Source organism: Salinivibrio sp. ML290 (assembly GCF_001995695.1).
Classification (GTDB): domain Bacteria; phylum Pseudomonadota; class Gammaproteobacteria; order Enterobacterales; family Vibrionaceae; genus Salinivibrio; species Salinivibrio siamensis.
This window is the reverse complement of the sequence record NZ_MUEY01000001.1, coordinates 1-57,671: the sequence shown is the minus strand read 5'-3', so window position 1 is coordinate 57,671 and position 57,671 is coordinate 1. Positions and strand designations below refer to the sequence as shown.

The following is a 57,671-nucleotide window of genomic DNA, read 5'->3' as shown; positions in this document are numbered from 1 at the left end:
AGCAACCCGTGATATTGGCAAGCTGGGGATAGAGAAATACTACGAATCAACACTGCATGGTAAAGCGGGCTACCAAGAAGTTGAGGTGAACAGCCGTGGCCGTGTAATACGTACGCTTAAATATGTGCCGCCGCAACCGGGTAAGGATCTGATTCTTAATCTCGACATTGACCTGCAACTTTACGTGCGCGGCATCCTCGGTGACCGACGAGGTGCGGTGGTGGTGGTCGACCCTGACACCTCGGGCGTCCTGGCGATGGTGTCAACGCCCAGCTACGATCCTAACTTATTTGTACATGGTATTTCCGGTACCCAATATCGGCAGTTGCTCAATGATAAAGATCGTCCCTTGGTGAATCGCGCCACCCTAGGCATTTACCCGCCAGCTTCCACAGTGAAGCCTTTCATTGCTGTCGCCGCGCTAGAAGAAGGCGTTATCACCACCAAGACCACGCGTAACGACCCTGGTTATTGGCGGATCCCTAACTCGGATACGCGCCCTTTCCGTGACTGGCTCCCTTGGGGGCACGGACGGGTAAATATCGTGCAGTCGATCGAGGAGTCAGTCGATACCTTCTTCTATCAAATCGCTTATGACATGGGGATCGATAAACTCTCTATGTGGATGGAAAAATTTGGCTTTGGCCAATACACAGGCATCGACATTCAAGAAGAAAGCAGCGCTAATATGCCTAACCGTGAATGGAAAATGAGTCGCTACCGCCAACCCTGGTATAAAGGTGACACGATTCCCGTCGGAATTGGGCAAGGTTATTGGACTGCCACCCCGATGCAAATCGTCAAAGCCTTGACCGTGCTGCTCAACCGTGGCGAAGTCAAAGCCCCCAAACTGTTAAACAAAACACGTGATGAACACGGCACCCACAAACCCGACGCCGAGCCGTTTCCACCGATTAAAGGGGTCGACGATAAATATTGGGATGTCGGCCTCAAAGGTATGCAACTGGTTAACCACGGTCGCAAAGGGACCGCGCGTCGTTCATTCCGCTCGGCGGAGTATTTATCGGGCGGTAAGTCAGGCACCGCACAGGTTTTCGGGCTGGGTGAAGATGAAGAATATAACGCAGACGAAATTGCTGAACACCTGCGAGACCACGCACTTTTCATCGGCTTTGCCCCCTTTGAAAACCCGGAAGTCGCTGTCTCTATGGTACTGGAAAACGCAGGGGGGGGCTCGAGCAACGGGGGCCCCATTGCCCGCCGGATCTTCGACCATATCTTGTTAGAAGACAAAGAGACCAAAGAGGCCAAACAATGAGTTCACTTGCCCAAGTCAGCGCGAAACGCTCTTTGTTCGATCGCTTGCATCTCGACTTACCCATGCTCGTGGGAATTTTGTTACTGATGGGCTTCGGCCTAGTGGTGATGTATAGCGCCAGTGGCCAAAGCATGGTGATGATGGAGCGCCAGGCGATCCGAATGCTATTGGCACTCGCGGTCATGTTTGCCCTCGCCCAAGTGCCGCCGCGCCACTATGAGTTTTGGGCGCCCTATTTGTATGCCGTGGGGGTGGTGTTACTGGCAGCGGTTCTATTGGTTGGCGAAACCGCAAAGGGCGCGCAGCGCTGGCTTGATCTCGGAGTGGTCACCTTCCAACCCTCAGAGATCATTAAACTTGCGGTACCGCTCATGCTTGCCCGCTTTATTGGCAAAGATCCGCTCCCCCCCAAATTTACTCACTTGCTCATCGCCCTAGTGTTATTGTTTGTGCCCACCATTATGATTGCTAAGCAGCCAGATTTAGGCACCTCAATACTGATTGCCGCCTCTGGGGTGTTCGTGCTGTTTTTGGCCGGAATAAGCTGGAAAATTATCACAGCAGCGGTGATTGCGCTGGCCAGTTTTGTCCCTGTACTCTGGTTTTTCCTAATGCATGATTACCAGCGTACCCGCGTGCTGACCCTGTTTAACCCAGAGTCCGATCCCTTGGGCGCAGGCTATCACATCATTCAATCTAAAATTGCCATTGGCTCTGGTGGCTTAAGCGGCAAAGGCTGGCTACAAGGGACACAGTCTCAATTGGAGTTTCTCCCTGAGCGACACACAGACTTTATTTTCGCCGTTATCGCTGAAGAATGGGGGTTGATCGGTGTCTGTGTCTTGTTAGCCCTGTACCTCTTTTTGATCGGCCGAGGGCTAATGCTCGCCAGCCGCGCCCAAACGGCATTTGGCCGAATGATGGCTGGCAGTATCGTGTTAAGCTTTTTTGTTTATGTTTTTGTCAATATTGGCATGGTCAGCGGCATTCTTCCTGTGGTTGGGGTACCCTTACCACTTATCAGCTATGGCGGCACCTCAATGGTCACACTGATGGCCGGTTTTGGCATTCTGATGTCTATCCACACTCATCGTAAAATGTTATCCAGGGCATAAACATGCGAGCTATTATCGTTTCTAGCGCTATCGTCTTATTAAGTGCATGCAGCAGCCAGCAAGGTCGCTACGACATGCAAAGTGATAAAGCACCCGAGACGGTGCCACAAGTTATTCACGCAGAAAACGCCCAACCCAGGTATGAGCCTTACAGCCTCGCGGGTAACAAAGATTACACGTTAAATGGTCAGCGCTACCAAATCTTACGCGATCCAAAAGGCTACCAAGAGGCGGGCATTGCCTCCTGGTATGGGGAGAAGTTTCATGGCCATCGTACCTCCAATGGCGAGGTGTATGATATGTACTCCATGTCAGCCGCGCACAAAACCCTTCCTCTGCCCAGTTACGTGGAAGTCACCAACCAAAATAATGGTAAAAAGGCCATTGTGCGCGTCAATGACCGCGGGCCCTTTCACAATAAGCGCTTGATAGACCTGAGTTATGCCGCGGCCAAGAAGCTGGATGTATTAAAGACGGGGACAGCCCCCGTGTCACTGCGTCTACTCTCACCGAGTAAACCAGCGGATGACGAGTGGCATTCCGCTCGCCATCATGCCTATTATGTGCAATTGGCTGCCCTCTCTGATGGCCTAAAAGCCAATCAAAAAGCGGAACAATTGGCGAAGACCCATGGTCTACCTACACATATCGCCCGCCGTGATACCGTGTATCGTGTTCGCTTTGGTCCTTTTTATGATCGAGACCAAGCGCAACAAGCGATGCGCACGGCAAAGCAGCATCAGTTGCCGGGGGCATTTATCGTCACCGAAGCACTTGTTAATGGCGACACATCTGTCACAAGTGCTAAAACAAACAATCAATAAGTTAAAGAAATCGAGCCTGTCCCTCTATCCGCAATTTGGTATAGTGAGGGCACAGTATCGACATCGATAACCGACATAAGTACTAACAATGATGAATAAAACCGTTTTCCGCATGCGTACACTGCTTTCTGCAGCCTTATTCGCCTCTGCTACCGCTCAAGCCGCACCTGCTGTTGTCCCTGATGCGCCGCAAATTGCCGCCAAAGGCTACGTATTGATGGATTATCATTCTGGCGAGGTACTGGCTGAAAACAACGCCTATCAACGCCTTAATCCTGCCAGTTTGACGAAAATGATGACCAGTTACGTAATTGGTCAGGAAGTTGAGCGTGGCAATATCTCAATGGATGATGACGTCGTCATTAGTGAGAATGCGTGGGCCAAAAACTTTCCCGGCTCTTCGAAGATGTTCATCGAAGTGGGTACCACGGTGAAAGCGGCCGACCTCAATCGTGGCATTATCATCCAGTCAGGCAACGACGCCTGTGTAGCGATGGCTGAACATGTTGCGGGGTCAGAAGACGCCTTTGTCGACTTGATGAACCGCTGGGGCGAAACCCTAGGTATGGACAGTTCCCATTTTTCCAATGTTCACGGTTTGGACTCCAAAGATCTTTACACCACACCGTACGATATGGCGCTGCTCGGCCAAGCCCTGATTCGCGATGTGCCTGCGGAATATCGTATTTATAAAGAAAAAGCCTTCACTTACAACGGTATCACGCAATACAACCGCAACGGCTTGCTATGGGATAAAAGCTTGAACGTTGACGGTATCAAAACTGGCCACACCGACGGTGCAGGCTACAACTTGGTCACCTCAGCCACTGAAGGCGACATGCGTCTTATCTCGGTGGTGATGGGCACCAAGAGCGCCAACGCCCGCAAAGCAGAGAGCAAAAAACTACTCAACTATGGTTTCCGCTTCTTCGAGACCGTGGCCCCCCATAAAGCCAACGAAACCTTTGTGACTGAGAAGGTCTGGATGGGTGATACAGACGAAGTCGCGCTCGGCGTCACTGAAGATACCTTTGTCACGCTTCCCCGTGGCAAGGCGCAAGATCTGAAAGCCAGTTTTGTCCTCGACAACACATTGGAAGCCCCGATCAGTAAAGGTGATGTCGTCGGTAAACTCTTCTATCAAGTGGATGATGAAGATGTGGCGGAATACCCGCTTGTCGCCCTAAACGATGTTGAAAAAGGCGGGCTTTTTAGTCGCTTAATAGATTACATCGTGATGATGTTTAAAAACCTCGTCGGTTAATCCCTCTCTGTGCCGCCCACCAACTTGGTGGGCGGCTTGTTTTCTCGCGCTTGGCAGATTAGTATTTCGCGTTAATCGTGATCAATCGCACAAACGCGTGCCTCTATCAGCCTGCAGTTGGGAGTTAACATGCAAGAGCAACCGAAATTAAAAGATCTGTTGGAGTTTCCTTGCCAATTCACCTACAAGGTGGTGGGCCAGGCAAAACCTGAGCTACCCGATCATGTATTGACCGTGATCCAACGCCACGCGCCAGGCGACTATAGCCCAGCCGTCAAGCCCAGTGCCAAGGGTACCTATCACTCGGTGTCGATCACCATTAAGGCGACCTCCATTGAGCAAGTGGAAATCCTCTATAAAGAGCTGGGTGAAATTGACATCGTCCGCATGGTGCTCTAATTCGAATACCCACACGACTGGCGGCTTTAAATCGCGCTGCCAGCCTCTATAATATCGCCACTGACAACAACATGGGAAATGGGTTTGCAGCACCAACTCGTTGTAAGGCACCTTGGCCGTCAACCGTATCTCCGCGTCTGGGAACAGATGCGCCACTTCACCGATCGGCGTGACGACAATACGCGTGATGAAGTTTGGCTGGTTGAGCATGATCCGGTTTTTACCCAAGGACAAGCGGGAAAAACGGAACATGTGTTGGTCCCAGGCGACATCCCTGTCGTACAATCAGATCGCGGCGGACAGGTGACGTATCATGGGCCAGGGCAACTCGTCGCCTATTTCCTGATTAACCTCAAACGTAAAAAAGTCGGTGTGCGAGCGCTCGTGAGCCATATTGAAGATCTTGTGGTGAACACACTAGCACACTTCCACGTTGACGCTTACGCCCGCCCAGATGCGCCCGGTGTTTACGTTAACGACGCAAAAATATGTTCTCTTGGGCTCCGTATCCGTCGCGGGTGCTCATTCCATGGACTGGCACTCAACATCAATATGGACTTATCACCGTTTCAGCGTATTAACCCATGTGGTTACGCTGGTATGGCCATGACGCAACTGAGCGATCAGGTTGGCAAAGTCACGCTCGAGGACGTTCAACCTGTGCTGGTAGACACTTTAACTCAACAGCTGAGGTACTCTGAGGTTGAGTTTACAACGGAAAGCAGCGATTTATGAGCAAACCGATTCAGATGGAACGCGGTGTTAAGTACCGCGACGCCGACAAAATGGCGCTTATCCCGGTCAAAAATATGCCGACCGAGCAAAAAGAAGTGCTGCGCAAGCCTGATTGGATGAAGATCAAACTCCCAGCTGAGACTGCGCGTATTAAAGAAATTAAAGACGCGATGCGTAAAAACAATCTTCACTCCGTGTGTGAAGAGGCATCGTGTCCTAACTTGGCGGAGTGCTTTAGTCACGGCACGGCAACCTTTATGATTCTCGGGGCGATTTGTACCCGCCGTTGCCCTTTCTGTGATGTTGCCCACGGTCGCCCCGTCGCCCCTGATAGCGAAGAGCCAAAGCATCTGGCGCAAACCATCAAAGACATGAAACTGCGCTATGTGGTCATTACATCGGTTGATCGTGATGATTTACGTGACGGGGGCGCCCAACACTTTGTTGACTGTACCCGAGAAATCCGCGCGCTCAATCCAGAGATCCAAATTGAAACACTGGTTCCTGACTTCCGTGGCCGTATGGATCGCGCACTCGATATCTTGCAAAACAACCCACCCGATGTTTTCAACCATAATTTAGAAACAGCGCCACGGTTGTACCGAAAAGCGCGTCCTGGTGCCAACTATCAATGGTCGCTGGATCTGCTGAAAAAGTTCAAAGAGATGCATCCAGAGGTGCCGACCAAATCGGGCTTGATGATGGGCTTGGGTGAAACCAAAGAAGAGATCATCGAGGTTCTCAAGGACTTGCGTGCTCACGGCGTCACCATGCTCACGCTTGGCCAGTACTTGGCACCAAGCCGCCACCACTTGCCAGTAGAGCGTTACGTCCCGCCTGAAGAGTTTGACGAGCTGAAAGACATTGCTCTCGGTTTAGGCTTTACGCATGCCGCATGCGGCCCCTTTGTTCGCTCTTCCTACCATGCCGATCTACAGGCAAAAGGCGTGGAAATTAAATAAACGCCCAAGCTGTTGAGACAAAAAAACCGCTAGCCAGACTAGCGGTTTTTTATTATCGGTTACCTTGGGTACTCAGTGACGTGATAAATAGTCCGCACGCCCCACCCATTTATAGGTAGTCAGCTCCTCAAGCCCCATCGGGCCACGTGCATGCAGCTTTTGCGTCGAAACCGCCACTTCTGCCCCAAGCCCAAACTGCGCACCATCGGTGAAGCGCGTTGAGGCGTTGACGTACACTGCCGCCGAGCCGGCACCATTAATAAAGGTTTCTGCCGCCTGCAAGTCGTTGGTCAAAATGGCATCGGAATGGCTGGCATTGTGCGCGCGCATATGCGCGAGTGCCTCATCCACACTATCAACCACCACCACTCCAAGGGTTGGCCCGAGCCATTCCGTATCAAAGTCTCCTGATTGCGCCTCACGCAGTTGCGCCACGCCATCCAGATACGGTAACGCACTTGATCCGGCGACAATGTGCAGCCCATACTGATTAAACGCCGTCAGCAAGCGAGCGAATAATTGTGCTGCCACGTCTTTGTGAACCAGCAAGGTGTCTAGCGCGTTGCAGGCGGATGGGCGGTCTGTCTTAGCATTGAGGATCACATCGGGTGCTCTATCAAGATCGGCACTGTGATCGACATACAAGTGGCTAATGCCAAACCCCCCGATAATCACAGGGATGGTACTGTTTTGTTTGCACATTTTGTGCAGTCCGGCACCACCGCGTGGAATGATCATGTCGACATAATCATCAAGAGTCAGTAACTCAGAGACCAGCGCACGATCAGGTTTTTCAATATATTGCACCGAGGCATGCGGCAGCCCCGCTTTCTCTAACCCAGTTTGTATCACTTTCACTAGTACCTGGTTAGTCGCGAAGGTTTCTTTCCCTCCCCGCAGAATCGCGGCATTGCCCGTTTTTAAGCACAATGCCGCGATATCAATGGTGACATTCGGGCGCGCCTCATAAATGACCCCAATCACTCCTAGCGGTTCACGGCGCTTTGATAATGACATGCCGTTTTCAAGCAGCTTATGATCAAGCATTTGGCCCACAGGATCGGCCAGCGCAATCACTTGCCTCACATCGCTCGCCATATTGGTTAAACGGTCTGGGGTCAGGGTTAAACGGTCCAACATCGCAGGATCCATGTCTGCCTCACGAGCGGCGGCGAGATCGCTTTGGTTGGCGGCTAATATTGCACTTTGCTGTGCATCCAGCTCGTCAGCAATAATGGCGAGTGCTCGGTTCTTGTTGCTCGTCGATGTGACGGCCAGTTGGTACGCAGCGTCTTTGGCTGCTTTGCCCATGTTTTGTAAACTCATTGTGTCCCCGTCTTTGCTCTTTTAATTGTCTACTACGACTAGGTCATCACGGTGCATCGCGACAGGACCGTATTCATAACCAAGAATATCTGCGATTTGCTGGCTATGAGCGCCAGCGATACGGCGCAAATCACTGGCGGTATAGCGACAAATACCGCGCGCGACGCATTTTCCTTCAACCGAGAGAATACGCACCACTTCACCACGCGCAAACGCCCCTTTCACCGCAACAATCCCCTTACTTAACAGGCTGCTACCTTTTTGCGTCACGGCGGTAATGGCGCCCGCATCGACGACAATATCCCCCGCGGGTGGCGGTCCGGCAAGGATCCAGCGTTTACGGCTTTCTAAGGGGCTTTCTAAGGGCAAAAAGCGCGTGCCTGCGTTATCCCCAGCGGTGACTTTTTGAATCACTTCAGGCTTACTCCCCGCGGCGATGGTCACCTCTACACCCGCTCGACGGCCAATATCAGCCGCTTGAAGCTTGGTCGCCATACCACCTGTGCCCAGGCCCCCTACGCTACCACCTGCTAATTTGCGTAAGGTTTCATCAATGGTATGGACTTCACGAATCAGCTCGGCATCCGGGTTTGAACGCGGATCGGCCGTGAACAAGCCGGGTTGGTCAGTTAAAAGGAGGAGTTTGTCTGCATCGGCGAGGATGGCCACCAAGGCAGATAAGTTATCATTATCGCCCACCTTGATTTCGGACGTTGCAACCGCATCGTTCTCATTCACAATCGGCACAATACCATTATCCAGTAAGGCCTGAAGCATATCACGCGCGTTGAGAAAGCGTTCACGGTGCTCTAGATCGGCCCGGGTAAGCAGCATCTGTCCGACTTGAAAGCCGTACAAACCAAATAAATGCTCCCAGGTTTGTATTAAACGGCACTGACCCACCGCAGCCAGCATTTGCTTGTTGGCAACCGTGTCAGCGAGTACTGGATAGCCGAGGTGCTCTCTGCCCGCGGCAATCGCAGCTGATGATACGATGATCACCTGATGACCTTGCTGCCGCAAACGGGCACATTGACGCACCAGCTCAACCATGTGTGCCTGATCTAAGCGCGCAGAACCGCCCGTCAACACACTGGTGCCGAGTTTTACCACAAGCGTTTGGGGAGAGACGCTGGCCGCGAGGTCACCGTCTTGAAATACATCTTGAATTGTCATGGTTGCCTGATCCACAAAAGCGTATGTCTCTCTTTTATCAATCCCTCACCTATTTAACAAGGGGTGGGATCAGGCAAATGGCGGGTTATTCAGAGCAGGCCAGTTCCGGCTCAGTCAGTGCTTGGCTTGGTGAAAGAGACAGGCCTAGCTCATCGTCCAGCAACGCACTCAATTTGGCATAAAAGTTAGTCAAGGTTTTATCCACGGCCGCTTGCGCTTCACGCGGAATCGACTTGGCGACCCATTCCCCTTTTTTATCAAATAAACCAAACCCATAACGATAGGTAAACCCTTCCCCCTCCGGGGTCATTTCAAACCACCAGCCCCAGAACTCACGTGCGTCAGGATCTTTTTTAGCATCCACACAGACAGAAAGGCTATCGAAAAAGTAGCGCTCGGTGTCTGACTTTCCTTCTCGAAAGTACGGGCCCAATGCAGTAAAGCGTGTTTTTAATCGTCCATGTGAAAGCGGTAATTTATCGCTCATCGTGTCCTCCAATGGCACTGTGACGTCCTTGTTCATGGTATATCATGGGCTTAGCCATCAGGTGAACGACAATATCCCGCTTTCAGCGGTGGATCACATCTTCATTTTTATCCCTCTCACGGATAGCGCCTATGCTATCCGTGCCGCGGTATCCCGATTAGAGCACATCCTCGAACCACTTAACGGTTTCGGTCAAGGCACGGTGATAACCATCGTGCAGTGGGGTATTGGGTAACGTCATGGCTTTGCCACCACGGCTGTACCTAGCGATCATTTGATTGTCTGACTCCGGACAAACGGGATCATCTTTTAGACTAAGCGCTAAGATCGGCACCTCAGTGCGTCGGCCAGTAAGCAACCCTTGATTTTTTAGCGACCAAGCCTGTAAGCGCGTTTTTAATGTGTCGATAGGAATACGACGCCCCAAGCGTGATCCGAGGGTATCCAAGTACATAGGCGGCATTTTTTTCATTAAAGAGGCGTCTGTCAGTAACGCATGAACAATGCCACCGAGTGACGCACTGGCTTTCACGCGATGCGGCTCGAGAAACGCCATTCTCACTGCCGGATTGGCACCAAAGCGAATGCCCATGGTGCCCACACGGTGATGATCCACCCAAGGGACATCGACCAACTTATCCAACATCGCGGTGTGCAAACGGCTGGTATCTTCATTGAGATGCCAATGGCAGCTATGCCCCACGGAGGGCATATCTAGGGTCAACACCGCAATGTCGGCGGGGGCAAAATAGTCAACAAACAAGCGCCACAAGTCAGTTTGTAAGCTATCTAAGCTGCCGCTTAAGATAACCACCGGTAGCGTAGCGTCGGTGCGGGGTAAATAGAGATACCCTTTCAGTGATTTCCCATCTAGCCGCGTCTCCACCGTTTTCACTGTGAACGGCAGTTGTGCAATCGCACTCTCGAACGCCTTAAATGCCAAGGTTTCCGACTGTAGCGCCAAGCTGTCCCCTTTCAAGTGTGGGTAAGCGGCAATACCAAAATATGTGCAAGCTTGTAGCCATTGCTCCCCTGCTTGTTTGGCTTTTCCCTCATCCATCAAGGCTTGGGCGGCTTTTTGATGCTGCATGCCAACCGCTGTCCATTCATAATTCCAGTTTCCCGAGCGGTAGCCTTCAACGGTATCGAGCAATGTTTCTACCGAGCGCGAGTTGTCTGAGTGAGCGATACGGGCAAAGATGGCCTCCATTTCCAATGGCTCAACCCCTTGCCACGTCCACTGACCACGACGGCGCATTCGATACCAACTCGACTCACTGTCACCATCAAATGCCGAGTAATCTGACTGTTGGGTTTGCTGAACGGCACCGAATAGGGTCGATGTCTCGGTGGCATGCTTGTGTTTAGCAAACAGTTTGACCGATAGGTTTTGTGATTCGTTGTCCGACACACCCGCTCCTAGGCTTTTTATGTAACGTGCTGTTAGTTTAAACCATACACATATCAAGGCCATGATTTTCCGCACTAATCAGCCATACCAGCCAAAAGCGTCACCCCAGAAACCAAAAACGCCGCGTAACAACGCGACGTTTTTTGAGGTGGGAGTATGAATGGCTTACTTGGCGATGGGATCAATATAACTGACCGCCATATCCCAAGGCTGTTCAATCCAGGTGTCTTGGGCAATATCGACCACATAGTCATCTACCAAAGGTTTCCCTGCCGGCTTGGCACTGACAGTGACGAAGCGCGCTTTCGGGTATAGCTGGCGGACCATTTCTGCGGTACCCCCGGTATCGACCAGATCATCCACCACGATAAAGCCTTCACCATCACCTGGGGCTTGCTTCACCACTCGCATATCGCGTTGATGGTCATGGTCATAGCTTGAAATACACACAGTATCGACATGACGAATACCCAATTCACGAGCCAGTATGGCTGCGGGTACGAGGCCTCCGCGGCTTACGGCAATAATCCCCTTCCATTGCTCTGCGGGCAGCAATTTCTCCGCCAACTGACGGGTGTACATCTGCATATTGTCCCAAGTGATAATAAACTTATTGCTCATGGTGAAAACCTCGTGGCGACTCTCGCCTTGTTATAACATCAATGTGGGCAGCTGTTTTACACCAAGAAAACGAACTTGAGTAAGAACAACCCCGCCAAAATCCAAATACTGACAGGGACTTCTCGCCCTTTGCCCGCAAAGGTTTTTACGGCACAAAACGCAATAAAGCCAAGCCCGATACCGCTTGCAATCGAATACGTCAGCGGCATCAGCAAACAGACAACCACCACAGGGGCCGCTTCTGTGAGATCTCGCCAATTGATACCGACTAAGCCAGACATCATCAAGATCGCCACATAAAACAATGCGCCGGCGGTCGCATAAGCTGGCACCATCCCCGCGAGCGGCGCAAAAAAGAGCGCGAGCAAAAACAAGATGCCGACAACGACCGCCGTTAGGCCTGTGCGCCCGCCCGCGGCGACCCCGGAGACACTCTCAATGTAAGAAGTCGTGTTTGACGTGCCTAAAAGCGCCCCGACGGAGGTCGCGGTACTGTCTGCCAGTAAAGCACGATTTAAACGCGGTAGTTTACCATCTTTGTCGAGAAGTTCCGCGCGCTGTGCCACACCCACTAAGGTTCCTGCGGTATCAAAAAGGTCAACAAACAAAAATGCGAACACAATCGACACCAACCCCACTTCCAATGCGCCAGAAAAATCTAGCTGCATAAACGTCGGTGCTAAGCTCGGTGGTGCTGACATCACGCCCCCATAAGCCACATCTCCGGCAATCACACCAATCACGGTGACCGCTAAAATGGCAATCATGACCGCCCCTTTCAAACCACGATGCACAAGGCCAATGGTCAGGAAGAACCCGAGTGCCGCCATCGCGGGGGCGAACGCGGTCACATCGCCCAGTGCCACCATGGTGGCTGGATGATCAACCACAATCCCCGCATTTTGTAAGGCAATCAGTGCCAAGAAAAGACCAATACCAGCGGAGATCCCCGTCCTCAATGACATGGGAATGGAGTTAATAATCCACTCTCGCACGCGCAATACACTCAGCAAGATAAAACATAGGCCCGAGATAAAGACCGCCGCTAGCGCAACTTGCCACGAGTGTCCCATTTGCAATACCACCGTGTAGGTGAAGAAAGCATTCAAGCCCATCCCCGGCGCCTGCCCCACCGGATAGTTGGCAACAATCCCCATCACCAAACAACCAATTGCGGCAGCGAGACAGGTGGCGACAAAGACAGCGCCTTTGTCCATGCCCGTTTCGGCTAAAATCGATGGGTTGACGAATATGATGTACGCCATGGTTAAGAAAGTGGTAAACCCAGCAATCACTTCCGTGCGAAGATCTGTGCCATGGGCCTTGAGTTTAAATAAACGCTCTAACATCGGTTATGTCCCAAACTAAAAGTGGTGTATCGCTAGATACCAAAAGGAAAACGTTTGCGTGGTAAAATTTGGCGCAAATCTTACCGATCGATGGCGGAAATTTCCAGCGTAAAAAGACCGGAACAAGGGTAAATATCGCCGACTCGAACAGATAACTGTCAAAATCGTCATTATTCGGTAGCAAACAGGCAAAAAAAAACGCCACACATTGTGCGGCGCCAGAATTAAAGCGTTTGCTTCTGGATCAGAAATGTCTCTGTAAGAGCGGGGGAATCGTAAAACTTACTTGCTATACCCGAACGGTGCCGGATACGTAAAACCTTGTGTATAGACTGACTGCTGGTTCCAGTAGTAGCTTGATACCATGCCTTCCATTTTTAACCTCTCTCAAGTTTAAACCAATGTTGTTCACATTTATCTCGGTTCCTTGGAGGCGAATACTCGGGTTCACTCCATGAACAACTGGCAAGCTTGGTTGCCAATGTCTAGATAATACCCCAATGGTAATTTATTTACAAGCATAATGGTGACCATAGTCACAAAAAGTTCATATGTGTAATTTAATTACAGTAAAAACGCCTAGTAATGCTGGCATAAGTGGTTTCTCTCCGTGACTGTTGTCGACATAGAGACAGTGATATCCTTGGGTTTGTTTTTCCATTCCAGAGAGGCCTGCTACGAAAAAGGCCATAGATAAAATAAAATGGAGTCTACCGTGTCTGAAATCAGCCAATTATCACCCCGCCCCGTTTGGGCATTCTTCGACCAGATCTGTGCTATTCCTCATCCCTCTTATCATGAGTCGCAACTTGCTCAATTTATTATCGACTGGGCTAAAGGGCGCGGCCTAGACGTCCGTCAGGATCAAACGGGGAACGTATTTATTCGTAAACCGGCAACGCCCGGAATGGAAAACCGTAAAGGGGTCGTACTCCAAGCCCACTTGGATATGGTGCCGCAGAAAAACGAGCATACCGATCACGATTTCACTCGCGATCCTATTCGTCCTTATGTCGATGGTGACTGGGTGACCGCTGATGGCACGACATTAGGCGCGGACAATGGCATTGGCATGGCTTCATGCCTTGCGGTACTAGACGCTGATGACATTGAGCATGGCCCGCTAGAGGTGCTACTTACCACCAATGAAGAAGCCGGAATGGATGGCGCATTTGGCTTGGAAGCAGGATGGCTAGAAGGCGACGTTTTGCTCAACACGGATTCGGAGCAAGAAGGCGAAGTCTATATGGGGTGTGCCGGTGGCGTCGATGCCAGCATGCATTTTCCGATTGAGCGACAAATCAACGACGAGGGGCTTGCGCGCTTTACCGTGGGGATCAAAGGGCTAAAAGGTGGTCACTCAGGAGTCGACATCCACACCGGACGCGCCAATGCCAATAAATTACTGGCCCGTTTGCTCAGTCATCATCTTGGAGAAACGGATACACGCCTACTCGCATTGCGGGGCGGCACCTTGCGTAATGCCATCCCGCGAGAGGCGTTTGCCGATATCGCCATCCCTAAAGGCCAGCAGCAAGCGCTGGCGGCGGCTGTCGATGATTTTGCCATGCTGATGAAAGACGAACTTGGCCAGCTTGAACAGCAAGTCACTGTCATTCTAGAGCCGTGTGATAACCCCATTGCACCGCTGACACGCGCCGTGCAATCCCGTTTATTGGCGGCCTTGAATGCCGCACCAAACGGCGTTGTCAGAATGAGTGATGATGTTCCGGGCGTGGTCGAAACGTCACTGAATTTAGGGGTTATCAACACCGAAGAGGATCGCATTACTGTGCTATTTCTGATCCGCTCGTTAATCGATTCAGGCAGAGAAATGATGCAGGGGATGCTGCAATCTTTGGCAAGCCTCGCCAATGTCACGGTCGAGTTCTCAGGCGCATATCCAGGCTGGAAGCCCGATCCTGACTCACAAATCATGCATATTTTCCGTGACACCTATGAAGGTATTTATCAGCGTAAGCCTGACATTATGGTGATTCATGCTGGCCTTGAATGTGGCTTGTTTAAGAAGCCGTATCCAACGATGGATATGATCTCCTTCGGCCCGACCATCAAGTTCCCACATTCACCCGATGAAAAAGTGCATATCGACAGTGTGGGCCATTACTGGCAGCAAATGCAGGCGATTTTAARGGCGATCCCCACTAAATCAGCCTAACCCAGTAAGCTAAGTTGGGGGGCATTATCGTCCCCCAATCCCACCGATAGCCCAATCAGTCGTATGTGTCGTCCCTCGCCACGATAAAACGCCTCATGCAGCAAGGTATCAAACAACGCGCGGTCAAGTGACTCGCATCGATGCGCCACCGTGGTGGTTTGAAAATCATTGAACTTGATTTTTATCCCCTGCCGACAAATTCGGCCACTAGCATCGGCTTTTTCTAAGCGAACCAATAACGCTTGATAGAGGTGATCTATCCAGGGTAGACAGGCCTCGAGCTGGTCAATATCCTCGGAGAGGGTCCGCTCTACACCCACGGATTTGCGAACTCGCTCAACTTCAACCTCTCGTGGGTCAATACCGTGCGCCCGCTGCCATAGCACGGCACCAAATTTCCCCATCCGCTGTATCAAACCGGTTTGATCGCAGGCCTGGATATCTGCGCAGGTAAAAAGGTTCCATTCATGTAGTTTCGTCAATGTGACTCGACCCACACCAGGAATTGACTGCAAAGGGAGGTCACGGACAAAGTCATCCACCTGCTCAGGCCCCACCACACAAATGCCATCCGGTTTGTTTTTGTCAGAGGCGACTTTAGCGACAAACTTCACCGGTGCTACACCGGCTGATGCGGTAAGACCAAGCTCTTTATAAATATCGCGCCGAATCGCTTGAGCTATCCGCGTCGCAGAGTTTTGTAGACAAACAGTGTCGGTGACATCGAGGTAAGCTTCATCCAAAGATAACGGCTCGATGAGATCGGTGTAGCGATGAAAGATAGCATGAAGCTGCTGAGACACTCGGCGGTATTTGCCCATATCGCCGCGCATCACGGTTAACCCAGGGCACAGTTTAAGAGCTTGGGCGGTCGCCATTGCCGAGCGGATCCCAAATCGGCGCGCCGGATAATTACAGGTCGCTATCACACCTCGCCCATCCGCAGACCCACCAATCGCTAAGGGAATGGTTTGTAACGCAGGATTATCCCGCATTTCGACGGCCGCATAAAAACAGTCCATGTCGATATGGATAATTTTCTTGCTCGCTCGGCGGGTTTTTGAGCTCGTCATTATGCTGCGTCGCTAACAGCCCAACCGTGGCGGTCACCACGGTGGGCATTCTCTTTAGATGATTTGGTTTTTCTTCCATTCACGCGTTTTTTCCGCGCGATCTTCTCGCTTTTTCCGCGCATCACATGGCTCTGGGCAGTCGCACTCTTTTTCGATACCGACGGCCCCTAAGCCACCACAGCTACCACTGATCGTTTTCTGCTGCACGATGTAACCAATTGCCATGCCGGCAATGACGAGTACAAAGACAGCAAAGGTGATAAGAAAAACTGACATAATTGCTCACCTACTTTTAGTCGTCACGCTCAGCAACATAACGCTGAACGCTAGTTCCACGCCTAATGCGTGTAATAGTAGCCGCCAGTGCGCGTGACGCACTAACGGTTTAGGTACGGTTTAAAGGCCTCTGACGCCATTTCTGTAAACCCGTCATCGGTTTTGACCACCATAAACGCGGGAATATCCGCTTGGTTGGCCAGCGCCATGGCCTTTTCCGGCCCCAACACCATAAAGCCCGTCGCTAAACCATCGGCGGTCATGCAAGACGGATCAAGCACAGTGACGGACACGAGGTGATGATTAATGGGTCGTCCTGTTTTGGGGTCAATAATGTGCGAATAACGTACACCATCTTGCTCAAAATAGTTACGGTAATCGCCAGACGTAGCGACGGCCATATCACCGGGCTGAATGATCTCTTGCACAGATTGCGCGCCAGCACTGGGTTTTTCGATGGCAATCCGCCACGGGTTTTGATCTTGGTTGACACCCTTTAATTGTAACTCACCGCCAATCTCAACCAAATAATTATCGAGACCAAGCGTGGCGAGATAATTGGCGACCACATCTACCCCATACCCTTTGGCAATCGTCGACAAATCGACATACAAGTCAGGATGGGTTTTGGTGAGGGTGTTGCCTTCAACCTGTAAATGCTCCAACCCAATCCTTTCCATGCGTGAGGCGATGTCTTTGTCGCTCGGAATATTCTCTGGGCGTTTCTCGGGGCCAAAGCTCCATAAGTTCACCAACGGGCCTACAGTGACATCGAGCGCCCCTTGAGTGAACTCATTCAGCCGAATCGCTTCTTTCACCACGGTCGCGGTTGCTGGCGATACGTCCATTGGTGTATCCGCTTTCCGCTGATTGAACTGGCTGAGTTCAGAATCGGTACGATACGTCGACATCTGATCGTTGACTCGTTCCAAGCGCTTATCAATTTCAGCTTGAATCACATCCTGTGATGGCGCGTTGTCGGTGGCGATATATTTCACCGAGTAGTATGTTCCCATGGTCTCACCGGTCAGATGCACCAGCTCAGGAGCACGGTCGCAACCGAGCAATCCGACAGCTAGCGCAAATACCCATGCACAGCGTAACCATAACGTCTTCATAGTGGTGTCCTTCGACATCAGTTTCATACGTAAAATGGCTGACCCATAGGCCAGCCATTAAGCGGTAAGACAGACTGTCGGTGTTTACCCGCCGAAATCATCCAGAAGAATGTTTTCGTCTTCGACACCCAGGTCTTTAAGCAAACCAATCACGGCGGCGTTCATCATCGGCGGCCCACACATGTAATATTCACAATCTTCTGGCGCTTCATGATCTTTCAAGTAGTTTTCATAAAGGACATTGTGAATAAAGCCCGTGTCCCCTTCCCAGTTATCCTCTGGAAGCGGATCCGATAGCGCACAATACCACTCGAAGTTATCGTTTTGCTCTTGGAGCATATCGAAGTCTTCGACATAGAACATTTCTCGCTTAGAGCGCGCACCATACCAGAAGGTGATCTTACGATCGGTGTTCAGACGCTTAAGCTGGTCAAAGATGTGTGAGCGCATTGGCGCCATACCGGCACCACCACCCACAAATACCATCTCCGCATCGGTGTCTTTAGCAAAGAACTCACCGAATGGCCCAGAGATTGTACACTTGTCACCTGGCTTGAGTGACCAAATATAGGACGACATCTGACCTGGTGGCACATCAGGATTACGTGGTGGTGGCGTTGCCACACGCACGTTCAGCATGATAATGCCTTCCTCTTCTGGGTAGTTTGCCATCGAGTACGCACGGATGATCTCTTCATCCACCTTCGACTCATAGCGGAAAAGATTAAACTTCTCCCAGTCTTCAAGATATTCCTCTGGAATATCAAAGTCTGAGTATTTGATGTGGTGCGGTGGCGCTTCAATTTGAATATAACCGCCAGCTCGGAAGGGAACCGACTCGCCATCAGGGATACGTAGTTTAAGCTCTTTGATGAAGGTGGCTTTGTTATCGTTGGAGATAACTTCACATTCCCACTTCTTCACCCCAAAGATTTCTTCGGGAAGCTCAATTTTCATGTCTTGCTTGACTGCAACCTGACATGAAAGACGCTCACCTTCACGTGCTTCACCTTTGGTGATGTGGTCAAGCTCGGTCGGCAGAATATCACCACCACCTTCTTTGATCTTCACGCGGCACTGACCACATGAACCACCGCCACCACAGGCAGACGATACAAACACACCAGCACCGGCCAGTGCGCCAAGCAGTTTACCGCCTGGCTGAGTAACGATCGCTTTTTCAGGATCGTCATTGATATCAATTGTGACGTCTCCGGTTGGTACCAGCTTGGATTTGGCGAACAAGATCACCAATACCAATGCCAGCACAATCAGAGTAAACATCACTACACCAAGAATAATGTCCATTGACTATTCCTTTTCTCGCAGTTTACCCGGCTTACAGTTGCACACCAGAGAAAGACATAAAGCCCAATGCCATCAGGCCAACAGAGATAAAGGTGATTCCCAATCCCCGCAGTGCTGGCGGCACGTCTGAATACTTCATTTTCTCACGGATACCCGCAAGGGCGACGATGGCTAACATCCAGCCCACCCCAGAGCCGAAGCCATATACGACTGACTCTGCGAAGTTGTAATCACGCTGTACCATGAATGATACGCCACCAAAGATGGCGCAGTTCACCGTAATCAACGGCAGGAAGATACCTAACGCGTTGTAAAGTGGCGGGAAGAAGCGATCTAATACCATTTCCAAGATCTGGACCAATGCGGCGATAACACCGATAAAGGTCACAAAGTTTAGAAAGCTTAGATCGATCCCCTTCACCAACGCGTCTTCACGCAGGATCAGGTTGTAGACCAAATTGTTAACCGGTACTGCGATAGTCAATACCACCACCACGGCGACACCAAGGCCAAACGCCGTTTTTACTTTCTTAGATACCGCCAAGAACGTACACATGCCGAGGAAGAATGCCAGCGCCATGTTCTCAATAAAGATTGAGCGCACCAGCAGGCTCAAATAATGTTCCATGTGCTGTTACTCCTTCGCTTCAACTTGTTCTGGTTTGAAGGTACGCACAATCCAAATCAAAAAGCCGATTAGGAAGAATGCAGATGGGGCCAATAGCATCATGCCGTTTGGCTGATACCAACCCCCTTCACTGACTACAGGCAGGATAGACACGCCAAAGACAGAGCCTGAGCCCAGAAGCTCGCGGAAGAAGGCAACCGTCATCAGAACGAAACCATAACCTAATGCGTTACCCAAACCATCGATAAATGACGGCAGCGGCGACGATTTCATCGCATACGCTTCCGCGCGCCCCATCACGATACAGTTGGTAATGATAAGGCCAACAAATACCGATAGCTGCTTGGAAATATCGTAGACAAAGGCTTTAAGTGTCTGGTCAACCACGATAACCAATGACGCGATGATCGCCATTTGCACGATGATACGTACACTGTTAGGAATGTGATTGCGGATGAGCGATACGAACAAGTTAGACATGGCAGTCACGAACATCACCGCCAAGGTCATAACAAAGGCCGTTTGCATCTGCGTCGTCACCGCCAGTGCCGAACATACACCGAGAACCTGAAGGGCAATCGGGTTATTGTCTAACACCGGCGATAGCAGATTTTTCTTCAGTTCTTTCGCTTCAGCCATTGGTCAGGCCTCCCTCACGAACTTTTGCTAGGAATGGACCAAAGCCCAAATCACCTAGCCAGAAATCAAATTGTTTCTCCACACCGTTACTGGTCAGGGTTGCACCCGATAGCGCATCAATACCGTGCTCACTATCACTCGGTGCACCGCCTTTAACCACCTTGATAGCAGGCTCGCCTTGGTCGTTAAACAGCTTTTTGCCATCCCACTTCGCGCGCCATTTCGGGTTTTCAACTTCGCCACCCAAGCCCGGGGTTTCCCCTTGCTCATAATAGACGATGTCTGCCACCGTATTGCCATCGGGCTCGACCGCAACAAACGCATACATCATGCTCCAAAGACCCGAGCCTTTAACTGGCAAGATGAGACGTTGCAAATCACCTGCGTCGTTTTTCACTAAGTAGATCTTTGCGATATCAGCACGACGGCCAAAACCCGCAATGTTTTCCTCACCACTCAGTTTTCTTGACAATTCAGGGTCTTTGGCGGCTTCACGCTGATCATAGTCAGCGACTTCCTCAACATTCACCGCATCAGCGCTAACAAAGTCGCCTTTTTCTAGGCTAACTAGACGCGGCTCAATGTACTTGTTGTACGCATCGTTGATCGCACTCTTACCGCCCGACACCTCAATGCCGGCGACTGAAAGAATGTTCTTTTGTACGTCTAGCTTTGCGTTCATCTGCTGCAAAGGACGTAGCGCTACCGCTGCACCGGACACCACGATTGAGCACACCAAGCTCAACGCGATAACAACGATCAGCGTTTTCTTAATACTATCGTTACTACTTGCCATTACGAGCCAGTCTCCGTTTGATGTTGCCCTGAATCACCAAGTTATCGAACAAGGGTGCAAACAGGTTAGCGAACAGGATCGCCAGCATCATGCCTTCAGGGTATGCTGGGTTGACCACGCGAATGATCACAGCCATGGCACCGATCAATGCGCCGTACCACCACTTCGCTTTGTTAGTAAACGCGGCTGAAACGGGATCCGTTGCCATAAACATCATGCCGAATGCAAAGCCACCAAGTACCAAGTGCCAGTAAAAAGGCATGCTAAACATCGGGTTAGTGTCGGAACCAATCAGGTTAAACAGGGTTGCCGCAACGGCCATACCCAAGAAGGTACCTAAGATGATGCGCCATGAGGCAATGCGCATATATACCAAGGCCGCACCACCAATCAAGATAGCCAAGGTTGACACTTCACCGATAGAGCCTGGGATATTACCGATAAAGGCATCCATCCAAGACATCGTTTGTCCAGTGACATTGTGTTGCAGTGCTTCTTCACCACCTGAATACCATTGGCTCAGTGCCGTTGCGCCTGAGTAGCCGTCTGCAGCTGTCCACACCAAATCGCCAGAGATCTGCGCGGGATAAGCAAAGAACAAGAACGCTCGTCCGGCAAGCGCCGGGTTCAAGAAGTTACGCCCAGTTCCCCCGAAGATTTCTTTTGCAACCACGACACCAAAGGTAATACCCAGTGCAGCCTGCCACAATGGCAAGGTTGGCGGCACGATTAGCGCAAAGAGAATCGAGGTAACGAAGAAACCTTCGTTGACTTCATGCTTACGCACGATGCAGAACAGGACTTCCCAAAAACCACCCACAATAAATACGGTGGCATAAATAGGCAGGAAGTAGGTGGCGCCTAGAATGGTTTTGGTTCCCCATCCCGCGGCGGTTAGCGGCCCCGCAATCGCCTCAGTCAGCCAATAGTGCCAATTCCCTTCAATGATTTGCGCAAGCTGCGCGCCTTCATACAAATGGTTCAGGCCCATAATGGCTTGGTTACCTGTATTGTACATACCCCAGAACATTGCGGGGAACACAGCAAACCACACCATGATCATGATGCGTTTCAAATCGATGCTGTCACGCACGTGCGCGCCGGCTTTAGTCACCATACCCGGGGTGTACAAAATGGTGGCAACCGCTTCGTACAGGGCAAACCATTTTTCATGTTTGCCACCTGGCTCAAAGTGTGGCTCGATTTGCTCTAGAAAATTTTTAAGGCTCATCAGTTACCCTTCCTTCTCAATCTTTTCTAGGCTTTCGCGGAGCATTGGTCCGTATTCGTACTTGCCTGGACAGACAAAGGTACATAGGGCCAAATCCTCAGGATCTAACTCCAGCGCGCCCAGCTGTTGCATGCTATCTGTATCGCCAGCACAGATATCACGCAGCAGCATTGTTGGCTCGATATCTAGTGGCATTACTCGCTCATAATTACCGATTGGTACCATGGAACGATCACTGCCATTGGTCGAGGTGRTCAAATTGAAAAGTTGGCCTTTGAATAGGTGACCAAGGTAAGCACGCGTCACTGAGAAACGGTTTTTACCTGGCGACAACCAACCAAACAGCTCTTTCTCATTGCCTTCGCGCAATACAGAGACTTGCAAGTGGAAACGACCCAAATAAGCATGTGGGCCAGACGCTTTTGTCCCCGACAGCACAGAGCCAGAGATAACACGGCTTTCACCCGCCATTAGCTCGCCTTCAGTCAGCTCATCAAGGTTCGCGCCTAACTGCGTGCGCACCAAGCGTGGCTTGTTAACCATCGGGCCAGCCAATGACACCACACGGTCAGTGTTGATTTCACCGGTAAGGAACAAGTGGCCAAACGCAATCGCATCTTGATAGTTCAGATGCCACACCTTTTTCTCCATGCTTGCTGAGCGCAAGTGGTGGATATGGGTGCCAACTAAGCCTGCTGGGTGAGGACCAGCGAAGACATGTTGTTCAACGTTAGGTTGCTGACTGGTGGGTAACTCAACATCCGCTTTACAGACAAACACTTTTTTGTCAGTTAAGCAGGAGAGTACATCAAGACCTGCAACGAATGCCTCTTTTTGCTCATCAATGATCACCTTCGGATCCGCGGCGAGCGGATTAGTGTCCATCGCATTAACAAAAATGGCTTCCGGCACCGCATCAATAGCGGGTGAACGGCTGAACGGACGTGTACGGAGCGCGGTCCACATGCCCGACTCAACTAATTGATCAACCACCGCTTGGCGCTCAATGGAGGCCAATTGCGAGGCTTCGTACTTGTTGAATGTCACTTGCTCGTTGCCATCGACTTCAATGACGACAGACTGAAGAACACGTTTGGCACCGCGGTTGACTTCAACCACTTTACCGGCTGCGGGAGCAGTAAATACCACACCTGGGTTTTTCTTATCTTCGAAAAGACCCTGGCCTTTTTTCACCACATCACCCACTCGCACATGCATCGTGGGGCGCATTCCAACGTACTCTTCGCCAAGCAAGGCGACTTTCTTGACAGCTGGGCCATCATTTATCACCTGAGCAGGAGTCCCAGCAATGGGGATATCCAAACCCTTTTTTATTGTAATCATACGCACTTGCACTACATTAACGGGAAAAAGAATTCTGTTATTGCGCAGTTAAAGACACGACTTTCGACTGTATGGTGGCCTGAGGGCGCACCGTCGCAACATCCTGCTAACCATGACGTTACACAAAGGTAGCCTAGGTTAGTCTTTAAGCACGGCATTCTATCACTAACCCCAGTATTGATTCTATGGGTATTGTCACCAGGGCGTGGCAATTATGCATACCTGTACAAACAATGCTCGTTGTAAGCTCACAGTTTTACTGTTGTTTTTTTGCTCGCTTTAAGGTTAGGGTACCCAACCTCAAGCCCTTGGCGTTGTGTGCCAAGCGACGCATTGATAGGCACGCCAACGACGACTTTATGTAAGAATTTGTTGCCATAACGTGAAGAATCAACACGCCTAAGCACATTGGCTAACTCTTATTTCAAACCACCACCGCGACATGCGGGTGAGTCTGGCGCATGTGCTTGCTCTTGCCACTCTTCTGGGGTGTAAGTGTGAATGGCCAATGCATGAATATCATCAGCGAGCTCGTCCGCCAAAGTGGTATTGATAGCACGATGACGCTGTATTAAACGCTTACCTTCAAACTCATCTGATACCACGACAACCTTAAAGTGGCTCTCTGCCCCTTCAGGTACGTTATGCATGTAGCTTTCATTGCGGACATCAAGATGAACAGGCGCAAAAGCCTGGGTCAGTTTCTCTGTAATTTGCGTTTGAATTTTCATGGCTTCCCCAACCGATTAAGGGCAAGTTGCCCAGATCTTAGTCGTTATCTATAAAATTGCGAATTCAATAGCCTGATCACGCCATCATTAATGGCATACGCACCGAGTTTGAATTGCAGTTGTGGTGTGAGTGCGACAATATACGCAGTCTGTGACCTCCGACGCAAACGCTCCCATGAAAACAGAACTTGCAACCCCAAGCGGCGAATCTCCCCTGACACTACACCGCTACCCGCGCCGAAAAAATGAAACGCTCCAGGCCTTTGATGCGGCAGATGAATATATCATTGAGCACGCTAGCACCTGGCAACTTGAGGCCGGCGATCGGGTTTTAATTCTCAATGATCAATTTGGCGCGTTGAGTTGTTGGGCAAGCGCGCTGGGTTGTGACGTGGTCTCCGTCAGCGACTCCGTGGTGTCACAACAAGCAACCCTCGAGAATCTTCGCCAAAACCAGCTTCCAGACATTGAGCTGGTAAAGAGTACGGAACCACTGCCTAAACGGTTTGATGCGGTGCTCATGCGGGTGCCTAAAAGCAGTAAAATGTTGGCATGGCAACTTCAGCAACTGGCTTCTGTGACGACACCGGCCACACGCATCCTCGCCGGTGCCAAGGCAAAAGAGATCCATACCTCTACGCTGAATCAGTTTGAGCACTGGCTTGGGGCAACCACCACCTCGTTGGCAAAGAAAAAAGCGCGCTTGATTTTTGTTACCGCTAACGCCCAGACTCAAAAGCCAACCGAGCCACTTAGCTATGTCGATGTGCCTGAGTTTTCGATGCGCTTGGCTAATTGGCCCAATGTTTTTTCCGCCAAAAAGCTGGATATCGCGGCTTACTTAATGCTTCCGCAAATCCCAAGTTCGCGCGACGAAAGAAAAATAGTGGATTTAGGCTGTGGTAATGGTGTGCTTGCCCTGCAGGCGGCACGTACCAACCCACAGGCATACATTTATGCGGTCGATGAAAGCCATATGGCCGTCGCCAGCGCAAAACACAACCTTGAAAGCCATGGTATTGACGCGCGCCGTTTCCAATGTGAAGCACGAGATTGCCTTACCGGTTTTGAACCCACAGATATTGACCTAGTGTTATGTAACCCACCCTTTCACCAGCAACAAACCATCACTGATCACATTGCTTGGCAAATGTTTTGTGACGCAAAACGTGTTCTGACCACGAATGGTGCGCTTTTAGTCATTGGCAATCGTCATCTTGGCTATCATACTAAGCTAAAACGTCTTTTTGGTAACGTGACTGTCGTTGCGTCAAATAAAAAATTCGTTATTCTCAAGGCAGTCAACGCCCAATTTTAACAAAAGGATGCTGAACCCCATGAAGAAACTGATTATTGCCGCCGCTGTGCTAGTCCTAGCGGGCTGCTCAACACCTCGCGAGCCACAACTAACGATTGCACCGTCTCCAGCGTCATCCAATCAGCAACAGGTCAACAATCTTCCTGTGGTGGTAAAGAGTAAGGACTTACGGACGGCTCAATTCGTCGCGGTGATTGATAGCGGTCGCTCCAATGTCAAACCTTTACATGCCAGCCAAAACTTGCGCGTGGTTCTTGAAGACACACTTTCACGCCAGCTTTCTGCACAAGGGTTCCGCGTCGTGGCGAACGGCCCTGGCATGCTACGTTTAGATATTCTCGACGCGTTAGTTCGTGTAAAACACACGGTGTTTAAGCACGATATGGAAGCGTCCGTACAGCTGCAACTGGTCGCTGAATCGCCCGATGGCCGCTTTGTAAAACGTTATACCGGCAAATCAACCCAAAGCGGCGTTAGCAGCGCCTCGCCTGATGATATCGAAATGGCATTAAACAACCTGCTGGAAGCTGTCTTACAAGACATCGCCAATGATGAGCAACTGCTTGATCACATGAAAGCGCACTTTTAATCATGAAGGTACGCGCACTTTTATGGGTACTTGCACTGGCGGTTGCGCCAGTGCACGCCAATGTGATGGTGGCCGTTGAAACAACCCAAGGAGACTTTGTCTTGCAACTTAATGAGGACAAAGCCCCCAAGACGGTCAGCAACTTTTTACGCTATGTCGAGGATGGCAGTTACATCGGCACCCAATTTCATCGGGTGATCCCACGTTTTGTCGTACAAGGAGGCGGATTTGATAAAGACCTCAATCGCCGTCCATCCTATGAGCCAGTCGATAATGAGTCGCGTAATGGCCTGCGTAACCGTCGCGCGACTATCGCGATGGCCAGAACCCAAGATCCGGACTCTGCCACCCGCCAGTTTTACATCAATGTCAGTGATAATGGCTTTTTAGATGCAACCCCCAACAAGCTGGGGTATGCCGTGTTTGGCCGCGTGGTGGAAGGATTTAACACTATCTTGACCATGACCGAGCAGCCAACCGTTACTATCCCCAGCAAACGGATGCAGGACGTCCCTCAACAACCGATTATTATTACCGCTATCGACCGTGTGTCGTCACCCTAGTATTCATGTAGGCCCTTTGCTATGCAGTCATCCAAGCTAAAAACGACCTTGGCGGCCTACGCCGACCGTCGCCTGCTCTTTGTTTTTTTAATGGGGTGCTGCAGTGGTTTCCCTTGGGTATTAATTGGCTCCAACTTAAATGGTTGGCTCGCCGATGAGGGGTTATCGCGCACGGCCATTGGCCTTTTTGGCTCTGTGTTTGTCCTTTACGCCGTCAACTTTTTGTGGGCCCCCCTGCTCGATAGGCTTAAGATCCCGGTATTGAATGAGAAGCTCGGCCATCGCCGCAGCTGGATTGTGGTGACACAATCATTGATGCTTTTAGCCACCTTGGCCTTGTCTCGCGTTAACATGCAAGGCCTGCAAGCGATCGACCCATGGGTCACCACTCTGGTTCTTTCGTCATTGATTTTTTCTATCGCCCTCGCATCAGCCACGCAAGATATCGCCATTGATGCCTTCCGTATCGATAACTTCGCCGAGCACGAAACCGAGAAGTTTCCGCTCGCCTCGGCCATGTCGGTCATTGGTTGGTGGACAGGTTATTCCGTGCCTGGCTATATCGGTTTTATTAATGCCGATGCCATAGGGTGGAGCCAAGTTTATGTGATTATGGCCGGCTTTGTCGGCTTAATGATCTTGGCTACCCTGTATGTCAAAGAGCCTGTCAGTGATCGCGAACAGCGCCAAGACAAGGCCACCAAACATTACCTCAATCAAGGCTATAGTGGCTTCCAAGCTTGGTTTGCCGTCACCGTCGTGGAACCTTTTGCCGAGTTCTTTCGTCGCAACGGTATCAATGTAGCCCTCACGCTGTTGTTGTTTGTGTTTTTGTTCAAATTGGGCGAAGCCTTTCTCGGTCGCATGTCGATCGTGTTTTACAAAGATGTCGGCTTTACCAATGAGCAAATTGGCTATTACTCCAAGCTGGTCGGCTGGGGACTCACCGTGGTCTACACCCTGATTGGCAGCTACATTAATCTGCGCTTTGGCGTGATTAAAGGCCTATTTATTGGCGGTGTCGCCATGGCATCCAGCAACTTAATGTTCGCGTGGATTGCGATGGTCGGCCCCAACGAGCATCTGCTACTGGGTGCCATCTTGGTAGACAACTTTACCTCAGCGTTTGCCACCATTGCGTTTGTCTCCTTTTTAACCTTCTTAACCGGTCGCGCGTTCTCAGCTACCCAATATGCGCTGCTCGCGTCCTTGGGGAACTTAGGTCGCACCACAGTCGCGTCATTCAGTGGCATGATGGTCGACTGGCTCGATAGCTGGTCAACATTTTTCGTAATAACTGCGTTAATGGTGATCCCGGGACTGGTCATGCTGATCTATATTGGCAGGCACTTTCGCCAACCTCCGTCACAAAATGATAAGCGTGCTGGACACTGCCTAGATTCCCGTCGCGACTAACCCTGACATATCACAGTGGAGTGCAAAATTTTGTGCGACGCTGTGATTGTTTTAGTAACAAARATCACATAAAACTGTCATGCAACGCTTTACAACTTGCCGCGGATCACAGCCTTTTTTTGTGTCTATGTTTATTACATTCTTTATAGTGAACTTAATCAATATACTGCCTCTGTCCAATGCGCACTGCGCAACAACAAGACCCAGCAGAGGCAGTCACTATGAAAAAATCCCTACTCGCACTCGCCGTTATCGCCGCCAGCGGTGTATCCGTTGCCAACGCCGCCGATTACTCGGATGACATTTACAAAAATGATCATAAATGGCTTCAGTTTAATGCCATGTATGCCATTAACGAAAAGCCGCAATTTGGTGATGACACCGATAAAGACCACAACTATCTAGAAATGGAGTTTGGCGGCCGTAAAGGCGTGGTCGATCTCTATGGTTATGTGGATATTTTTGACTTGGCAGAAAGCGACAGCGACAACAACAATAAGAAAGACGCCGCTAAGTCCTTCATGAAATTGGCGCCACGCTTCTCGATTGATGGCATCACCGGACAAGACTTGTCGTTTGGCCCTGTACAAGAAGTCTACTTCTCGACCTTGTTTAACTGGGGGGGCGGTAAGTCAGACACAAATAATTCATTCTGGGGTATCGGTGCCGATGTTGAGCTACCTTGGTTTGGCAAAGTGGGCATGAACCTTTATGGCTTGTATGACATCAATAAAAAAGATTGGAATGGCTATCAGTTCTCGACTAACTGGTTTAAACCTTTCCACTTTTTCGACAATGGCAGCTTCCTGTCGTACCAAGGTTATATCGATTACCAATTCGGTGCTGACGATACCTTTAAAGGCAGCAGTCAGGCGACCCATGGCGGTGCGATGTTTAACGGCCTGTACTGGCACTCAGATAACTACGCCCTCGGCTATGGCCTAAAAGCATACAATGACGTCTACTTAATTGAAGATGCCGGTACAACTGAAAGCTCGGGTATTTCTCACTACCTTAGCGCGACCTACAAGTTCTAATCTATCCAGCGCCGGTCCCTGCCGGCGCTTTGCTCCCTGCTCTATATTGTCTGTGATACACTGGCCTTTTCATCGATAGGCAAGTGTCATGCGGATCACCTTGATAGGCGCGGGTGCGATCGGCACCTTATGGGCGGTAAAATTAAGCCAAGCGGGTCATCACGTTCATCTTATCACCCGCGATAGCGCTCATCAGCGAGAGCTCAACCTGGACGGCGCCTCCCTTACCTTGCCCGCCAATCAACCAGACGTACTTCGATACAGTGATCTTTGGCTGGTATGCACAAAAGCCTATGACGTGCAAGCAGCCTTAACCCCGTGCTTTACTCATCTTGAGCCGGAGACCATGGTGATGTTGATGCATAACGGCATGGGGCCGCATCAATGGCTCATTAATTCTCTACCAGCCAGCCAACCGCTGCTACTCGCAACCACCTCGCAAGGTGTATTTCGTGCTGAAACAGGCGAGTATCAACATACGGGCAATGGCCCCACGGCGCTCGGGGCAGGTAACAAAGCCGGTGAAGCCTGCCAGTTTCTCGCCGATGTGTTGGATCATGCCTTGCCGACAGCAACCTGGCAGACCAATATCATTGAATCGCTATGGTATAAACTGGCAGTCAATAGCGTCATCAACCCGCTCACCGCTTTACACAGGATAAAAAATGGTGAGTTGCTCAAGCTTGATTATGAGCCAATCATTGATGCGCTGTGCCAAGAGTTGGCCACGGTAATGCGAGCAGAGCGGATCCTTGCCTCTGCCACCGAAGTGCGTCAACGCGTGGAAACGGTCGCCAAGGCAACCGCAGACAACTACTCTTCAATGAATCGGGATGTGTTTTATCAGCGCTCCACAGAGCTGGAATACATTACAGGCTATGTGTTACAACGCGCACAGGCACACCAGATCTCAACCCCACATCACCAGCAGCTTTATCAAGCCATGCAACAAGCACAAAGGAATAAGGAATCATCATGAGTGACAAACGCATCCTGATTTGTATTGCTAACGGCACTGAAGAAATGGAAGCCGTGACCGCCATTGATGTCATGAAGCGCGCCGGCTTTAACGTCACTGTCGCCAGTGCTGATCCGGATGGCGCGCTGACGCTAACCTGCTCGCGTGGCGTGAAGCTAGTTTGCGACGCGGCGCTGGCGATGGTGGCCGATCAACCGTTTGACTGTGTGATCTTACCCGGAGGGATTGAAGGCGCGCAGTGTTTGGGGAACAGCAACCTTGTGACTGAAATGGTTAAACAACAACAGAGCGACAATGCGTGGGTCGCTGCGATTTGTGCCGCACCGGCGCTGGTGCTACAACGCCACCAGCTATTCCCACAGTCACACATGAGTTGTCACCCGAGCGTTAGCGATCAGATCCCAGAGCAATGGCTAAGCCGCCGCCGCGTGATGACCGATTATGACCACCGTTTAATTACCAGTCAGGGGCCAGGCTCGGCAATGGAGTTCGCGATTGAAATCGTTCACGTGCTCGGCGGCAAAGCCTTGGCATGGCAAGTCGCGGAGCCGATGATGCCTCTGCCTCAACTGCATTATGAGAAAAAGTTTACAGAAGGCTAGGCTCATGCAAGGCTCAAACGTAAACAGGCAGCCAAATGGCTGCCTGTTTTTATTGCGGCAAAACTGCGTTACACCCGATACACTTTAACATTCTCAAAGCCCATATCTTTAAGATACAGCGCCTGCAAGCGACTCATCACGCCTCGCTCGCAATAGAGCAAATAGGTTTTCGTTTGGTCAAGGTCGCCAAACTGGGTCGCCAGTTTAAAGAAGGGAATATGCACGATATCGACGCCCTCAATCTCAAGAGGCTTATCTTCTTGCTCTTCACGGCTGCGAATATCAAGCACGACCGCGCCGTTCTCTACCTCATTAACCAGCTCCGCTTCCGGCGCTTTTTCTTGGCTCAATGCTTCGATATCACGGATATCCATCACAGTGGCGTTATCAACCACTTGTTCTAGCAAGCTAAAATCAAATTTGGTTTCTTCGTGTTCCAGCTTAGCTTTTTCGGCTTTCACCGTTGGCTTTTTGGAAATCACGCCACAATACTCAGGCATGGTCTTGGCGAAATCTTCCGTACCAATTTTACGCGCCGTTTGAATAATGTCTTCTTTGTCCCAATTAATCAGTGGACGCAAAATCAAGCTATCGGTGACATTATCAATCATGCGAAGGTTGGTCAGTGTTTGGCTCGACACCTGTCCTAACGCCTCACCGGTCACCAGTGCCTGAATACCAAACCGTTTGGCCACCATGGCCGCCGCACGCATAAACATACGCTTAAGCACCACGCCCATTTGCGCGTTATCGATATTTTCCAGGATGTTGTTAACAACTGGCTCAAAATCAATCGAAATAAACTTCACTTTGGCCGACGAACCAAATTTATTCCATAGGTAATGAGACACCTGCTGCACACCCGTTTCATGCGATTTTCCGCCTAGATTAAAGAAACAGTAGTGCACTTTACTGCCGCGTTTAATGTGCAAATAACTGGAAACGCCTGAATCGAACCCGCCAGAGATCAAGCTCAATACATCTTCCTGTGTACCGAGCGGAAAGCCCCCTAAGCCTGCGTGACGATGTTTCACCACGTTGAGCTTGTCGTGGTCCACTTCCATCATCACGGTGACATCCGGTTTTTTCAGTTGCACGCTGGCCGACGGGACGGCTTGGTTTAATCCGCCACCGACATAGCGCTCAAGATCGATAGAGGTAAAGTCATGCTGCCCACGACGCTTAGCGCGCACACAAAAGGTTTTGCCTTCGATTTGATGACGTACGTCCGCCAAAGTGAGCTCATAGATATGATGTAAATCGTTAAACAGGGTTTGCTCAACCTCAAGCACAGTTTGCACGCCTGGTGTGTTGGTCAGCACATCCAAAACCAATTGGCGCTCGTTAGGTTGTTTTAACGTCACCTCAATGTGATCCCGACGGTTATATACCGCCGTATTATCAGTCCGACGCTTTAAAATATTACGAATATTGCACTCGAGGATTTTTGTAAAACGCTTTCTGACTGACTCACTTTTGACGATCACCTCAGGGTGAATTTTAACGATAAACTTCATAACCGGTTCGATACAGCTGGAAACAAGGCCGCGGATTATACAATAACCAGGCTGCCGCTGAAACCGGGTATTTTTGCGTCGCTAAAAAGTGGGAGTGACCGGTGATAACTTGCCTTATCAGACAGTCAGTTATCACCGGGATAGGCCGCTAGGGGGCATTGGGGGCCGCGTTCTCGGTAGAGATTTCATCCGAATAGGTGGGTTTTCCTTGGATCACAGCAATTTCCACGCGTCGGTTAGATGCACGGTTTTCCGGTGAGTTGTTCGGGGCACGCGGCTTGGTATCCGCCAGGCCTTCCACTTTCATCCTTAAATGGTTAAAACCAGGCACTTTCTCCATCTCTTGTGCCACTGACACCGCACGCTGTGCGGAGAGATCCCAATTGGATCGGTACAGCTCTGACTCCAAAGGTGTGCTGTCGGTATGTCCTGAGACTTTTATTTCCCCCGGCACGTCTTTTACCAGTTGCGCGATTTGACGCACCATTGGGCGGAACTTAGGCTGCAGAAACGCCGAGTTTTGTGGAAACGCTCCTCTTTCGCGGATCCTTATCACCAACTGTTGCCCTAAATTCTCTACTTCAACCGCGCCTTCATCGATTTCGCGTTGTAACGCCTGCATCAACGCCTTTTGCAGCTGCTCAAGTTGCTGCTGCATTCGCTGCTGCTCCAGTTGCGACGCCACTTGGGCGCTGGTGCCGCCTTCCTTATCTGATGTATTGCGTTGGGAGCCGCCCGACCGATCATCTTCGCCCTCTTGAAAGTCCAAGGTGCGCTGCGTCATATCAATGGTTTGCTGCATGATGACTTCAATCGGTGTCGGCTCTGGGCGTCCCGGACGGAACTCCTGGGCAATCACACTGGTCCCTTTGGGAATGTCTTTCACCTCAAGGACATTTTGTACCCCGAAAGCGAACTTCATCGAACCGGCAATTTGCTTAAACTTAAGCACATCCATCTCTGAAAATGACAACAGAAGGACGAAAAAGCACATAAGAAGCGACATCAAGTCCGCAAACGTCCCCATCCACGGCGGTAAGCCGGGAGGCGGACATTTGCATTCCTCTTCTTCTTGTTGTTGTGCCATGAAGACTCCTTAATTGGCGCTCGCTGAAGCCAAAACCTCAGTCCGATTAATTATCGACATCAACCTCACGCTTACCCTCATTGAGATAGTTTTTCAAAAAGCCATCAATGACACGCGGGTTTTGTCCATCTTGAATCGCAAGTAAGCCGTCCATAATCAAGCGTCGATTCAGTTTCTCTTGCTCCTTGCGCAAGGCAAGTTTATTGGCGATGGGGGTCGCCACCATGTTGGCCAACATCGCACCGTACATGGTGGTCAACAAAGCAACCGCCATTGCAGGGCCAATCGCCTTCGGATCATCCATGTTCGATAGCATGGCCACCAGCCCTATCAAGGTCCCTATCATCCCCATCGCGGGGGCCACATCAGCCAAGGCACTGTAAAAACCGATGCCATGATCGTGGCGCTCCTCGGTAAGGTTAATATCTTTGTGAAGCGTGGCGCGAACCACGTCGGCATCATGACCATCGACGAGCAAGTCCACGCCTTTTTGCATAAACGAGTTACTGACCTCCATCTCTTCGAGCGCGAGGAAGCCACCCTTACGGGCGGCGTCAGCCATCTCAATGATTTTGGCAATCAGATCCTCGGGGTCATCAGATTTGAACATGAACGCCTTGCCTGCAATTTTAAAACAGGCAAAAAACTGTCCTACGGTGTATTTGGTGAGAACAACAAATAAACTCCCGCCAATGACGATAAGCACCGATGGCACATCAAAATACATGTTCATGGTGCCGCCCAACAGCATCGCCATTATTACGAATGCGAACGAGCCGATAATGCCGATGAGCGTCGCTATATCCACGTCAGTCTCCCTTAAATTACATCAAGTCATTGTTTTTCATTTTTTAGGGTATTGATTATATCGGCAACCAACCCTATAGGTTTAGCGTAAATACGCCGACACCAACAAGGATAACATGCCTTTTACTACGGTGGCGCCAAGCACACAAAAACACGCCGAGTGGTTTGACCGCCCTTAACCACTGAGTTACCGTCTAGCCTCTCTTTTCTAATTTTATGGCATCATGGCTGTGAAGAAACCAGAAAATATGACCTTTGAGGACACGCTCAAAGAGTTAGATAGCATTGTCGGTGCGCTAGAGTCCGGCGAACTCCCCCTCGATACCGCGATGAAACGTTTTGAACGCGGCATTGCACTCACGCGTCAAGGACAAAAAACCCTTGCAGACGCAGAGCAACGCGTCGAGATCTTGCTTTCGCAAGAAGATGATGGGCCACTGACTGAGTTTTCTCCTCAAGACGATGATTAACACTGTTGTACACGATGCGCTGCGCGAAACGCAAACCCGAAGTAATCAACAACTCGAAGCGTGGCTTGATACCTTATCCTCTCAAGATCAACCGCTTATCCAGGCAATGCGCCACGGTTTGCTCTTGGGTGGTAAACGTATTCGCCCCTTTCTAACCTATGCCACAGGGCAGTTGTTTGGTGTGCCACTTGCGCAAATTGATACACCGGCTGTCGCCGTGGAGTGTATTCACGCCTACTCGTTGATTCATGATGATTTGCCTGCCATGGATAACGACAGCTTGCGACGCGGGCAGCCAACCTGTCATGTCGCCTTTGATGAAGCGACCGCGATTTTGGCCGGTGACGCGTTACAAACACTGGCCTTTACCGTGCTGGCTGAAGGCGAACTCAATCCAGCGGCCGAACCTTACCGTATACATATGGTGAAAACCTTGGCTACGGCCAGCGGTGCGGCGGGTATGTGCCTAGGACAATCATTGGATTTAGCCGCGGAGGGACGTGCTGTTGATCTTGAAGCACTCAAACGCATTCACCACAATAAAACCGGTGCATTGATCAAAGGGGCGGTGAGGCTCGGCGCTTATGCCGCTGGCGAGTCCGGCGTGCGCCATTTAAGTGCGCTTGATCGCTTTGCTGACGCCATCGGTCTCGCGTTTCAAGTTCAAGACGACATTTTGGACATTACCAGCGATACCCAAACACTGGGTAAGCCACAAGGGTCAGACGTAAACGCAGATAAAAGTACCTACCCGGCATTGCTGGGGCTGGCCGGTGCACAAGAAAAAGCCGAACAACTTTACCGAGAGGCACTACACGCCTTGGAGGCAATCCCCTACAATACCGAACAATTGGAAGTTTTTGCCCGATATATCATCGAGCGCAACAACTAGCATGATTAATAAAAGCGCCGAACCATTATGACACTGGATATATCAAAATACCCCACTCTCGCTCTTGCTGATACGCCGGAAGAGTTGCGTACCTTACCACGCGGTCACCTGCCGCAGCTTTGTGAAGAGTTACGTACCTATTTACTCAACACGGTCAGTCACTCAAGTGGCCACTTTGCCTCTGGGCTAGGTACCGTGGAGCTGACTGTGGCGCTGCACTATGTGTATAACACGCCCTTCGATCACCTCGTTTGGGACGTAGGGCACCAAGCCTATCCGCACAAGATCCTGACTGGACGACGTGAGCGCATGCAAACTATCCGGAAAAAAGACGGTTTGCACCCCTTTCCGTGGCGCGGAGAAAGCCCCTACGATGTGCTGTCGGTTGGTCATTCCTCAACGTCCATCAGCGCCGCGCTCGGTATGGCCATTAGTGCGCAAAAAGAGGGGCAGAATCGACGTGTAGTCAGTGTGATAGGCGATGGCGCAATCACCGCTGGGATGGCATTTGAAGCCATGAACCATGCCGGTGATATCAAACCCGATATGCTCGTGGTACTCAACGACAACGAGATGTCCATTTCTGAAAACGTCGGCGCGCTGAATAATCATTTTGCCCAACTCCTCTCTGGCAATGTCTACACCAGTATTCGTGAAGGCGGTAAGAAAGTATTGTCGGGCGCGCCACCAATTAAAGAGTTAGTGCGCCGCGCGGAAGAGCACCTTAAAGGCATGGTTGTCCCAGGCACCATGTTTGAAGAGCTGGGCTTTAACTACATTGGCCCAATTGATGGCCACGATGTCGAAGAGTTAGTCAAAACCCTCAAAAACATGCGCCATTTAAAAGGGCCGCAGTTTTTGCACGTCATGACCAAAAAAGGCAAAGGGTACGAGCCGGCGGAAAAAGATCCGATTGGGTACCATGCCGTGCCTAAGTTTGACCCCAGTGTACACACGCTGCCTAAATCCAAGCCAGCGAGCCCAACGTTTTCTAATGTGTTCGGCGACTGGCTATGTGATATGGCGGCGCAAGATGACAAGCTACTCGCGATTACGCCAGCCATGCGCGAAGGCTCCGGCATGGTGCGGTTTTCTAAAACGCACCCAGACAAATATTTTGATGTCGCCATTGCTGAGCAGCACTCAGTGACGCTGGCTGCAGGCATGGCAATCGGTACCTACCACCCTGTGGTGGCCATTTATTCGACCTTCCTACAGCGCGCCTATGATCAAGTCATTCACGATGTCGCGATCATGAATTTACCCGTGCTGTTTGCCATTGACCGTGGCGGGATTGTTGGCGCAGATGGCCAAACCCACCAAGGCGCTTTTGATTTAAGCTATTTACGCTGTGTCCCCAACTTGGTGGTGATGACGCCAAGTGATGAAAACGAGTGTCGCCAAATGCTGTATACCGGCCATATTCATAATGGGCCAGCGGCGGTGCGCTATCCTCGCGGCAGTGGTATCGGTGCAGAGATTGAACAGAAGATGCAAGCGATGCCGATTGGCAAAGGCGTGATCAAACGTCGGGGAACACGGTTAGCCATCCTCAACTTTGGTACTTTATTGCCGCATGCTCAGGAAGCAGCAGACGAGCTGGATGCCACCTTGGTTGATATGCGCTTTGCCAAACCTTTAGATGAAGCGCTGCTACTCGACATGGCCAAGACGCATGACTGCCTGGTCACCGTGGAAGAAAATGCGATCGCAGGTGGTGCAGGCTCCGGGGTGATTGAAGCGATGATGCGCCATGGGGTTATCAAGCCTGTACGGCAAATCGGTTTACCCGATCGCTTTATCTCTCAAGGCACCCAACAAGAAGTGCACGCCGAGCTTGAGCTCGATGGCCCCGGCATTAAGGCTCAAATTCAGCGTTACTTGGCCACGTTGGCTGAATAGGGGCGTTGACTGCGTAGAGGCGTCGTTTTTGCACCACGAGTCAGGCGCTATCTTCTGGTATGAAAAAACCCGCTACCAATGAGCGGGTTTTTTTATGCTTCAGCGGACATTGACGCAGTGGCTTAGCCCGCTCACGCACGCTTACTTGGTACCAAAAATCTTATCACCGGCATCACCAAGCCCAGGTACAATGTACCCTTTGTCATCCAGCTTTTCATCGATAGCCGCCGTATAAAGCTCAATATCAGGATGCGCTTTTTTCAATGCCTCAATCCCTTCTGGGGCAGAGACCAATACCAAGACTTTGATCTGCTGACAGCCCTGCTCTTTGAGCAAGTCGATAGTCGCAATCATCGACCCCCCCGTGGCCAACATCGGATCCACAACCAAGGCCATGCGCTCGTCGATATTACTGGCTAGTTTATGAAAGTAAGGGACAGGCTCTAGGGTTTCTTCATCGCGATACACACCGACGACACTGATGCGCGCACCTGGGACATGCTCAAGCACCCCATCCATCATGCCCAAGCCTGCACGCAAAATAGGCACCACGGTGACTTTTTTGCCTTTGATTTGATCGACATTAACTGGGCCATCCCAGCCATCAATCGTTACTGTTTCTGTATCGAAGTCAGACGTCGCTTCATAAGTCAGCAGACTGCCCACTTCGGTCGCAAGCTCGCGAAACCGTTTGGTGCTAATATCTCGCTCGCGCATCAAGCCGATTTTATGTTTGACTAACGGGTGCCTTACTTCCACGACCTTCATCTTAGACTCCTTACAAAAAACAAATTCTCGGTAGTATACATGAAAGGTTTTTGCTAGCGTAGGCTTAGGGCTTGACATATCGCCCAGATTCTCGCCAAACAGCCTACGCAAACGTTTTCCTTTCTCTAAATCCACTGATAGAATAGCGCCGACTTTTGACTTCCAACTCCGGCGAGGAATTGCAGTGAGCGGTAAACAATCATCTCTTAGCTATAAGGACGCTGGTGTCGATATTGACGCTGGTAACGCACTAGTCGACCGCATTAAAGGGGTAGTAAAACAAACGCACCGGCCCGAAGTCATGGGAGGCCTAGGAGGCTTTGGCGCGCTTTGTTCATTGCCAACCAAATACAAAGAACCGGTATTGGTCTCTGGTACAGACGGCGTAGGTACCAAGCTGCGCTTAGCGCTGGATGCGAATAAACACGATACTATCGGCATCGATCTGGTTGCAATGTGCGTTAACGATCTGATCGTGCAAGGTGCTGAGCCTCTCTTTTTCCTCGACTACTATGCAACAGGCAAGTTGGATGTTGACGTCGCGGCGGACGTTGTGACGGGTATCGCCCAAGGCTGTCAGCAAGCAGGTTGCGCCCTTATCGGCGGCGAGACCGCGGAAATGCCTGGCATGTACAGCGGCGATGATTACGATGTGGCTGGTTTTTGTGTCGGTGTTGCCGAGAAGTCTGCCATCATTGATGGGAGCCAAGTCAGCGATGGCGACGCCTTGATTGGCCTTGCGTCTAGTGGCCCGCATTCAAACGGCTACTCGCTGATCCGAAAGATCCTCGAAGTCAGTCAAGCAAACCTGAGTGACGACCTAGAAGGCCAACCACTCATCGATCACTTGCTAGCCCCGACCCGCATTTACGTCAAATCGGTATTAGCCCTGCTTGAGCAAATGCCCATCCATGCGATTTCTCATATCACAGGTGGCGGCTTTTGGGAGAACATCCCCCGCGTATTGCCCGCTGGAACCAAGGCGGTGATCGACAACACCAGTTGGCAATGGCCGCCTGTATTTAACTGGTTGCAAGAAAAAGGCAACGTCAGTGACTATGAAATGCTACGCACCTTTAACTGTGGTGTGGGACTTGTGATTGCACTCCCTCAGGCTGAAGCTGACAAAGCGATTACCCTGTTAAATCAAGCGGGCGAAACCGCCTGGCAACTGGGCCATATTGCTCACGCGACGGGCGACGACGCACAGGTGGAGCTGAAAGCATGAAGCGCATTGTCGTCTTGATTTCCGGCAGCGGTTCCAATTTGCAAGCATTGATTGATAACATTCACGCGCAGCACGCGAACATTGTCGCCGTGATTGCCAATAAAGCTGACGCCTATGGGCTCACGCGTGCCAAGCACGCGGGGATACCGGCTCAAGTGGTTGCCAACACCGATTATGCTAGCCGGGAAGAGTATGATGCGGCGCTTATTCGAGCGCTAGATGCCTATCAGCCCGACCTCGTCGTACTGGCGGGTTTTATGCGTATTTTAACCCCAGGTTTCGTTGCCCACTATGCGGGGCGAATGCTCAACATTCACCCCTCCCTGCTCCCCAAGTACACAGGACTGCATACCCACCAGCGTGCGATTGATGCTGGCGATACCGAGCATGGTACATCGGTGCATTTTGTCACTGAAGAGCTCGACGGTGGCCCCGTGATACTCCAAGCTCGTGTACCTATTTTTGAGGACGACGACGCAGAGTCTGTCGCCGCGCGCGTCCAACAACAAGAGCACAGGATCTACCCACTGGTGGTCAAGTGGTTTGTCGATGGCCGCCTGAAGATGATGGAAGATCACGCTTGGCTTGATGGTCAGGCACTCGGCCACGCCGGCTATGCCGCAGACGCGTAGCTCGTATAGACCCTGACAACATAAAATAAGGCGCATTAGCGCCTTTTTTATTCGCTAAGATACCGATGTGTGATTGGCGCAATACACCTCGCCAAAGTGAAACACACAATATTCCCCTTCAGCCATTTTATGCCAGCGCTCGTTGTTGGTAAGGGGTTGCGTGGCAATCACGGTCACCACATCGTTAGGCGTGGTTTGCTCATGAAAATCGACCGTCATCTCTTGGTCGATCAGGCTAGCTTTTCCAAACGGAGCGCGACGCGTGATCCAATGGAGATTATTGGTACAATACGCCATGACATAGTCGCCATCGCTAAACAGCATGTTGTAAACACCCAACGCGCGCAGGCGATCACAGCGTGAAGCGATAAAGTCAAACACCTCACACATATTGTCTGGCTGTTGCGGATAGTGCTTAAACAACTCATTCAATAACCAACAAAACGCTTTCTCACTGTCTGTTTCCCCGACAGGCTTAAAGTGGCCAGTATCCAGGCTCTCAAACCCAGATAACTGCCCATTGTGAGCAAACGTCCAATAACGCCCCCAGATCTCACGAGTGAAAGGATGTGTGTTTTCTAAGCTGATCCCACCTCGATTTGCTTGGCGAATATGGCTAACCACCGCACAGCTTTTTATCGGATAACTGGTGACCAGCTCTGCGACCTTGGATTGGCTACTGGGTGCCGGATCTTTAAAGGTGCGAAACCCTTTGCCTTCATAAAAGGTGATCCCCCAGCCATCGCGATGCGGGCCCGTTTTACCGCCGCGCTGAATCAAGCCAGTAAAGCTAAAACAAATATCGGTTGGGACGTTGGCACTCATGCCAAGCAGCTCGCACATTCTTTCATCTACCTCCGAGGGGTTACGCTGCCATTTCCTTTTCCACTAGCTGGATAAGAATATGGATAATTTTGATATGGACTTCCTGAATACGATCCGCATAACCAAAGTGAGGCACACGGATTTCAATATCAGCGAGACCTGCCATTTTGCCGCCGTCTTTTCCCGTAAGCATAATGGTCTTCATGCCTTTTTGTTTGGCGACATCAATGGCATTGAGGATATTCCCCGAATTGCCCGATGTAGATAGCCCAAACAACACGTCGCCTTTCATGCCCACCGCCTCAAGATAACGCGAGAAAACATACTCGTAGCCAAAGTCATTCGACACGCACGAAATATGGCTTGGATCTGAAATGGCAATCGCGGGATAACCAGGACGGTTTTCTCGGTAGCGCCCGGTCAATTCTTCAGCAAAATGCATGGCATCACAATGCGAGCCGCCATTGCCACAAGAGAGCACCTTGCCACTGGCCTTAAAACTATCGGCCAACAGTTTCGCGGCTTTCTCGATTTGCTGAATGTTATTGTCATCACTTAAAAACGCTGTTAACACATCGGCAGCTTCTGTCAGCTCACCGCGAATAATATCTTGGTACATGGCACCTTCCCACTGTTAACAAATATCTGACGTTCTCGCCTGACAGGCATAACGTCACATGACTGCCAGTGTACCCGCATCGTTTTACGGCTGTCGACTGCCGCGCCCTTCCGACAAGCGAGCCAGGTCACGTTTGCTTGAATGGCAACCTATCTTGCCAGTTGTCCTCATCCTCAAGTGGTGATTTTCTCACCTTGCAAGCTAGGTCACACCGTATCATTTTACAATTCGTTAATTATTTGCTTACATTGAGTGGTACGACCTCTTACCACGACAGTAAGGGCTAACCAAAACCTAAGGAGATGACGTGATGGCAACAGGGTTATATATCGCCGCCATGCTAATACTGGCCGGTGTACTCGCATACCATCGTGCTAAGCTGCTGGTATCGACTGCCGTGCTCGCAGCCGGACTAGTTGTAGGGACAATCATGGGCAGCGTCGGGGAGATCACTTGGTTGATCTTTGCCGTGATCGCGTTGCCCCTCAATATCGTGACGTTTCGTCGCAACTGGCTCAGCAAGCCCGCTTTCAAAGCATTTAAATCCGTGATGCCAGAAATGTCAGCGACGGAAAAAGAAGCGATTGATGCGGGAACAGTCTGGTGGGAAGCCGACCTATTCCGCGGCGCGCCGGATTGGAACAAACTGCATGACATTCCCGCCCCGACGCTGAGTGCGGAAGAGCAAGCATTTTTAGATGGACCGGTCAACGAAGTCTGCCGCATGGTCGATGACTACCAAGTCACGCATGAACTCGCTGACCTGCCCGAGGATGTTTGGCAATATTTGAAAGACAACAAATTCTTCGCCATGATCATCAAAAAGCAATATGGTGGCTTGGAATTTTCTGCCTACGCACAATCCTTGGTGCTGCAAAAACTGTCAGGCGTCTCTGGTGTGCTGTCATCCACCGTGGGGGTCCCTAACTCACTAGGCCCAGGTGAATTGCTCCAGCATTACGGCACCACAGAGCAAAAAGACCATTACCTCCCTCGTTTGGCCCAAGGTAAAGAAATCCCTTGTTTTGCGTTGACCAGCCCAGAGGCAGGCTCTGATGCAGGCTCGATTCCTGATTATGGTGTGGTCACCAAAGGTATGTGGCAAGGTGAAGAAGTGCTGGGGATGAAAATCACCTGGAACAAACGTTATATTACCCTCGCCCCGGTTGCCACTGTGTTGGGTCTGGCGTTTAAGCTACGCGATCCTGAACACCTGTTAGGCGATCAGGATGAACTTGGTATTACCTGTGCGTTGATCCCAACAGACCTCGAAGGGGTTGAAATTGGCCGTCGCCATTTCCCGCTTAACGTGCCTTTCCAAAACGGTCCAACTCAAGGCAACGACGTCTTCGTACCGATGGACTTTATTATTGGTGGCCAGAAAATGGCAGGCCAAGGCTGGCGTATGCTGATGGAATGCCTGTCAATTGGTCGCGGCATTACCCTACCCTCCAATACCACGGGAGGACTAAAGTCAGCCGCCCTAGCAACAGGGGCTTACGCACGCATTCGCCGTCAGTTCAAACTCCCCATTGGTAAAATGGAAGGGATTGAAGAGCCTCTCGCGCGTATTGCTGGCAACGCCTACGTGATGGATGCCGCCAGCGCGCTGACGGTGACGGGTATCGATATCGGCGAGAAGCCCTCGGTCATTTCTGCCATCGTTAAATATCACTGTACCCACCGCAGTCAACAAGGTGTGATTGATGCGATGGATGTGGTAGGCGGTAAAGGCATCTGCCTGGGACCAAAAAACTTCCTGGGACGCAACTATCAAGGTTCGCCGATCGCCATCACGGTGGAAGGCGCTAACATCCTGACGCGTTCAATGATCATCTTCGGTCAAGGTGCGATTCGTTGCCATCCATTCGTGTTGGATGAGATTCGTGCCAGCGAAAATAGCGATCAGCAAGCCGCCCTCGCAGCGTTTGATAAGGCCTTATTTGGTCATGTTGGCTTTGTGTTTAGCAATGTTGCACGTGCTTTCTGGCTTGGTCTTACCGATGGTCGTTTGTCTAAAGCTCCCCGCAAAGACGCGACACGTCGTTATTACCAGCAGATGAATCGCTACAGTGCCGCGCTCGCGCTACTCGCCGATGTCTCTATGGCAGTATTAGGCGGCAACCTCAAGCGTAAAGAGCGCTTGTCAGCGCGCCTTGGCGATGTGCTGAGCCAGCTTTATCTTGCGTCAGCCACCATGAAACGCTATGCCGATGAAGGCTATCAGAAAGAGGATCTCCCTCTGGTGCATTGGGGCATGCAAGACGCCATGTACCAAGCTGAACAAGCACTGGATGGCTTTATCGCTAACTTCCCGAATCGAGTGGTTGCTGGCTTGGTACGCGTACTGGTATTCCCGCTGGGTAAAGGACGCCGTCAGCCTGGCGATCGCCTCGATGGCAAACTGGCTGTCATTTTACAATCACCCAGTGCAACGCGTGATCGCCTCGGCCGAGGTCAGTACTTCGAGCCAGGTAATGCAATTGGTAATATTGAAAAGGCACTGCATGACATTTTGAATGCCGAGCCTATTCATAAAAAAGTGTGTGATGGCATCGGTGAGAAGCTGCCGTTTATGTTCCTCGACCAAGTCGCGGATAAAGGCTTGAGCGCCGGCGTGATTACCGAGCAAGAAGCTGCACTGTTGCGAGAAGCCGAGCAAGGCCGCCTTGAAACGATCAATGTGGATGACTTTGACCCGTCAGAGCTGCCCGCCGCGTCGGTCAAGGAGAGCAAGATGCATAACGCGGCTTAACCGTATTTTCCTGCATCAATGGCGTAACGAAAAAAGAGAGGGCTTCCCTCTCTTTTTTATTGCCCGTATAGATGGGCTTACTCGCACCACAGTGCTAGTCGTTTTTATCCGGCCTATCCATGTCAAGCTCACTGGCTTGGTCGTCGCCGTCGCTGTCCAGTGGAGGGGCTTCCAGCTCTTGCGCCGCTTCAGCCAATTTGCGTGCTTTGCGTTTTCGCAAGACAAACCAAGTGGCGGCACCTATCAGCATCACCAATAAGTTACCTAATCCAATGATCAACAGGGAAGTGGTTCGTGCTGCTTCTCGCTCTCGTTGTTGGCGGCGCGCCTCCGCCGCTTCCATCATGGCTTTTTCACGCGCTTCACGCTCTGCTTCGGCTTCTTCCAGCGCCGCGTAATCGGTAACCGCAAAGGTTTGTTCTGGAAGAGGAAAAACCAAGGGTCGTCCCGATAACTGATCCGTCGCATACAAGGTTGTCCGCCATTTGTATTGTCCAGGTGTACTGGCATAAGGAATATCGAGCGTAATCGTTTGCTGCTCTTCCTCAGCGGTTGTTTGGTAGACCGTCGTTTTTCCTTCGGTATCGGTGAATTTGGCGTGAACAGACACGCTACCTGGCTCAATACTGGCCTGCTCGGACTCAACAACCAATTGATGCGGTTCGCCCTCTCCTTGGCTTTGTTTAAACGTGGCCATTAACGGTGTCGGGTAAACTAAGACTTGTTGCTCTAAAGTACGGAAAAAAATACCGTTACCCGAGGTCACGCGTGCGCGGTATTTTCCTGGCATGACGTTAATCGGCAAAGACACGGTGAAAACGCCGTCATTGGGTGCTTCATCAAGCCCCGAGCCGTCGTCACTAAATTGCCCTAATGCTTTGGGCTGTGGCCGCTGATCGGGATTAAGCGACTCCGGATCTTCGATGAACTCAGTAAAGTGTACGGTCAAATCGACACGCTCAATGAAGTCACGCAAGTTAAGGGGCTTATCGCCCAGCATGAGCTGTGCGGTAAACTTCACCGCCTCGCCTTGATAAAGACGACTGGGTAAGTCTTCAACCTGCATACGCAAGTCACTTAAAACACGGACTTTGTTGTCAGGGCTCACTCGGCCAATCGCTTGCCATGGTCCTGGCATGGGGTCGGTAATCGACACGATGTCCATGTCTGATTCTTGATGCCAGGATACTTTGTCTGGGTGGCGCCATGCATAATATTTGGTGCCGTCCGGGCGTACCAATACCACTGGCATGCTTGGCTTTTCTCGATAAATCACGAAGGCCGCACGTTCAATGGTTGGATCAACACGGAAGCGATTTTCCAGCAGACGAATTTCTTGCTCGTTAGCGTGTGCCAACAAGGGAAAACAAACACACACCGCCCACCATCGCTTCTTCATGCCTTCTCCTACTGCCGCCAAAGACAGCTACCGTTTTGCTCAATAAAGTCTAAACGCGCTTCGTGCGCACTCATTTCATCGGCCGATGCGGGAATAACCTTTAGCGATTTCTGACGCTTAACGGTTCTTGGTGCCATTGGACTCGCATTATCCGTCTCAGTACCCGCATTAAATGACAAGTTAGTTTGTCCCCCGGTCATTAATAGGTATACGTCAGCAAGGATCTCCGCATCCAACAAAGCGCCGTGAAGCGTTCGCCGAGAGTTATCAATACCGTAGCGATCGCACAACACATCAAGGTTGTTACGCTTTCCAGGGAAGATTTTCTTCGCCATCGCTAAGGTGTCTGTGATGGTGCAAAGCTCAGTGGTTTGCAGCGAGACACCTAGGTTTTTGAATTCATAATCCATAAACCCCACATCAAAGGGCGCGTTATGGGCGATCAGCTCCGCCCCTTGAATAAAATCAACAAAGGCTTGATGGATTTGCGCGTATCGCGGCTTGTCGGCCAAAAAGGCATCGGTGATACCGTGTACCGAAATCGCCTCAGGATCGATCGCGCGTGTAGGCTGAATGTAGGCATGAAAGTGCCGCCCCGTCAGCTTACGATTGATAATCTCAACCGCACCGATTTCAATAATATTGTGGCCTTGATAATGTGGCCCCCCTTCGCGGTTCATACCGGTGGTTTCGGTATCAAGCACAACGAGGCGATCGTAATTCGCTTTCATGGCAATAACTGTGTCAAACTTGGCTCAGATGAATAGCCAATAGTATCAAAGATGACCAAGCAGGTAGAAATTTTCACAGACGGTTCTTGTCTCGGCAACCCGGGGCCGGGCGGGTATGGTGTGGTGATGCGCTACAAACAACATGAAAAAACCTTGAGTGCCGGTTTCACCCTCACCACCAACAATCGCATGGAACTAATGGCGGCAATTGTCGGCTTAAATGCGCTTAATACAAGCTGTAACGTGGTTCTCACTACAGACAGCCAGTACGTTCGACAAGGGATCACCCAATGGATCCATAATTGGAAAAAACGCCAATGGAAGACGGCGGATAAGAAACCGGTGAAAAATGCCGATTTATGGCAACAGCTTGATCAAGCGGCATCTAAGCACCAAATCACCTGGAACTGGGTGAAAGGCCACGCTGGACACCCGGAAAATGAGCGTTGTGACGAGCTCGCGCGCGACGCTGCCAACCACCCTACCGAGATCGATGAAGGCTATCAGCCTGCAGACTAATCCTATTTCTAGCCGCCGTTGGGAACAACGCCGCCCAGCGGTGAGACCGCTTGCTTGAGTTTCCAACGAGGCTTAATGGGTTTTAGTGGGTAGCTACGCTTACGCGCAATGATCAAATAAATGGACCCAAGCGCAGGTGTCACCATACTGGCGCTACTCTCTACCCAAGCATGGCGGGCACTGGGTCGATGAGTCGGCCACAGTCCCATCTGGTGCGCCTCAACCACCTCATAGTTCATGACACTCAACCAATCTTTAACGCGAAGAGGTGAAAACATCCGTCCCCCCCACGGAAGCCGTTGATGCCTGCCACGTAGCACTTTTTTTACGCCCAAAAAGCTTGCGGGGTTAACACCCGATATGATCAAGCAACCGTCATCAATCATCACACGATCAACCTCTCTTAATAAACGGTGCGGATCATCGCTATAATCAAGTTGGTGCGCTAATACACACGCATCAAAAGATTTCTCGATAAATGGCAAGGCATAATGTGTCGCGGTCACATTGCGCATTGGGTTATGTTGGTCGACACAGACTTGGTGTTGAATGTTACACTGTTCACTGACTAGCTCGCAGCTTAAGCCGCCCAATTTCAGCAAATGGTAGCCAAATAAGGTCGGCAACCATTCATCCAGCCGAGTTTGCAATTGGGTGCGCGCCCAATCACCGTAAGCAACTTGGTCCCACGTATAGGGATAGTCAAACTGATGTTCTATGCGCGCTGGTTTCATTGATTAAGGCTCATTCTATCGCTGGAGAACCCAATGCTTCATGTAAAAAGCATACCTGCATTTAACGATAATTACATATGGCTCATTATTAGTGAAGATAATCGCTGCGCCGTGGTCGATCCGGGTGAGGCAAGTCAGGTTATTGACTACCTCAAAGCGAATTCATTGACTTTATCGTGCATTCTTATCACACACCACCATTGGGATCACACCAATGGCATTGACGATCTTGTACGCTATGCGCCAAGCGCCAAAGTGATCGGCCCAGATGTTCACCCGATACCTCAACGTTCAATGGCGGTTGGTGACGGTGACCAAATTGATGTCTTTGACCATCGCTTTTTGGTCGTCGGTGTCGAAGGCCACACCGACGATCACATTGCATTTGTCGGCGATGGTAAGCTGTTCTGTGGCGATGCATTGTTTTCAGCCGGTTGTGGCCGTTTACTCGGTGGCACCGCTGAACAATCACTCAACTCATTGAAAAAACTGGCATCGCTCCCCATCGAAACCCAAGTGTATTGTGCCCATGAGTATACCGCCGCCAATGTCGCGTTTGCGCTGACTGTGGAGCCTGAAAACGATGCATTACATCTATACCGGGAAGAAGTGAACCGCTTACGCGCCCAAGGAAAGCAAACGCTCCCCAGTACCATAGAGCGAGAAAAGCGCATTAATCCATTTTTGCGCACTCAAGAGCCGACGGTCATTCAAGCGGTCGTAGGTCGCACCACTGCCGACGATGAGCTTGCCGTTTTCCGTGCGCTGCGTCAGTGGAAGGACGAATTTTGAGCTGAGTCTCTTGTCATCAATGAGGCCAGCCCCTATCATCATCGGCTATTTTGGACGAAGGTTTTATGCAATGAAGTACCGTTTTATTATATTGAGCACGCTGTTGCTGAGCGGCTGTCAGTCTATCGGCGACGCTCAAAATACGGATATCGCCTCCGAGGCACCGCCCGTTGTCGCAAAAAAAACAACGCGCTCGCCTGATAAAGCCACAGAGACGCCCAAGAAAGCCACCCCCGCGACGCCTACGGTACTTTCCCCGCAAAAACAGAGTGATGTGTGGCAACGCATCAGTATGCAGCTTTCGCTTCCAGTACCTGATAACGCCTCGGTGCGCCGTTATCGTAATTGGTACTTAAAGTACCCTAATCACCTTGCCACGGTAACTGAGCGCGCCACGCCATTTTTGCACCTGATCGTAGAGAAAGTCGAAGCACGCAACATGCCACTCGAGCTGGCATTGCTTCCAGTCGTAGAAAGCTCGTTTGATCAATTTGCTTACTCGCATGGCCGGGCTGCTGGCCTTTGGCAATTTGTCCCAGCAACCGGCCGCCGTTTTGGCCTGGAACAAAATTGGTGGTACGACGGCCGACGTGATGTGGTGCAATCAACCGATGCAGCGCTCGATTACCTCGAGTACTTGCATGGCATGTTTGATGGTAATTGGTTACACGCTATCGCTGCATATAACTCCGGCGAGGGACGCGTGGCTCGTGCTATTCGTCGCAACAAGCAACGCGGCCAACCCACCGATTTTTGGCATTTGGATCTCCCCAAAGAAACCAGCAGTTATGTGCCTAAGCTGATTGCACTTGGCGATGTACTACGCCATCAAGATCAATATGGCTTAGAGGTCCCTGCGATCCCTAACCAGCCAGCACTGACCTTGGTCGATCCTAAGATGCAAATGGATCTCGCTCTCGCGGCTAACTATGCCGGTTTAAGTGTTTCTGAGCTGCAAAGCCTTAACCCTGCGTATAACCATTGGGCAACGTCACCATCAGGCCCCACCCACTTATTGTTGCCCAACGAAAATGTGGAACGCTTTAATACTGAGTTGGCTAAAAATGACAACCAAGGGCTTCGTGTGGAACGTTATGCGGTGAAGTCAGGTGATAGCCTGAGTGAAATCGCGGCTGAGTACAACACCACCGTCAAAGTATTAAAACGTGCTAACCAACTCCACTCCTCACGTATTCGCGTGGGTCAGCGCCTGATGATCCCTGTTTCGCTGAAAGATGAATCACAATATACGCTAAGCGCACCACAGCGCCTCGCAGCATTGCAAGCGGCGGAGCGAGACGGCCACAAGCGCACCCACACAGTTCGCCAAGGCGACAGCTTTTGGACAATCGCCCGTCGTTATGACGTTGATTATCGTCAGCTCGCTAAGTGGAACGGCATGAGTCCTCGCGACACCCTCAGCATTGGCCAGAAGTTGGTCGTTTGGGATAAAGAGGGGGATGCACGTCGCATCCGCACGATTACCTACCGAATTCGACAAGGTGATTCGTTGAGCAGTATTGCACAACGCTACAATGTATCAGTCGCCGAGCTGGTTAAATGGAACCAGTTACGCCAAAACGCGTATATCCAACCAGGTCAAAAGCTAACACTGCATATCGACATTTCTCGGAGTAGCGGCTCATGATGCAAGCTTCAGCCAATCCATTGTTCGCCTTAAGAGACATCGTCCTTCGTCCCAGTGCGTGCTTTGCTGCATTAAGCCAGCGCCCGGTATGGGGTTGGTTGGCTTATTTGCTTATGTGCCTAAGCGCTATTGCATTTTGGAGTGCTTATTTTGATCACACCAACCTTGCCACGCTTCAGCAAGCACTCGCGCAACAATTATCGATGCCACCTGCAGACGCTGAAAAGTGGTTACAACGTGAAACACTTCTTGCCTCTGAAGTGCTCGGAGATTGGTTTGGCCGAGCGGCGGTCATTTTTGCCTTGGCACTGTGGTTTCGGTTAGCCACCAAACAAGAAGCCCCTAACTTTGGCTATCGTCACTGGCTCGCGGCCTCTTGCTTTATCTTTTTGCCCGCCGTCGTAGGCGATTTAGCAAGCTATACCAATATGACTTTATCATCCGGTTTTATTTTGCCGGCTCATGCGGACTTAAATAGTCTTAATGGCTTGCTAAAATTGCCGCTCGCCTCCTCATGGAGTGCATGGGCAGCAAGCTTACCACTACTGCTCCCGTGGTACTGGGTATTAAGCATTACGGTTATCGGCACTTGGACACCTCTCAATCATGGCAAAGCGATTGTCGTCGCTACCCTGCCTTGGGTTGCCGTTTTTGCCAGTTGGGCCATCGTTATAGCACTAAGCTAGGAAAGTTCAGCGAGGGGGCTCCCCTCGTTGCCTCTATCCTGTCACTTTCAGTTGTGCCTCTATCGCTGCGTGATCGGAGGCACCATTATCTATCGCACTCGCCTTTTCTACCGATAACCCACGGTAGAAAACATGATCCAACGGCAACCCAAATTTAGTCATTCGCTCATCGGGGTGATAACTCATTTCTTGTAATGACAAGCGCGTAACCATCGCTCTCACCGCGTCTAACCGCCGTTGAGACCAAGTATTAAAATCACCGGCTAAAATAATAGGCCCTTCGACACGCGCCAAAGCTTGCTCCAATGCCGCCAACTGTTTCTTATAAGCGGCCATTGCATAAGTAAAGTTAATGCTATGAATATTCACCACCGCAAGGCGCTGTCCATTGGAGAGCTGGTACTCACTATACAAAGCACTTTTAGGAAGGCGCAGGTAAGGCTCGACCGCAGTATACGCACAACTGTGCAAAGGGTTCACTTTGGAAAGGTTCATCACCCCTGCAACAGCATCTTGCATCGCAAACGCATAAGCTTGGTCATAGTGCAATGATGCTTGCGTGATCCAACGCGCCAATTGTGGACCAAAGCTTGCCTCTTGCAACAACATCAAACGGTGAGGTTGATGATACTGGTTTAACGCCGTGTCCCACTGAGGGCGCTGCTGTTTATAGATATTCCACACCAACAAAGAAAAACGGCCTTGTTCGTCAAGCGGCGAAGAATGTGTGTAATCAACGCACTGGCGATGTATACCAGACACTGTATGGAGCTGGGTGCTGTCAGGCACGGTGAAGTAGCCATTGACACCAATCACCGCAGCAGGGACAAAAATAGCACTGCCCCATGCCACTACCTTGCCAATACGTTTTTTCATTGCTTGATCACCACCATAACGCTTGCCAGTGTGAGTATAGGTTGTTACTAGAATGGGCGCCGATTTTGCGATCATGAAGGCTGAAATACAAGTGGTTGCACTGACTTATTACTTGCTGCTTGCTTCAACTCAGAGATAGGATAGAAAAGAAATAATAACAAAGTGCATTCATGGAGCGACGCCTATGCTTAACAACCTCTTCGTATACGGAACCCTGTGTCCAGAAGGCACAAATCACCATGTGCTCGCGGAAGTCCATGGTCAGTGGTTCCCTGCGAGTATACAAGCAATACGCACCGACCGTGGTTGGGGATCGGCCTCAGGTTATCCCGGCATTGAGCTCAGCGATTCTGTCAATGATCGCGTTGAGGGTTGGCTTTTAAAAGCAGAGGACTTATCCCATTTTCTACCTAAACTTGATGCATTTGAGGGGTCGGGGTATCAGAGAGTGATTGTGGAAGTCGAATATCACAGTGAGAGCCGAACAGAGCCAATGCATACCACGGCATTTGCCTATGAGCTTTGTTTCAGTCACCAGCCCGATGCAATAGGCCCAAGCCAATTTGTGGCCAAAAACTATTAGAAGACTTGTTGAATAGATCAAAAAAAGCACTGACGGATGTCAGTGCTTTTCGAGTGGCAGGAGTAGAGGGATTCGATCGGACTGGCGACCCAGCGGACTGGCGCCCCAGCCCCCAACACGCAGACTTCGGTGTCACACCAAAAACCATCCATAAGTTAGTCTATCGGTAAGATTGAAATAAAAAAAAGCACTGACGGATGTCAGTGCTTTTCAAGTGGCAGGGGTAGAGGGATTCGAACCCCCAACACGCGGATTTGGAATCCGCTGCTCTGCCAATTGGAGCTATACCCCTATAAATAGTGGCGGAGTGGACGGGACTCGAACCCGCGACCCCCGGCGTGACAGGCCGGTATTCTAACCAACTGAACTACCACTCCGCACCAATTCTGWATGACTAAAGACTTATATCTCTTGGCTTTAATCAATTGTAWTCAAAGCYTGGCGATGTCCTACTCTCACATGGGGAGACCCCACACTACCATCGGCGCTGCTTCGTTTCACTACTGAGTTCGGCATGGAGTCAGGTGGGTCCAAAGCGCTATGGTCGCCAAGCAAAATTGGGTGTGTCTTCACTTTTCAGTCAAAACACGTAATCTAGAAAGCTGTTCGTTCTCGCCACAATCAACTGGCTTWWTTCRAGTCCAACCCAAAACCTCTTGGGTGTTGTATGGTTAAGCCTCACGGGCAATTAGTACAGGTTAGCTCAACGCCTCACAGCGCTTACACACCCTGCCTATCAACGTYSTAGTCTASRACAACCCTTTAGAGAGCTCGAAGCTCTAGGGATGACTCATCTCGGGGCCAGCTTCGCGCTTAGATGCTTTCAGCGCTTATCTGTGCCGAACTTAGCTACCGGGCAATGCGTCTGGCGACACAACCCGAACACCAGCGGTTCGTCCACTCCGGTCCTCTCGTACTAGGAGCAGCTCCCCTCAATCATCCAACGCCCACGGCAGATAGGGACCGAACTGTCTCACGACGTTCTAAACCCAGCTCGCGTACCACTTTAAATGGCGAACAGCCATACCCTTGGGACCGACTTCAGCCCCAGGATGTGATGAGCCGACATCGAGGTGCCAAACACCGCCGTCGATATGAACTCTTGGGCGGTATCAGCCTGTTATCCCCGGAGTACCTTTTATCCGTTGAGCGATGGCCCTTCCATTCAGAACCACCGGATCACTATGACCTACTTTCGTACCTGCTCGAGCCGTCACTCTCGCAGTTAAGCGGGCTTATGCCATTGCACTAACCTCACGATGTCCGACCGTGATTAGCCCACCTTCGTGCTCCTCCGTTACRCTTTGGGAGGAGACCGCCCCAGTCAAACTACCCACCAGGCACTGTCCTCACCCCSGATAASGGGGCTAAGTTAGAACATCAAACATACAAGGGTGGTATTTCAAGGATGGCTCCACAGCAACTGGCGTCGCCGCTTCAAAGCCTCCCACCTATCCTACACATGTAGGCTCAATGTTCAGTGCCAAGCTGTAGTAAAGGTTCACGGGGTCTTTCCGTCTAGCCGCGGGTACACAGCATCTTCACTGCGATTTCAATTTCACTGAGTCTCGGGTGGAGACAGCGTGGCCATCATTACGCCATTCGTGCAGGTCGGAACTTACCCGACAAGGAATTTCGCTACCTTAGGACCGTTATAGTTACGGCCGCCGTTTACCGGGGCTTCAATCAATGGCTTCTCTTGCGATAACCACATCAATTAACCTTCCGGCACCGGGCAGGCGTCACACCGTATACGTCATCTTTCGATTTTGCACAGTGCTGTGTTTTTAATAAACAGTTGCAGCCACCTGGTATCTGCGACTGCCCATAGCTCCATCCGCAAGGGACTTCACCGCGGGCAGCGTACCTTCTCCCGAAGTTACGGTACCATTTTGCCTAGTTCCTTCACCCGAGTTCTCTCAAGCGCCTTGGTATTCTCTACCCGACCACCTGTGTCGGTTTGGAGTACGGTTGCTACTTACCTGAAGCTTAGAGGCTTTTCCCGGAAGCATGGCATCAATGACTTCACCACCTTGGTGGCTCGACATCGTGTCTCGGCCTTGATTTCCCGGATTTGCCTAAGAAATCAGCCTACGCACTTGAACCTGGACAACCATCGCCAGGCCCACCTAGCCTTCTCCGTCCCCCCATCGCAGTAAGCAGCAGTACGGGAATATTAACCCGTTTCCCATCGACTACGCCTTTCGGCCTCGCCTTAGGGGCCGACTTACCCTGCCCCGATTAACGTTGGACAGGAACCCTTGGTCTTCCGGCGAGGAGGTTTTTCACCCCCTTTATCGTTACTCATGTCAGCATTCGCACTTGTGATACCTCCAGCATGCCTCTCAGCACACCTTCAACRGCTTACACAACGCTCCCCTACCCAATATCCATAAGGACATTGCCGCAGCTTCGGTGTATCGCTTAGCCCCGTTACATCTTCCGCGCAGGCCGACTCGACCAGTGAGCTATTACGCTTTCTTTAAATGATGGCTGCTTCTAAGCCAACATCCTGGCTGTCTGAGCCTTCCCACATCGTTTCCCACTTAGCGATAACTTKGGGACCTTAGCTGGCGGTCTGGGTTGTTTCCCTCTCCACGACGGACGTTAGCACCCGCCGTGTGTCTCCCGGATAGTACTTACTGGTATTCGGAGTTTGCAAAGGGTTGGTAAGTCGGGATGACCCCCTAGCCTTAACAGTGCTCTACCCCCAGTAGTATTCGTCCGAGGCGCTACCTAAATAGCTTTCGGGGAGAACCAGCTATCTCCGAGTTTGATTGGCCTTTCACCCCTAGCCACAGGTCATCTCCTAACTTTTCAACGTTAGTGAGTTCGGTCCTTTAGTGAGTTCGGTCCTCCAGTTGATGTTACTCAACCTTCAACCTGCCCATGGCTAGATCACTCGGTTTCGGGTCTAATGCTAGCAACTRYWCGCCCAGTTAAGACTCGGTTTCCCTACGGCTCCCCTATGCGGTTAACCTTGCTACTAACATTAAGTCGCTGACCCATTATACAAAAGGTACGCGGTCACCCCACAAGGAGGCTCCCACTGCTTGTACGTAGACGGTTTCAGGTTCTATTTCACTCCCCTCACAGGGGTTCTTTTCGCCTTTCCCTCACGGTACTGGTTCACTATCGGTCAGTCAGGAGTATTTAGCCTTGGAGGATGGTCCCCCCATGTTCAGACAAGATATCACGTGTCCCGTCCTACTCGWTTTCACGSCTAAGGCGCCGTCGGTTACGGGGCTATCACCCTTTATTGCCAGGTTTTCCAACCTGTTCACCTAACGCCTAAGCCGCTTAAGGGCTGCTCCGGGTTCGCTCGCCGCTACTGCCGGAATCTCAATTGATTTCTTTTCCTTCGGGTACTTAGATGTTTCAGTTCCCCGAGTTCGCCTCTTAGCGCTATGTATTCACRCTAAGATACCTAGTCACTTAACCATACAACCCCAAAAGGTCTTGCATGAAAACAACTAAGGTTTTGTTTTTGCCGGACTCAAAATAGAGACTTTGCTTATCAAATAAGACAAAGCCCAAGCACACTTGATTGTGTGAGTGACATTACATGTCACTGATTGAGAACTTTACTGTCATTCTTTAAGAATGACTTGTCAGCTTTCCAGATTGTTAAAGAGCATGTGWKTYTATCAATACGATAAACCACTTTTTAAAGACACTTATCATCATAAATGCGCTTAAAAAGTGGTGGAGCTAAGCAGGATCGAACTGCTGACCTCCTGCGTGCAAGGCAGGCGCTCTCCCAGCTGAGCTATAGCCCCATCATAATTCCTTAGATGCTGGTGCCAATTTCTTTTGAGGCAAGGCAGTGTATTTCGACGTTTAGTTCGCTAAACGAGGAATGCACTAACGCAGYATCAGRAGAAATTGGTGGGTCTGAGTGGACTTGAACCACCGACCTCACCCTTATCAGGGGTGCGCTCTAACCACCTGAGCTACAGACCCATCTAAGGTACGAGCCTTTCACTAAGGCATTCGTATCTCTTTGACTTTCAACCTATACAATCTGTGTGAACACTCGCAAAAATAGCGTCAGTAAGGAGGTGATCCAGCCCCAGGTTCCCGATTACTAGCGATTCCGACTTCATGGAGTCGAGTTGCAGACTCCAATCCGGACTACGACAAACTTTAAGGGATTCGCTCCACTTCGCAGCTTCGCTGCCCTCTGTATCTGCCATTGTAGCACGTGTGTAGCCCTACTCGTAAGGGCCATGATGACTTGACGTCGTCCCCACCTTCCTCCGGTTTATCACCGGCAGTCTCCCTGGAGTTCCCACCTTTACGTGCTGGCAAACAAGGATAAGGGTTGCGCTCGTTGCGGGACTTAACCCAACATTTCACAACACGAGCTGACGACAGCCATGCAGCACCTGTCTCAGAGYTCCCGAAGGCACCAATCCATCTCTGGAAAGTTCTCTGGATGTCAAGAGTAGGTAAGGTTCTTCGCGTTGCATCGAATTAAACCACATGCTCCACCGCTTGTGCGGGCCCCCGTCAATTCATTTGAGTTTTAACCTTGCGGCCGTACTCCCCAGGCGGTCTACTTAATGCGTTAGCGCCGAAAGCCAAAGTCTAAACCTCAACCTCCAAGTAGACAGCGTTTACGGCGTGGACTACCAGGGTATCTAATCCTGTTTGCTACCCACGCTTTCGCATCTGAGCGTCAGTCTTTGTCCAGGGGGCCGCCTTCGCCACTGGTATTCCTTCAGATCTCTACGCATTTCACCGCTACACCTGAAATTCTACCCCCCTCTACAAGACTCTAGCCTGCCAGTTTCAAATGCGGTTCCGAGGTTGAGCCCCGGGCTTTCACATCTGACTTAACAAACCGCCTGCATGCGCTTTACGCCCAGTAATTCCGATTAACGCTCGCACCCTCCGTATTACCGCGGCTGCTGGCACGGAGTTAGCCGGTGCTTCTTCTGCAGCTAACGTCAAGCCATGCACYTATTAAGTACACCACCTTCCTCACTGCTGAAAGTGCTTTACAACCCGAAGGCCTTCTTCACACACGCGGCATGGCTGCATCAGGGTCTCCCCCATTGTGCAATATTCCCCACTGCTGCCTCCCGTAGGAGTCTGGGCCGTGTCTCAGTCCCAGTGTGGCTGATCATCCTCTCAAACCAGCTAAGGATCGTCGCCTTGGTAAGCCATTACCTTACCAACTAGCTAATCCTAACTGGGCCCATCCCAACGCGATAGCTTACATGTAGAGGCCACCTTTGGTCCGTAGACATTATGCGGTATTAGCCGTCGTTTCCAACGGTTATCCCCCTCGTCAGGGCAGGTTCCCAGCCGTTACTCACCCGTCCGCCGCTCGACGTCCAGTAAATCCACCATCCCCCTCGTCAGGGCAGGTTCCCAGCCGTTACTCACCCGTCCGCCGCTCGACGTCCAGTAAATCCACC

General features: G+C 50.9%; 52 protein-coding genes, 4 tRNA genes and 3 rRNA genes (1 of these 59 running past the window's edge). 26 read left to right on the top strand and 33 right to left on the bottom strand.

Annotated elements, in window-relative coordinates:
- The 7 genes from mrdA to lipA form a co-directional block, all read left to right on the top strand.
- A protein-coding gene (gene mrdA, locus BZG23_RS00295) for a penicillin-binding protein 2 (protein ID WP_046073736.1) crosses the window boundary here: on the top strand, positions 1-1,279 show its 3' portion. Its footprint begins 602 nt before the window's first position; the window shows 1,279 of its 1,881 coding nt (coding positions 603-1,881); its start codon lies beyond the left edge, outside the window; the stop codon is at positions 1,277-1,279.
- The gene (rodA, locus tag BZG23_RS00290; protein WP_046073737.1) at positions 1,276-2,394 is read left to right on the top strand and encodes a rod shape-determining protein RodA; all 1,119 of its coding nucleotides are present in this window, start codon (positions 1,276-1,278) and stop codon (positions 2,392-2,394) included. The genes mrdA and rodA overlap by 4 nt, the downstream gene beginning before the upstream one ends.
- Before the next feature lie 2 nt (positions 2,395-2,396).
- On the top strand, positions 2,397-3,218 hold the full coding sequence (locus BZG23_RS00285; RefSeq protein WP_046073738.1) for a septal ring lytic transglycosylase RlpA family protein: 822 nt from the start codon (positions 2,397-2,399) through the stop codon (positions 3,216-3,218).
- Positions 3,219-3,330: 112 nt separating this feature from the next.
- A complete protein-coding gene (locus tag BZG23_RS00280) occupies positions 3,331-4,482 on the top strand; it encodes a serine hydrolase (protein WP_369795687.1) in 1,152 nt (383 codons plus the stop codon).
- Positions 4,483-4,611: 129 nt separating this feature from the next.
- Positions 4,612-4,881, top strand: coding sequence for a DUF493 family protein YbeD (ybeD, locus tag BZG23_RS00275; protein ID WP_046073739.1), 270 nt, complete (start codon positions 4,612-4,614; stop codon positions 4,879-4,881).
- An 84-nt stretch (positions 4,882-4,965) separates the two neighbouring features.
- Positions 4,966-5,616 (top strand): lipoyl(octanoyl) transferase LipB, encoded by a 651-nt coding sequence (gene lipB, locus BZG23_RS00270; protein WP_198532102.1) that lies wholly within the window; start codon positions 4,966-4,968, stop codon positions 5,614-5,616.
- The gene (gene lipA, locus BZG23_RS00265) at positions 5,613-6,578 is read left to right on the top strand and encodes a lipoyl synthase (RefSeq protein ID WP_077605816.1); all 966 of its coding nucleotides are present in this window, start codon (positions 5,613-5,615) and stop codon (positions 6,576-6,578) included. Before lipB ends, lipA begins: the two co-directional genes overlap by 4 nt.
- A gap of 72 nt (positions 6,579-6,650) precedes the next feature.
- Here lipA and BZG23_RS00260 read toward each other — a convergent pair whose 3' ends face one another.
- The 6 genes from BZG23_RS00260 to BZG23_RS00235 all read right to left on the bottom strand — a co-directional run bounded on the left by BZG23_RS00260 (position 6,651) and on the right by BZG23_RS00235 (position 12,948).
- Positions 6,651-7,904, bottom strand: a complete 1,254-nt coding sequence (locus tag BZG23_RS00260) for a glutamate-5-semialdehyde dehydrogenase (protein WP_077605815.1) — start codon at positions 7,902-7,904, stop codon at positions 6,651-6,653.
- A 21-nt stretch (positions 7,905-7,925) separates the two neighbouring features.
- Positions 7,926-9,080, bottom strand: coding sequence for a glutamate 5-kinase (gene proB, locus BZG23_RS00255; RefSeq protein ID WP_077578638.1), 1,155 nt, complete (start codon positions 9,078-9,080; stop codon positions 7,926-7,928).
- An 85-nt stretch (positions 9,081-9,165) separates the two neighbouring features.
- Positions 9,166-9,567 (bottom strand): sigma factor-binding protein Crl, encoded by a 402-nt coding sequence (crl, locus tag BZG23_RS00250; protein ID WP_077605814.1) that lies wholly within the window; start codon positions 9,565-9,567, stop codon positions 9,166-9,168.
- Positions 9,568-9,724: 157 nt separating this feature from the next.
- The gene (gene frsA, locus BZG23_RS00245; protein ID WP_077578615.1) at positions 9,725-10,978 is read right to left on the bottom strand and encodes an esterase FrsA; all 1,254 of its coding nucleotides are present in this window, start codon (positions 10,976-10,978) and stop codon (positions 9,725-9,727) included.
- Positions 10,979-11,143: 165 nt separating this feature from the next.
- The gene (gene gpt / locus BZG23_RS00240) at positions 11,144-11,599 is read right to left on the bottom strand and encodes a xanthine phosphoribosyltransferase (RefSeq protein ID WP_069361135.1); all 456 of its coding nucleotides are present in this window, start codon (positions 11,597-11,599) and stop codon (positions 11,144-11,146) included.
- Positions 11,600-11,655: 56 nt separating this feature from the next.
- A complete protein-coding gene (locus BZG23_RS00235; protein ID WP_077605813.1) occupies positions 11,656-12,948 on the bottom strand; it encodes an NCS2 family permease in 1,293 nt (430 codons plus the stop codon).
- A gap of 703 nt (positions 12,949-13,651) precedes the next feature.
- Here BZG23_RS00235 and BZG23_RS00230 point away from each other — a divergent pair.
- Positions 13,652-15,127, top strand: a complete 1,476-nt coding sequence (locus BZG23_RS00230; protein WP_198532101.1) for an aminoacyl-histidine dipeptidase — start codon at positions 13,652-13,654, stop codon at positions 15,125-15,127.
- On the opposite strand, the gene dinB is transcribed toward BZG23_RS00230, so the two are convergent.
- The 10 genes from dinB to bolA form a co-directional block, all read right to left on the bottom strand.
- Entirely contained in the window at positions 15,124-16,200 is a 1,077-nt protein-coding gene (dinB, locus tag BZG23_RS00225) for a DNA polymerase IV (protein WP_077605811.1), read from the bottom strand. The genes BZG23_RS00230 and dinB overlap by 4 nt on opposite strands.
- 54 nt (positions 16,201-16,254) lie before the next feature.
- Complete coding sequence (gene nqrM / locus BZG23_RS00220) at positions 16,255-16,476, bottom strand: (Na+)-NQR maturation NqrM (RefSeq protein WP_046073749.1); 222 nt, start codon at positions 16,474-16,476, stop codon at positions 16,255-16,257.
- Between the two features lie 101 nt (positions 16,477-16,577).
- Positions 16,578-17,594, bottom strand: a complete 1,017-nt coding sequence (locus BZG23_RS00215) for an FAD:protein FMN transferase (RefSeq protein ID WP_046073750.1) — start codon at positions 17,592-17,594, stop codon at positions 16,578-16,580.
- 84 nt (positions 17,595-17,678) lie between these two features.
- Positions 17,679-18,902: an NADH:ubiquinone reductase (Na(+)-transporting) subunit F gene (nqrF, locus tag BZG23_RS00210; RefSeq protein ID WP_046073751.1), complete on the bottom strand. Its 1,224-nt coding sequence runs from the start codon at positions 18,900-18,902 to the stop codon at positions 17,679-17,681.
- Between the two features lie 31 nt (positions 18,903-18,933).
- The gene (gene nqrE / locus BZG23_RS00205) at positions 18,934-19,530 is read right to left on the bottom strand and encodes an NADH:ubiquinone reductase (Na(+)-transporting) subunit E (RefSeq protein WP_046073752.1); all 597 of its coding nucleotides are present in this window, start codon (positions 19,528-19,530) and stop codon (positions 18,934-18,936) included.
- Positions 19,531-19,536: 6 nt separating this feature from the next.
- Complete coding sequence (locus BZG23_RS00200; protein ID WP_046073753.1) at positions 19,537-20,169, bottom strand: NADH:ubiquinone reductase (Na(+)-transporting) subunit D; 633 nt, start codon at positions 20,167-20,169, stop codon at positions 19,537-19,539.
- Positions 20,162-20,965, bottom strand: coding sequence for a Na(+)-translocating NADH-quinone reductase subunit C (locus BZG23_RS00195; protein ID WP_077578617.1), 804 nt, complete (start codon positions 20,963-20,965; stop codon positions 20,162-20,164). The genes BZG23_RS00200 and BZG23_RS00195 overlap by 8 nt, the downstream gene beginning before the upstream one ends.
- On the bottom strand, positions 20,955-22,196 hold the full coding sequence (locus tag BZG23_RS00190; RefSeq protein WP_077605810.1) for an NADH:ubiquinone reductase (Na(+)-transporting) subunit B: 1,242 nt from the start codon (positions 22,194-22,196) through the stop codon (positions 20,955-20,957). The genes BZG23_RS00195 and BZG23_RS00190 overlap by 11 nt, the downstream gene beginning before the upstream one ends.
- A gap of 3 nt (positions 22,197-22,199) precedes the next feature.
- Positions 22,200-23,540 carry a Na(+)-translocating NADH-quinone reductase subunit A gene (locus BZG23_RS00185; protein WP_077606003.1) on the bottom strand — a complete coding sequence of 447 codons (1,341 nt, stop codon included), beginning with the start codon at positions 23,538-23,540 and terminating at the stop codon, positions 22,200-22,202.
- A gap of 419 nt (positions 23,541-23,959) precedes the next feature.
- Positions 23,960-24,271: a transcriptional regulator BolA gene (gene bolA / locus BZG23_RS00180; protein ID WP_046073756.1), complete on the bottom strand. Its 312-nt coding sequence runs from the start codon at positions 24,269-24,271 to the stop codon at positions 23,960-23,962.
- Positions 24,272-24,446: 175 nt separating this feature from the next.
- Here bolA and BZG23_RS00175 point away from each other — a divergent pair, with 175 nt between their 5' ends.
- The 7 genes from BZG23_RS00175 (at position 24,447) to BZG23_RS00145 (ending at position 30,775) form a co-directional block, all read left to right on the top strand.
- The gene (locus BZG23_RS00175; RefSeq protein WP_077605809.1) at positions 24,447-25,589 is read left to right on the top strand and encodes a methyltransferase; all 1,143 of its coding nucleotides are present in this window, start codon (positions 24,447-24,449) and stop codon (positions 25,587-25,589) included.
- A 19-nt stretch (positions 25,590-25,608) separates the two neighbouring features.
- Positions 25,609-26,178 carry a YajG family lipoprotein gene (locus tag BZG23_RS00170; RefSeq protein ID WP_046073758.1) on the top strand — a complete coding sequence of 190 codons (570 nt, stop codon included), beginning with the start codon at positions 25,609-25,611 and terminating at the stop codon, positions 26,176-26,178.
- A 2-nt stretch (positions 26,179-26,180) separates the two neighbouring features.
- Positions 26,181-26,741, top strand: a complete 561-nt coding sequence (locus BZG23_RS00165) for a peptidylprolyl isomerase (RefSeq protein WP_077605808.1) — start codon at positions 26,181-26,183, stop codon at positions 26,739-26,741.
- Between the two features lie 21 nt (positions 26,742-26,762).
- Complete coding sequence (locus BZG23_RS00160) at positions 26,763-28,157, top strand: AmpG family muropeptide MFS transporter (RefSeq protein ID WP_077605807.1); 1,395 nt, start codon at positions 26,763-26,765, stop codon at positions 28,155-28,157.
- Positions 28,158-28,378: 221 nt separating this feature from the next.
- The gene (locus tag BZG23_RS00155; RefSeq protein ID WP_046073870.1) at positions 28,379-29,194 is read left to right on the top strand and encodes a nucleoside-specific channel-forming Tsx family protein; all 816 of its coding nucleotides are present in this window, start codon (positions 28,379-28,381) and stop codon (positions 29,192-29,194) included.
- A gap of 88 nt (positions 29,195-29,282) precedes the next feature.
- The gene (locus BZG23_RS00150; protein WP_077605806.1) at positions 29,283-30,173 is read left to right on the top strand and encodes a 2-dehydropantoate 2-reductase; all 891 of its coding nucleotides are present in this window, start codon (positions 29,283-29,285) and stop codon (positions 30,171-30,173) included.
- The gene (locus BZG23_RS00145) at positions 30,170-30,775 is read left to right on the top strand and encodes a DJ-1 family glyoxalase III (RefSeq protein ID WP_077605805.1); all 606 of its coding nucleotides are present in this window, start codon (positions 30,170-30,172) and stop codon (positions 30,773-30,775) included. Before BZG23_RS00150 ends, BZG23_RS00145 begins: the two co-directional genes overlap by 4 nt.
- Before the next feature lie 68 nt (positions 30,776-30,843).
- On the opposite strand, the gene thiI is transcribed toward BZG23_RS00145, so the two are convergent.
- From thiI to pomA, 3 genes are all read right to left on the bottom strand, one after another.
- Positions 30,844-32,292, bottom strand: coding sequence for a tRNA uracil 4-sulfurtransferase ThiI (gene thiI / locus BZG23_RS00140; protein WP_077605804.1), 1,449 nt, complete (start codon positions 32,290-32,292; stop codon positions 30,844-30,846).
- Positions 32,293-32,440: 148 nt separating this feature from the next.
- Positions 32,441-33,379: a flagellar motor protein MotB gene (locus BZG23_RS00135; RefSeq protein ID WP_077605803.1), complete on the bottom strand. Its 939-nt coding sequence runs from the start codon at positions 33,377-33,379 to the stop codon at positions 32,441-32,443.
- A gap of 46 nt (positions 33,380-33,425) precedes the next feature.
- Positions 33,426-34,187 carry a flagellar motor protein PomA gene (gene pomA, locus BZG23_RS00130; protein ID WP_046073765.1) on the bottom strand — a complete coding sequence of 254 codons (762 nt, stop codon included), beginning with the start codon at positions 34,185-34,187 and terminating at the stop codon, positions 33,426-33,428.
- A gap of 223 nt (positions 34,188-34,410) precedes the next feature.
- Here pomA and xseB point away from each other — a divergent pair, with 223 nt between their 5' ends.
- Genes xseB through dxs form a run of 3 tightly spaced genes read left to right on the top strand, consistent with a single transcriptional unit; the run spans position 34,411 to position 37,450 of the window.
- On the top strand, positions 34,411-34,656 hold the full coding sequence (xseB, locus tag BZG23_RS00125) for an exodeoxyribonuclease VII small subunit (protein ID WP_046073766.1): 246 nt from the start codon (positions 34,411-34,413) through the stop codon (positions 34,654-34,656).
- Positions 34,649-35,548 (top strand): (2E,6E)-farnesyl diphosphate synthase, encoded by a 900-nt coding sequence (ispA, locus tag BZG23_RS00120; protein ID WP_046073767.1) that lies wholly within the window; start codon positions 34,649-34,651, stop codon positions 35,546-35,548. The genes xseB and ispA overlap by 8 nt, the downstream gene beginning before the upstream one ends.
- A 27-nt stretch (positions 35,549-35,575) precedes the next feature.
- Positions 35,576-37,450, top strand: a complete 1,875-nt coding sequence (gene dxs, locus BZG23_RS00115; protein WP_077605802.1) for a 1-deoxy-D-xylulose-5-phosphate synthase — start codon at positions 35,576-35,578, stop codon at positions 37,448-37,450.
- Positions 37,451-37,591: 141 nt separating this feature from the next.
- Here dxs and upp read toward each other — a convergent pair whose 3' ends face one another.
- Entirely contained in the window at positions 37,592-38,218 is a 627-nt protein-coding gene (upp, locus tag BZG23_RS00110) for a uracil phosphoribosyltransferase (RefSeq protein ID WP_046073769.1), read from the bottom strand.
- Between the two features lie 184 nt (positions 38,219-38,402).
- On the opposite strand from upp, the gene purM reads away from it, so the two are divergent.
- Together purM and purN are read left to right on the top strand one after the other, a co-directional pair.
- Complete coding sequence (purM, locus tag BZG23_RS00105; protein ID WP_077605801.1) at positions 38,403-39,446, top strand: phosphoribosylformylglycinamidine cyclo-ligase; 1,044 nt, start codon at positions 38,403-38,405, stop codon at positions 39,444-39,446.
- Positions 39,443-40,078: a phosphoribosylglycinamide formyltransferase gene (purN, locus tag BZG23_RS00100; protein ID WP_077605800.1), complete on the top strand. Its 636-nt coding sequence runs from the start codon at positions 39,443-39,445 to the stop codon at positions 40,076-40,078. Before purM ends, purN begins: the two co-directional genes overlap by 4 nt.
- 54 nt (positions 40,079-40,132) lie before the next feature.
- On the opposite strand, the gene BZG23_RS00095 is transcribed toward purN, so the two are convergent.
- Both BZG23_RS00095 and lpcA read right to left on the bottom strand, forming a co-directional pair.
- Positions 40,133-40,921, bottom strand: coding sequence for a class II glutamine amidotransferase (locus BZG23_RS00095; protein ID WP_046073772.1), 789 nt, complete (start codon positions 40,919-40,921; stop codon positions 40,133-40,135).
- A 22-nt stretch (positions 40,922-40,943) separates the two neighbouring features.
- A complete protein-coding gene (lpcA, locus tag BZG23_RS00090; RefSeq protein ID WP_046073773.1) occupies positions 40,944-41,522 on the bottom strand; it encodes a D-sedoheptulose 7-phosphate isomerase in 579 nt (192 codons plus the stop codon).
- Between the two features lie 310 nt (positions 41,523-41,832).
- Between lpcA and fadE the strand changes: the two genes are divergently transcribed.
- Positions 41,833-44,277: an acyl-CoA dehydrogenase FadE gene (fadE, locus tag BZG23_RS00085; RefSeq protein ID WP_077578628.1), complete on the top strand. Its 2,445-nt coding sequence runs from the start codon at positions 41,833-41,835 to the stop codon at positions 44,275-44,277.
- Between the two features lie 94 nt (positions 44,278-44,371).
- Here fadE and BZG23_RS00080 read toward each other — a convergent pair whose 3' ends face one another.
- Entirely contained in the window at positions 44,372-45,676 is a 1,305-nt protein-coding gene (locus BZG23_RS00080; RefSeq protein ID WP_077605799.1) for a TIGR03503 family protein, read from the bottom strand.
- A gap of 8 nt (positions 45,677-45,684) precedes the next feature.
- Positions 45,685-46,407: a DNA polymerase III subunit epsilon gene (dnaQ, locus tag BZG23_RS00075; protein ID WP_046073776.1), complete on the bottom strand. Its 723-nt coding sequence runs from the start codon at positions 46,405-46,407 to the stop codon at positions 45,685-45,687.
- A 51-nt stretch (positions 46,408-46,458) separates the two neighbouring features.
- Between dnaQ and rnhA the strand changes: the two genes are divergently transcribed.
- Positions 46,459-46,926, top strand: coding sequence for a ribonuclease HI (rnhA, locus tag BZG23_RS00070; protein WP_077578630.1), 468 nt, complete (start codon positions 46,459-46,461; stop codon positions 46,924-46,926).
- A gap of 8 nt (positions 46,927-46,934) precedes the next feature.
- Here the strand turns inward: rnhA and BZG23_RS00065 are convergent, their stop codons facing one another.
- A complete protein-coding gene (locus tag BZG23_RS00065; RefSeq protein ID WP_046073778.1) occupies positions 46,935-47,660 on the bottom strand; it encodes a methyltransferase domain-containing protein in 726 nt (241 codons plus the stop codon).
- A gap of 33 nt (positions 47,661-47,693) precedes the next feature.
- On the opposite strand from BZG23_RS00065, the gene gloB reads away from it, so the two are divergent.
- The 3 genes from gloB (at position 47,694) to BZG23_RS00050 (ending at position 50,786) form a co-directional block, all read left to right on the top strand.
- Positions 47,694-48,452, top strand: coding sequence for a hydroxyacylglutathione hydrolase (gene gloB, locus BZG23_RS00060; protein ID WP_046073779.1), 759 nt, complete (start codon positions 47,694-47,696; stop codon positions 48,450-48,452).
- Between the two features lie 70 nt (positions 48,453-48,522).
- Positions 48,523-50,100 (top strand): LysM peptidoglycan-binding domain-containing protein, encoded by a 1,578-nt coding sequence (locus BZG23_RS00055; RefSeq protein ID WP_077605798.1) that lies wholly within the window; start codon positions 48,523-48,525, stop codon positions 50,098-50,100.
- Positions 50,097-50,786 (top strand): YIP1 family protein, encoded by a 690-nt coding sequence (locus tag BZG23_RS00050; protein WP_338013040.1) that lies wholly within the window; start codon positions 50,097-50,099, stop codon positions 50,784-50,786. The genes BZG23_RS00055 and BZG23_RS00050 overlap by 4 nt, the downstream gene beginning before the upstream one ends.
- 33 nt (positions 50,787-50,819) lie before the next feature.
- On the opposite strand, the gene BZG23_RS00045 is transcribed toward BZG23_RS00050, so the two are convergent.
- On the bottom strand, positions 50,820-51,662 hold the full coding sequence (locus tag BZG23_RS00045; RefSeq protein WP_046073781.1) for an endonuclease/exonuclease/phosphatase family protein: 843 nt from the start codon (positions 51,660-51,662) through the stop codon (positions 50,820-50,822).
- Between the two features lie 184 nt (positions 51,663-51,846).
- Here BZG23_RS00045 and BZG23_RS00040 point away from each other — a divergent pair, with 184 nt between their 5' ends.
- Positions 51,847-52,245 carry a gamma-glutamylcyclotransferase family protein gene (locus BZG23_RS00040; protein ID WP_077605797.1) on the top strand — a complete coding sequence of 133 codons (399 nt, stop codon included), beginning with the start codon at positions 51,847-51,849 and terminating at the stop codon, positions 52,243-52,245.
- Between the two features lie 215 nt (positions 52,246-52,460).
- On the opposite strand, the gene BZG23_RS00035 is transcribed toward BZG23_RS00040, so the two are convergent.
- The 7 genes from BZG23_RS00035 to BZG23_RS00005 all read right to left on the bottom strand — a co-directional run bounded on the left by BZG23_RS00035 (position 52,461) and on the right by BZG23_RS00005 (position 57,664).
- Positions 52,461-52,537: transfer RNA gene (locus BZG23_RS00035), tRNA-Trp, on the bottom strand.
- A gap of 8 nt (positions 52,538-52,545) precedes the next feature.
- A tRNA-Asp gene (locus tag BZG23_RS00030) sits at positions 52,546-52,622 on the bottom strand.
- 59 nt (positions 52,623-52,681) lie between these two features.
- Positions 52,682-52,797, bottom strand: a 5S ribosomal RNA gene (rrf, locus tag BZG23_RS00025).
- 115 nt (positions 52,798-52,912) lie between these two features.
- A 23S ribosomal RNA gene (locus BZG23_RS00020) occupies positions 52,913-55,802 on the bottom strand.
- Between the two features lie 146 nt (positions 55,803-55,948).
- Positions 55,949-56,024, bottom strand: a tRNA-Ala gene (locus tag BZG23_RS00015).
- A gap of 107 nt (positions 56,025-56,131) precedes the next feature.
- Positions 56,132-56,208: transfer RNA gene (locus BZG23_RS00010), tRNA-Ile, on the bottom strand.
- A gap of 49 nt (positions 56,209-56,257) precedes the next feature.
- Positions 56,258-57,664: ribosomal RNA gene (locus BZG23_RS00005) — 16S ribosomal RNA — on the bottom strand.
- The 16S, 23S and 5S rRNA genes sit together here with 4 tRNA genes alongside, the layout of an rRNA operon.
- Positions 57,665-57,671: the final 7 nt, after the last annotated feature.

Bases quoted from the DNA above. Each gene is read 5' to 3' on its own strand.
- bolA (WP_046073756.1), bottom strand. From the start codon at position 24,271: ATGAAAATTCAAACGCAAATTACAGAGAAACTGACCCAGGCTTTTGCG.
- ispA (WP_046073767.1), top strand. From the start codon at position 34,649: ATGATTAACACTGTTGTACACGATGCGCTGCGCGAAACGCAAACCCGA.
- BZG23_RS00190 (WP_077605810.1), bottom strand. From the start codon at position 22,196: ATGAGCCTTAAAAATTTTCTAGAGCAAATCGAGCCACACTTTGAGCCA.
- gpt (WP_069361135.1), bottom strand. From the start codon at position 11,599: ATGAGCAATAAGTTTATTATCACTTGGGACAATATGCAGATGTACACC.
- BZG23_RS00155 (WP_046073870.1), top strand. From the start codon at position 28,379: ATGAAAAAATCCCTACTCGCACTCGCCGTTATCGCCGCCAGCGGTGTA.
- fadE (WP_077578628.1), top strand. From the start codon at position 41,833: ATGGCAACAGGGTTATATATCGCCGCCATGCTAATACTGGCCGGTGTA.
- BZG23_RS00215 (WP_046073750.1), bottom strand. From the start codon at position 17,594: ATGAAGACGTTATGGTTACGCTGTGCATGGGTATTTGCGCTAGCTGTC.
- BZG23_RS00280 (WP_369795687.1), top strand. From the start codon at position 3,331: ATGCGTACACTGCTTTCTGCAGCCTTATTCGCCTCTGCTACCGCTCAA.
- purN (WP_077605800.1), top strand. From the start codon at position 39,443: ATGAAGCGCATTGTCGTCTTGATTTCCGGCAGCGGTTCCAATTTGCAA.
- BZG23_RS00235 (WP_077605813.1), bottom strand. From the start codon at position 12,948: ATGTTAGAGCGTTTATTTAAACTCAAGGCCCATGGCACAGATCTTCGC.
- ybeD (WP_046073739.1), top strand. From the start codon at position 4,612: ATGCAAGAGCAACCGAAATTAAAAGATCTGTTGGAGTTTCCTTGCCAA.
- rnhA (WP_077578630.1), top strand. From the start codon at position 46,459: ATGACCAAGCAGGTAGAAATTTTCACAGACGGTTCTTGTCTCGGCAAC.
- lipA (WP_077605816.1), top strand. From the start codon at position 5,613: ATGAGCAAACCGATTCAGATGGAACGCGGTGTTAAGTACCGCGACGCC.
- BZG23_RS00175 (WP_077605809.1), top strand. From the start codon at position 24,447: ATGAAAACAGAACTTGCAACCCCAAGCGGCGAATCTCCCCTGACACTA.
- BZG23_RS00040 (WP_077605797.1), top strand. From the start codon at position 51,847: ATGCTTAACAACCTCTTCGTATACGGAACCCTGTGTCCAGAAGGCACA.
- BZG23_RS00150 (WP_077605806.1), top strand. From the start codon at position 29,283: ATGCGGATCACCTTGATAGGCGCGGGTGCGATCGGCACCTTATGGGCG.
- BZG23_RS00145 (WP_077605805.1), top strand. From the start codon at position 30,170: ATGAGTGACAAACGCATCCTGATTTGTATTGCTAACGGCACTGAAGAA.
- rodA (WP_046073737.1), top strand. From the start codon at position 1,276: ATGAGTTCACTTGCCCAAGTCAGCGCGAAACGCTCTTTGTTCGATCGC.
- BZG23_RS00045 (WP_046073781.1), bottom strand. From the start codon at position 51,662: ATGAAAAAACGTATTGGCAAGGTAGTGGCATGGGGCAGTGCTATTTTT.
- BZG23_RS00165 (WP_077605808.1), top strand. From the start codon at position 26,181: ATGAAGGTACGCGCACTTTTATGGGTACTTGCACTGGCGGTTGCGCCA.
- dinB (WP_077605811.1), bottom strand. From the start codon at position 16,200: ATGACGAGCTCAAAAACCCGCCGAGCGAGCAAGAAAATTATCCATATC.
- dnaQ (WP_046073776.1), bottom strand. From the start codon at position 46,407: ATGAAAGCGAATTACGATCGCCTCGTTGTGCTTGATACCGAAACCACC.
- BZG23_RS00080 (WP_077605799.1), bottom strand. From the start codon at position 45,676: ATGAAGAAGCGATGGTGGGCGGTGTGTGTTTGTTTTCCCTTGTTGGCA.
- lpcA (WP_046073773.1), bottom strand. From the start codon at position 41,522: ATGTACCAAGATATTATTCGCGGTGAGCTGACAGAAGCTGCCGATGTG.
- crl (WP_077605814.1), bottom strand. From the start codon at position 9,567: ATGAGCGATAAATTACCGCTTTCACATGGACGATTAAAAACACGCTTT.
- nqrF (WP_046073751.1), bottom strand. From the start codon at position 18,902: ATGGACATTATTCTTGGTGTAGTGATGTTTACTCTGATTGTGCTGGCA.
- nqrM (WP_046073749.1), bottom strand. From the start codon at position 16,476: ATGTCAGTTTTTCTTATCACCTTTGCTGTCTTTGTACTCGTCATTGCC.
- BZG23_RS00065 (WP_046073778.1), bottom strand. From the start codon at position 47,660: ATGAAACCAGCGCGCATAGAACATCAGTTTGACTATCCCTATACGTGG.
- thiI (WP_077605804.1), bottom strand. From the start codon at position 32,292: ATGAAGTTTATCGTTAAAATTCACCCTGAGGTGATCGTCAAAAGTGAG.
- BZG23_RS00135 (WP_077605803.1), bottom strand. From the start codon at position 33,379: ATGGCACAACAACAAGAAGAAGAGGAATGCAAATGTCCGCCTCCCGGC.
- nqrE (WP_046073752.1), bottom strand. From the start codon at position 19,530: ATGGAACATTATTTGAGCCTGCTGGTGCGCTCAATCTTTATTGAGAAC.
- BZG23_RS00195 (WP_077578617.1), bottom strand. From the start codon at position 20,965: ATGGCAAGTAGTAACGATAGTATTAAGAAAACGCTGATCGTTGTTATC.
- BZG23_RS00170 (WP_046073758.1), top strand. From the start codon at position 25,609: ATGAAGAAACTGATTATTGCCGCCGCTGTGCTAGTCCTAGCGGGCTGC.
- gloB (WP_046073779.1), top strand. From the start codon at position 47,694: ATGCTTCATGTAAAAAGCATACCTGCATTTAACGATAATTACATATGG.
- dxs (WP_077605802.1), top strand. From the start codon at position 35,576: ATGACACTGGATATATCAAAATACCCCACTCTCGCTCTTGCTGATACG.
- BZG23_RS00285 (WP_046073738.1), top strand. From the start codon at position 2,397: ATGCGAGCTATTATCGTTTCTAGCGCTATCGTCTTATTAAGTGCATGC.
- BZG23_RS00160 (WP_077605807.1), top strand. From the start codon at position 26,763: ATGCAGTCATCCAAGCTAAAAACGACCTTGGCGGCCTACGCCGACCGT.
- proB (WP_077578638.1), bottom strand. From the start codon at position 9,080: ATGACAATTCAAGATGTATTTCAAGACGGTGACCTCGCGGCCAGCGTC.
- BZG23_RS00260 (WP_077605815.1), bottom strand. From the start codon at position 7,904: ATGAGTTTACAAAACATGGGCAAAGCAGCCAAAGACGCTGCGTACCAA.
- BZG23_RS00200 (WP_046073753.1), bottom strand. From the start codon at position 20,169: ATGGCTGAAGCGAAAGAACTGAAGAAAAATCTGCTATCGCCGGTGTTA.
- BZG23_RS00055 (WP_077605798.1), top strand. From the start codon at position 48,523: ATGAAGTACCGTTTTATTATATTGAGCACGCTGTTGCTGAGCGGCTGT.
- BZG23_RS00050 (WP_338013040.1), top strand. From the start codon at position 50,097: ATGATGCAAGCTTCAGCCAATCCATTGTTCGCCTTAAGAGACATCGTC.
- xseB (WP_046073766.1), top strand. From the start codon at position 34,411: ATGGCTGTGAAGAAACCAGAAAATATGACCTTTGAGGACACGCTCAAA.
- BZG23_RS00095 (WP_046073772.1), bottom strand. From the start codon at position 40,921: ATGTGCGAGCTGCTTGGCATGAGTGCCAACGTCCCAACCGATATTTGT.
- upp (WP_046073769.1), bottom strand. From the start codon at position 38,218: ATGAAGGTCGTGGAAGTAAGGCACCCGTTAGTCAAACATAAAATCGGC.